This is a genomic window from Chitinophaga terrae (ex Kim and Jung 2007) (assembly GCF_900107795.1).
GTDB lineage: Bacteria > Bacteroidota > Bacteroidia > Chitinophagales > Chitinophagaceae > Chitinophaga > Chitinophaga terrae.
This window is the reverse complement of sequence record NZ_FNRL01000013.1, coordinates 115,343-173,013: the sequence shown is the minus strand read 5'-3', so window position 1 is coordinate 173,013 and position 57,671 is coordinate 115,343. Positions and strand designations below refer to the sequence as shown.

Here is a 57,671-nt window from a genome sequence, read left to right as displayed (position 1 = left end):
AATAAAAGCCTCAAACTGCAAAACCTGCTTCTTTTGCTGGCCAGTTACTTTTTCTATGCCTGCTGGGATTACAGGTTCCTCTTTCTTTTGATATTTTCCACTTTCCTGGATTATTTCACCGGGATCAGGATGTTTGATGCAAAACCCGGTATGAAACGGTTCTGGTTTTGGCTAAGCGTGGTAGTGAACCTGGGATTTCTCGGCGTGTTTAAATACTTCAACTTTTTTTCTACCTCCTTTGCAGAAGCATTGAACCTGGTAGGATTCAAAACCAATCCGGTTCTGCTGAATGTAGTATTACCTGTAGGAATCTCGTTCTATACTTTCCATGGTTTATCATATGTGATCGATATCTATAATAACAAGATACAACCAGAGAGAAATTTCGTTACCTATTCCGTGTTCGTGAGCTTCTTCCCATTGCTGGTAGCAGGGCCAATAGAGAGGGCCACTCACCTTCTGCCGCAGATCAAAAAGGAAAGGGTATTCAACTATGCGCAGGCGGTAGACGGATTAAAGCAGATCATATGGGGATTGTTCAAGAAAGTAGTGATTGCAGATAATTGCGCCTACTATGCCAATATGATCTTCAATGATGCAGGCGCACACACGGGCAGCACATTGGTTTTAGGAGCAGTCTTTTTCACCTTCCAGATCTATTGCGACTTCTCCGGTTACTCAGATATTGCACTGGGAACAGCCAGGTTATTTGGAATAGAATTGCTCCGCAATTTTGCGTTTCCATATTTCTCCAGGGATATCGCGGAATTCTGGCGGCGATGGCATATATCCTTATCATCGTGGTTCAGGGATTATCTTTATATCCCCTTGGGGGGCAGCAAGGGCGGTACCTGGATGAAGATCAGGAATACCTTCATCATCTTCCTGGTAAGCGGGTTCTGGCACGGCGCTAACTGGACATTCATTGTATGGGGTGGATTGAATGCCTTGTTTATGATGCCGCTGATCGTATCGGACAGCAACCGGAAAAATCTCGAGATTGTAGCGCAGGGAAAGCTGTTCCCGACATTCAGGGAGCTTATCAGTATGTTACTTACCTTCAGCCTGACCACACTTTGCTGGATTGTTTTCAGGGCGGAAGATATGGGGCATGCCTGGACTTTCATCTCCGGCATCTTTACTCCTTCGCTGTTCACTGTTCCTACAATCCTTCCTGTGAAGATCCTTGTTCTCACAGCCATCTTCATGGTCATTGAATGGGTGGGAAGAGAACAACAATATGCCATTGCCAACGTTGGTATTACCATGCCAAGAGCAGTGAGATGGGGTTTTTATTATGCAGTGATACTGGCGATATTTTACTTCGTTGGCACTGATCAACAATTCATTTATTTCCAATTTTAGGTATGAAGCAATTTTTGAAAAAGGTTGGCCTGTTCCTGCTTCCTTTGCTGTTGCTGGGTTTGATAGCAGAGGTATTGCTTCGCCGTATTCCCAATGAATACGCCTATAAAAGTGAATACCTGGATAAACATGCCGATAGCGTTAATATCCTGTTCCTGGGCAGTTCTCACAGCTACCTGGGAATTAACCCCGAGTTTATCCATGGCAACAGCTTCAATGCCGCTGCAAGCAGCCAGAGTATCGATTATGACCTGAGGATATTGCAGAAATATGATTCAAAACTTAAGAACCTGAAATACCTGGTAGTTCCTGTTTCGTACTTCACATTATTCACGGATCTTTCAGAAGCCCCTGAATCATGGAGAGTGAAGTTTTATACCATTTACTACGGCATTCACAGTTCTTCAAGATTTAACGACTATACGGAGATGCTGTGCGGAAGTCTTGAGTTAAATACCAAACGCCTGATACGTTACTATGCGCTGAAAAGGAATTTGCTGGAATGCAACAGTCTTGGCTGGGCTCTTCCCTTCCACGAAAAAAAGGACGTACCATCTTCAGGCGTGGAAGCAGCCAGGAAGCAAACCGTTGCCGGCAGGCATCTTTTCAGCAAACACCAGGAGATCCTTTCCAGCATAATCAGTATCGCAGCAAAACACCATGCTACGGTGATACTCTTTACCGCGCCAGGCTATAAAACATACTATAACAATCTCGACACCAACCAGCTGAACACTACTTTAAAAACAGTGGAAACGATGGTGATGAACCATCCCAATGTACAGTATTATAATTTGCTTAGAGACAGCTCATTTACCGAGGAAGATTTCTACGACGGCGACCACCTGAACCAGTTCGGCGCCAGGAAATTTTCAATGAAACTGGATACCCTTATTCAACATCTCGAAGAAAAGAAAACATTGGCTGCAAAGGGCTTATAACAAAAACGCCGCCTCTGCTTAGTGAAGGCGGCGTTTTTGTTAGTATAAGAAACGTAGTTGTATCGTTCCCGGTATGCTCTTCATTTCCTTCAGCATCTGTTTATCGTATTGCCCCGAAATATCAGTGATCACATAACCTATCTGCTCATTCGTCATCAGGTACTGTGCTGTAACATTCAGTTCATGCGCCGCAAAAACCTGGTTCACCTTGGCCAGTACGCCTACCATATTTTTATGAATATGTATAAACCTGTGCCCGCTTACCGAAGGCAGCTGGATATGAGGGAAATTTTCCGATTTGACGGTATCCCCATTGTTAATAAACCTGGCAATTCTTTTACCCAGGGACTCGGGCTTTTTACCTTGCGCAAATACAGCGATACCACGCTCGGTAGATAAGGCAAGCGGGATATTCACTTCTGCGCTATATCCTATTACTTTCAGTTTACGTGCGTCAGATAACAGTTCAGTTGTCAGCGTTTGTCCTTTTCCTAAAAGCAGGATACCCGCTTCAGTTATGGAGGATTTATCCAGGGTTGCTGTATGCTTAACTGCAAATCCATCCTTTTTCAGAAACTTCACCGTTTCTTCGGGCACATTACCCGCCACCAGGCAAACGATCCTGTTCTTAGGATAGGAGATCGCCGCAGGGATCTTGTTGATATAAAGTATTTCGTCAAGGCTCGGGGTAACGTGATCCGCCTTTTCGGTGACAGACTTTCTTTCTATGTTTTCTGTGAATGCGTAGAATTTCTTGATCATGCCCGATTCCTTCAACTGGAAATCAGAATATCCATCGCCAATCCCGTGGATTTCGCCAGGCAGCTTCAGTGTTTGCAATAGTTTAACTTTACCTCCTTCGTACGACAAGGGGTTTGTATCATCATACCCTACTATCTTCCCGTTTTTGTCAAATACAAAAGTATTGGCGTAGATATTTTCTGGTTTGATATGAAATGGCAATACAACCGGGGTAATAAATTCCTTGAATCCGCCGGAAACGATCAGTACCTCGTTAGCATGTTGCCTGAAAAAGTTCTTATTCCGCGCAAAAGAGGTAGATACCAGCTTTTTCAGGTGCTTTACCAGGAGCTTCAGATGACTTTTATCTGCTTCCAGTAGTTGTACCCTTGCTGCCAGGCTTTCACGGAACGACAATTTGCCTTCCATCGCCTTGTTGGTATATTCCTCGATCTTCCTGTAAATAGCTTCCCTGTCGGGTCTGTCCTGTAATGAAATACGTGCTAATTCATCCAGTGCCTCTACCTGTGTGAAAGTACTGTCGAAATCGATAATAAAATATTTTTTGCTCACAATCTGATGTTTAGAGGGCCGTAACACGGCAGGATTTGAAAAGAAGCACAAAATTAGAAGTTTGTAGAAATTATAAAAGCTTTCCCCAAGTATTTAGAAATCATATAATCCTGGGGCTATTATTTGCAAAATTCAATGATTCAACGTAATTTAACATGACATGTAGTTTTAACCCCACCCTCTGAACAACCGCGATTCCTTTTACCCTCTAATGAACTATACCATGAGCTACCAATTATTTAAAACAGATGTGCTGTTTTACCAGCGGCTGCTTAAAGCTACCGGCTTCTATACAGGCAAAATGGATGGAAAATGGGGCCCTCTTACAGATGCCGCCGATAAAGCGTTTACAACTGAAAGCCACCGGATCGCCGAAGAATACGGGACCTTCGACATCCGCAGCGAAGGAAATATCTTTTCGTTGATCCCCAAAGCGCAGATCCTTGCACGGCAATTTCTTGATAAACTGACCAGTGCAGGCAATGATGTAAGGATTATTTCAGGCACCAGGACCTATTCGGAGCAGGACCTGATTTACAAGCAAGGCAGGTTTGGAAGCAAACTTCCTAAGGTTACCAATGCCCGCGGAGGGCAAAGCAACCACAATTTTGGTATCGCATGGGATATCGGCCTGTTTGAAGACGGCCATTACAGTACCCTGGATTCCAAATATAAAAAGATCGCCAACGATGTATTAGCAGACTTTCCCGACCTGCAATGGGGCGGCAACTGGACTTCGTTCAAGGACTACCCGCATTACCAGCTGAAAGCGGTATCAGATAGTGTAACACAGATCAGGAGCCTGTTCGAGAAAGGAATGCCTTATGTAAGCGAGCCATAAAACGAAAGAAGCATAAGAGTTTTAAGATCTGGTGATCAAAAACCCTTATGCTTCTTTATATCTTCTTAAAAACTACTTCTTCGCCCGCTCCGCCTTCACTTCCGCAGCCGTTACCGCACTGGCTTTATTGCCAAAATTACTGCGTATATAAGTCAGCACATCGGCAATTTCCTGGTCTTTCAGGAAATCGTGAGGCGGCATGTTATTGGAATAGTATTCGTCGTCAATAGGTACAGAGGCTTCCAATCCTTTTAATACAACCTGGATCAACGTTGATTTTTCTCCCAATACGTAGGAAGTTTTGATCAGCGGAGGATTCATTCTCGGCACTCCGCTGCCATCCACCTGGTGACAGGTCAGGCAATATTGCTCATACACTTTCTTGCCCCTGGCAGCAGAACTGCCTGCAGCAGGCTTTTTCGTCTGAGCGTCGGATATGCACCAGAGGCCCGACAACACAGCTGCTATCATCCATTTTTTCATATCAGTAATTATTTACTGTAGCTAATTTTATAAACAGTTCCTTTAACATCATCTGTTACGTAGAGCGAACCATCAGGCCCCTGTGCCAAACCGCAGGGGCGGTGCTGAGCCTGGCCGGGCGACTGGATATCCGGAACGCCGGCAAAACCGTCGGCAAATATTTCCCATTTGCCGCTAGGCATACCATTTTTAAAAGGTACAAACGCAACGAAATAACCTTTTTGGCCTTTCTGACGGTTCCATGAACCGTGGAAGGCTACAAATGCGCCATTCTTATATTTCTCAGGGAACTGGTTGCCGGTATAGAACAACAAGCCATTCGGCGCCATATGGGCAGGGAAAGCAACAACGGGATCTATGGCATTTTCTCCGCCTTTTTTCTTTCCGTCTCCGCCATATTCAGGGGCAAGCATTTTCTTGTTTTGCAAACCATCATAGTAGATATATGGCCAGCCGGCATCATCTCCTTTATTCAGTTTATACATGCACTCGGCGGGCAGCTCATTCCCCTGTTGCAAAGAATAATATTCGGGGAACATATCATATAATCCATCCCTTCCATGCTGCATTACAAACAAGTGATTGCTTTCTGTGTTCCAGTCCAGGCCTACGACATTCCGTAAACCGCTGGCATAACGGGTACCGTCGCCATAGGTTTGGTTAGCTTTGTCGGCCCTGAACTGCCAGATGCCGGCTGCGGAATCCCTGATCGGGCAACCCTGTATGCCTTTAGCGCCTTTCGCCCTGTCTTTCTCCTGGCAGGAGTTAGAGTAAGCACCGATGTTTACATAAATATTACCGCTATTATCAAGGGCAATAGATTTGGATTCATGCTGGTGCCGGTTGATCAGCCCTGTAATGATCTTTTCAGGTTGATCTTGGTTCTGTACCTGGTATTGATCGTTCAGTTTATACCTGAATACTTCTTCATCTGAGGAGGCGTACAGGTAACCGTCTTTAATGGCTATACCCGTTCCGCGATAGGTTCCGAATGTCTTGATATCATCCATCTTGCCGTCTCCGTCGCTGTCATGTAATACGGCAATTGCTTTACCAGGCTTACCTGACTGGATCTTTACATAAATATCGCCCTTGCGAGTAACAGCAATGTGGCGAGCCCCACCCAGATTCTCTGCTATCGCCTGGGCATGAAACCCGGCGGGTAATTTCAGACCGGCGTTACCCGGGTCTGCAACCACATGACGGCTGCTGTCCCCGCTTTTACCTATGGCAAAGCTTTCAGACATCAGACCCAGCAGAGAAAGGCCCAGGAAGATTACTTTAGTTTTCATATTTCGTTATTTACAAATAATTGAAGGCTGTTATGAGTGTAAAAATAACAATCATTTTATTCATTAAATATGAATTTACATGACCGGGTTATTCTCCCCTGGCAACAACGGAAGTATAGTGCTTCATCAGGTAATGATAGATAACCAGTTCCTGCATTCTGGCGTTAGCGGTGAACATGCGGTTCAGGAACATATGCAGGTAATGCGGCAAGAGCTGTTCGGGGAGCCTGCCATTAAAAGCTTGCTGCAATGCCCTTGTTCTATAGGCCAAAATAGCGGCAGCATCGCTTATCAACGTTTGTCCGTCACCGTTACCAAGCGCCAACGCGATCTGCCGGCGGTGTTCCCTGAACTTCCTGTTCAGCTGTAACATAAGATCATCGTTCCCCCTGTGCTCATCGAAAAATTGCTGTTGCAATTGCTGGTATAAAGCAAGCCTCTCGCTTGCTGTATAACCATCTAGCAGGGAATCGGCGCCCTTTAACGCAAGCAGCCACCTGTCGGCCTGTTTGCTTCCCGGGATGCTTAACAGGGAAACGACAGCCTCACTGTCTATCCAGAAGAACTGTTCAGATAATTCCATGAACTTCTCATCATACCGTTCGGTTTCCCTGATATAGGTATCCAGTTGTACGCGTTGTACCACGCCGCTATCGAGGTACGACTGCAATATAGAATGCGCCTGTTGTAAAACATAGCCAACCTGCGAAGCCGGCTCTGTTAAATGAAAACGTATGCGTATGTGCATATCTGGATCCTGGTACCGGATAAAGAACCAGCGGTCTGCCATTCCTTCCTCTTTCAACTGCTGCACCAAAGGATATAATGCTTTGGTCAGCAATTTATCTATCCAGCCAAATCCGCAGTATATTTTTATATAAAGCCATTCGCTGCCCGGCGGGAAGCTGCGCTGCATCGCCGTTTCAACAACTGGATTAGCTGTGGGCGTATGGGTAAACGATCTGTTCTTTAATGGGATGATTAGCTCGTTGCAATAGTGCCCCTGTTTGTTGCTTAGCAACCGGTTTTCGTTTGGCGCTATAAGCTCGTATAACACAACGCTGCTTTTGCTAAGTTTGTCGGTAAGCAGGGTACAGGCCATTTCACTTTCAAAACAGATCAGCAATTCATTGTCTCCTTCTGTCAACAATACCATATCCGGCACCTGGTATTGTTCTCTCCAGTATTGAATGGCTTCCTGAGGCGTTTTTGTTGCCAGCAGCTGCTGATATTTTTCGGAAGAAAGATACCAACGCGCTCTTTCGAGTATAAGATGTTTGTAGACAACCCTTGGCAGGAAAGGCTGTTCCAGCAAAGCGCCCCACTGCCAGCGGATGCTTACGGCGTCTTGTTGTTGCAGGTCGGCAAGAAATTTATACACTGCCAGTCCTCTTACAAAATTATGTGCAGAAGTGAGTCTTGGCATCACTTCTTTGTTCAGCCGTTTAGATCGTAATACCACCCGGTTGTTGCGCACACTTACGCAAAGATCGTCTGCCGGTATCTGGAAGTTATTCTCAACACTGCTTTTACCGAGGAAATGTATTTCATGTTCATAGACCTGCGATCTGAGTAATACGTTTCCTACTCTTCCTTCCGGGAGGTGAATAAGTTCAGCGAATATTTTATCGGGGAACAGCGATTGTTCTTCCTTTGCAAATTGCCGCATATGCGCCGCCAGTTCCGGATCGCCGGCGCCAAAGCGGCCCAGTAAAGCCAGGGCGTTAGGGCCGCTGAACGATTTTAACTGGAAGAGGAAATCGCCGTTATCCAGCGCAGTTTCATTATTTGCAATGAGTGACCCCATCAGGGTAAATCCTGCCGGCAAGGGTATAGATGGCTGCTTCTGCAGGGTTTTAAGATCTTCTTCCGTGATCGTGATCTCTTTGTGCTGATGTTGCAACGCCTGCAGGAATTTCTCCCAGATAAACTGGGTAACGGTATTCCAGGGAAGCGATTGTTCGGCAACTGTGCCGGGCATAACAAGATCATCTACCAGCGGCGTATAGCTTGCAGCGCCTCCGGATGCAAGTCCATAGCCGATTCCGATATCGCTGTCCAGCGCCACCATCAATGGTATTTCCTGCTGTTCGTATCGTTGCTGGAATTGTTCCCTGAACTGCTTCATGTCCGGGTGCCCGCTCTCTGTTGCCAGCACGGAAATATCTTCCAGGTCGGCCAGCAGCATTTGCATGGTCGTTGTTGCAATGTGGGCTTTAACATCAGGGAAGTAGGCATCTACCTGGATGTTAGTGGCGCCTTTTAATTGGGGGAAGCGTTGTTCCAGCAATGAATCGATCTGCCGGTAGTGTGCTACACCAACCGTTTGTTCCTTCAGCAAGTCCTTTAACGGGTTAAGCGTGGGAACAAAGGAGATAAATGACAGGTTTTCAGGACTGCTTAACCGGGGGGCCAATCCTGGCACCAATACCTGGTTATTGATCAATGTTTCAATAAATTCCCCCGCTTCCTCAGCTGCTATTTCTTTCGAAGTCAGTACTTTGGTAAGCGTCTGAATAGTTGCTCCTTCTGAGGCGGCAGATAAGAGATCATCTATAAATTCATTGCGGGCAAATGCGCTGATAAAGTATCGCTGGGGCTTCAGTTGATATTCGAAATACCTGGCGCTGTCTCCTATTTTGTAGATGCTGTCGTTCGGGTAAAAGAGCACTTTTTGCTTAATATCGGGCTCTTTCAGCAGCTCGTCGAACAATGCGGAGAGGAAGCCCATATCCAGGCGGGTAACCTTCCGGATACGGGGAGAATCGGGAATAGAAAACGATGACGGCGAATCATTGACGGAACCCGTAGCACACCCGGCAAATAAGCCATAGGGGGTGCAACGGGAACACATTCTAAGAAGATAACGGTATAAAGCTAATGGTAATTTGAGGGAAGTATCGTGATGATTGTTTAACCACTTCAGCGTTTCCTGGTGTAAGGAGATGCTTGCAAGGAAGAGGGCTTCCTGTAACAGTGGAGTGGTGTATAACCGGCGTAATTCGTTAATAAAGGAATCAACGCTATGGTTGGCAGCTTCGTGAAATTGTTGTATCGTGTTAAACGGCAGTAATGGAATCCGAAGTAAATAGAAATCCGATGCCTGTATCTTTCCTTTCATATTTAAACACCGGGATCAGGTTAATTGATCAGTATGCTTAAATAAAGGTACAGCGTTTCTATAAACTTATGAAGAAGCGATCTTCAATCGTTCCATTTCTCCTACAAACTTCTTATAGCTTGCGGGTTTTCCAAGATATCCACGTTTGCCCCGATGAAACAGGTGTTGGACTTCGCGGCTGGAGTATGCCGTAACAAGAATAAATACACAATCATTTTGCATGAGTCGTGAAATAAATTCTTTATTATTTTCGCCTCTTAGATTAACATCCATAAAAACAACGTCCACTTTTCTTTCGGCTACAAGATCTTCGATGGTTTTCAATTCTACCGCTTTGGTTACAAGTTCCAAATAGGGTGTTCGTTGGATATAGTTTTCAAGTATGTCTAATGCAAGCGGCTCGTCGTCAACTATCGCGCATCTGTATTGCATTGTATCACAAGGGGGGTTAAGCACAATGAATAAATTTAAGGTTAAGGTTTTGTTGTGGTATTGATAGTAGTCAGGGTAGTTGGAGTTGTTTCGTATGTTGTTGGTAATGTTGGTAAACTCATGTTAGCAGTTCCCCTTGTCCTTCCTGTTTTAAGGTTCTCAATTACAGCCGCATCTGCTTTTGATATAACTTCCTTTTCGAACTTCAATGTAGCGCGGCTAATGGCGTTGTCTTTTAACATGGTAACAAATTTTGAAGATTATTGATTACATTTTATCGCTTCGAAATTCGCTTAAACGGGCTAACTATCATAGTTTATTAGACGTAAATGCCATTTTTTTCGACAAATTGTTAATCGTCATCGTCATTTCCCCCTGCGATCCCCAGCAGGCGTTTCAGGTCCTGGCGGGCCGTTTTTGAAATAACGATACTGTGTCCGTTGATCACTTCTACCGTATTTCCCATTAGCGACTTGATAGCCTGAAGGCGAACAATATATGATTTATGTATCCTGAAAAACTGGTCGGCCGGCAACACATCTTCTATGCCTTTCATCCTCATATAAGTGATCACCGTCTTATCCTGGCAGATGATCTTTATATAGTCTTTCATTCCTTCAATATAAAGAATATCGTCGAATAAGATCTTGGTGAACTTGTTATTATCTTTTACAAACAGGTGATTTACTGTAGAAACCCTGGGTTTTGCGACCTCTGCAGCAAGTGTTTGCAGGTTCTTTTGCTGAATGGTTGCTCTCGCTTTATTAACAGCTTTCAGGAATCGTTCGAACGAAATCGGCTTAACAAGGTAATCTACGGCATCCAGCTCAAAACCGGCGATGGCATGCTCCCTGGAGGCGGTAGTGAAGATAATAAACGGCGGATCGCTCAATGAACGGATCATTTCCAGTCCATTGATATTTGGCATTTGTATGTCGGATAACAGCAGGTCTATATTTTGCCTTTGTAATACGTCAATAGCCTCCATTGCATCTTCGCAGAATGCTACAGGCTGCAAAAATGGGATTCTGGCGATATAATTCTCCATCAGGTCTCTGGCAAAAGGCTCATCATCTACCACGAGGCAGGTTATTGTTTGCTCCATACTTTAGGTTAATGTTATTGTCAGCACTACTTTATAATGATCTGGCCGATCTTCTATCTGTAATTCATGTTTTCCCGGGTATAACAACAGCAGGCGTTTTCGGGTATTTCCCAGTCCAATCCCTCCTATCCCGTTCTTCTGCTCAGGCATCTGACCCTTGCTGTTCGACATCTCAAAACGCATCTGTGCACCATTCACTTCAATCTTTCCATGCACCCAGCATTGCGCAGAATTGGTACTATGAGAGTATTTAAAGGCGTTTTCTACTAACGGGAACATCAGTAACGGTGGAATTGTACGGTCGCCCATCTGGTCCGGATCATACTCAAATGTAATACGTGCTTTCTTACCATAACGCACCGTTTCCAGTTCTATATAATTTTTCAGGAATTCTGCTTCCATTTGTAAAGGCACCTTGTCGGTATTGGAATCATACAACGTATAACGCATCATTTCCGAAAGGTGCATGATCAGATCCGATGCCATGGCATCGTTCCTGATCGACAAAGAATAAATATTATTCAATGTATTAAAAAGAAAATGCGGATTCAATTGTGATCTCAAAAAATTCACTTCCAGGTCCAGGTTATCTCTTTCAAGACGCAGCTGCCGTGTAGTCCCCCTAATGATATCCAAAACCAGTTTTAATATCATTACAGGTCCTATAGTAATGGTCACGGGTATAAATAAACGTAAAAGATTGGGAACAGACAAGGTTTCTGTCCATCCTCCTGCTATTACCCGTTGCATCAGTTGTTTCATTCCCAGGTCGTTCACCTCGTAGTGCGACATGATATAAGTAGCGCTTACATAGTTAATGACAGCCCAGAACAGGTAAGGGGTGCAAAAACCCAGGAACGCCAGGAACCAATGACCTTTCAGTAAAAATTTAGGGATTACCAGGTAGAAAACTGTGTAAAAGGCAAACATACTGCCTATCATATTCCTGGTCAGGAAGTAAAGCGAAACAGGAACCGATACGTTAAACCCTGAATAGAACATGATCAGGTTCATAACAGCCAGACCCGCCCACATCACAACATGCGTCCATATCCGTGCATTCGTTTTGTAATACCTGTCAGACATGAAAAACGAAATCCAGGATGTCAGCCTTCTTTTAACTTTGGATTCATCTCTTTCAGTCAAGTAGTTTGTCGTTCCTTCCATCTATTTGTTGTTGTGTCAATCTCAATTAAAAGCAAGTAATAAAAAATCCCTGATCCGGCTGCTTTTTTCTTCTCACATTAAATTTACTTATAATACAACTTCAATAAAATACCCACAACTGTCAGATTTATAGCTGGTTATATACCATTCCATTACCTTGTTATTGGATAGCTACGTACTTTCATCGTGTATATGAGTTACTTCATCTAATAAGTTTATTTAGCCGATTAAATATGCAGACTTTTGATATCAGCAATCGGGGCTAGTGAATGACGCCGATTGTTCTTTAAACAATGATGAATGTTCGATTATAAACATAATTAATACTTTCATCCATTGTTGTTACCATTGTGCTATTTGTTCCAGAGCATTACATCATTATTATCCGGGAATTACAATCTATAACTCATCTCAATATCTATTAAAGACATTTGATTCTATGAAGCCCCTGGAAAGAGATAGGAAAGTTTTCTATCTCTTTTTTTATATTAATTAACTGATCTGCAATTCATTACTCTTATTTATAATACCTACCCAAGCGGAATTTGGTACTATATCCTCTACCAGCCTGTTGGCATTAAGCAAAAACTCCGCAGCGACTATAGACTGCCTCTTATATTATAAATTATAAACTTCCGGTGAGAAAAACCAATATTGTTTCATAGGTCAATAGGTTGTTCCGGTTTAAAGCTGTCTTCCCGGGTGGGGAAGACAGCCTGCTTCTTTACTTGGCTGCCTCCGGAGCCGCGTCTGGTTTTACTTTAGGTTCCTTGTTACCATTATGACAGGTATAACAAGTAACAGACATTGTTTCACTGCCTTTAAAGAACTTCTTGTTGATACGTTGCGTCATCCGCAGCATATCCCTTGCAATTCCTTTGTGCTCATTGGCGTCACTGGCAAAATCCAGCTTCTTCGGATCATCTTTCCGAGGTTCGTGACAGAAATTACATTTCACTCCAAGGGCTGCGTTAAAACCTTTCATAACGGTGATCAGCTCTTCATGCTCCATGTTTTTAGGCAATACCTTCAGGTTTTTAGCCTTTTCAGGTTCCTGAGGCAAAGTGAGTGAACAGAGGGTACCAACAGCTGCAATAGCTGCTACTACCAAGATACTTTTCCTGATTTTCATGACCATGGGTTTAATAAGTCGTTAATTGCTTCCTTCAGACAGGAAATCTACAAAAAAGAATAATATATAGGGTACGCTGATCTGTATTTCCATGAATCCAACCCCTTAAATGTCATAATTCACCGCCCCCGGCGGGGGAACCGTATTTCGTATATCGCCTCCCGTTACCTGCATCCCGATAAAAAAGGGCTGCCCGAAGGAATGGACAGCCCGGTTTTTGCTTATGAAAAAAGGACCAGCACTCAAAAGTGCCTGCCGGTTATACGAAATTTAAAATTCGGTGGTAAAGAAAACAGTTCTATATCTTATCTGCTATTATGCTGATAACAATTTTATATTTTTAAAGGAAAACCCTGGCCAGATGCCGGTTTCGTTTTTAATGCGATTTAATTCGTGCTCAATATAATTGTCTAGTTTCTCATATGGTCAAAAAAAAGCCTGTCGTAACAGCTGCTCTCCTGTTGGTTGATGCTCTCTTAAATTTAATCAATTATTCTTGATTGTCTCTTTTCTGCCTATTATTTTTCCTAAACCTGCCTACCGGCAGCGGTCCTTATGTTCTCAAATTCACTATCTTAGTGCTATGAAAACCTGTTCAGGTCATACTACCACCCAGCGATGGGAAACCGGCGTACGATGATCCACAGGAAATGGTTTACCCCCGACAAATCTACCGACGCTGTATTGCAGATCAGGGTTATTCCGGCTAAAGAAAAGACAACCGTCAGTTTTCATCACGAACATCTTCCGAACGGAGCAGCAAGGACCGGAATGAAAGCCTTTTGGGAAAACGTACTGCAACAGATCATTTTAAGGGTTTTATAAGCCGTATAGCCCCTTTTTTAAGGGTTTTATAAGGCCCCTCTACATTTCTTACGCGTACCTTTGTTTACAAATACCGAAGAATCAAGGGAACGAGAATTTATGAATGTGAATAGCATAGTAAAAGGGCCCCAACAGCCGGAATTAATCCACTATGAAACCCTGGCAGACCTGTTTGCCGCCTCAGTAGCAGCAAGTCCGGAACAGACGGCACTCATCTTTCAACAACAGTCTTATACCTACCGGGAACTGGACAACTGGAGCAATGCCATTGCCTCCTTCCTCCAGGAAAAAGGAATTGGTAAAGGCAGCCTTGTGGGCGTATGGTGGCCTCGCGGCGCAGCACTTCATGCCGCTATCCTCGGTATTATCAAATCAGGCGCCGGTTACGTACCCCTGGATATTGAAATGCCGGCCGAACGCGTAGAAGGCGTACTCACCGAAGTTCAGGCTGCCGCCTGCTTCTCTGAAAGATCCCTGAACCTCGAAGCTCCGGTACTCCAGGTTCCCCCGTTTTCCAATACCAGCGCCCCTGTACCCGCATCCGGCGCATCTCCTGATAACATTGCCTACGTATTATATACCTCCGGAAGCACAGGAAAACCTAAAGGTATTCCTATCACCCAACGCCAGATCTGCCACCTGATAAGAGCAGAACAAACAGTTCTCAGGATCAGGCCTACCGATAAAGTATACCAGGGCTTCTCCGTATCCTTTGATATGTGGTGCGAAGAAACCTGGCTTAGCTACTTCGCTGGTGCAACCCTATGGGTAGCCGATGCCACCACCGCCAAATCAATAGATGAACTGGCAGGCGTACTGAAAAAAGAACAGATCACCGTACTTCACGCGGTACCAAGCCTGCTGGCAATCATGGATAATGACATCCCCTCCATCCGCCTGATCAACGCCGGCGGTGAAGCATGTACCCCACAGGTACTCGCCCGCTGGGGAGAAGCGCCCAGGGAATTCTATAACAGTTACGGCCCAACGGAAACTACCGTCAGCGCTACCTTCGCACTCCTGAAAGCCGGCGACTATATCACCATAGGCCAACCGCTTCCTAATTACAACATGGCAGTGGTAGACGAACAGTTAAATATATTACCCGCCGGCGAAAGAGGGGAGCTGGTCATCTCCGGTCCGGGGGTCGGACTGGGATATATCAACAACCCGGCGCTTACCCAGGCTAAATTCGTTGATAAACCGGCAGCAATGACAGAGCTGCCCGGCAACAGGTTATACCGCACCGGCGATGCCGCCATCATACTGCCCGATGGAAGCATCGACTTCCAGGGGCGGCTCGACGACCAGATCAAACTGAGAGGCTACCGGATAGAATTAGGTGAAATTGAAAACAGGTTGAATGAAAACAGCGGTATCGCCGCTGCTGCCGTAGCCGTAAAGAAAGACAACAACGACCAGGATCAACTGGTAGGCTACATCGTACGCGAAGGCGGAAATTCTCCTTCTATCGCTGAACTCAGGGCCAACCTCGCTAAAGTAATGCCGGCGTATATGATACCAGGTATTATCGTTGAACTGCCGGATATGCCCCGCCTTCCCAGCGGTAAGATAAACAGGAAAGCTTTGCCGGTGCCGGAAGCCTTTAAGGAAATCGCCACCCACGAAGCCATAGACCCGAACGCGCCACTACAGCAACGGGTACATACCATCCTTACCAAAGTATTCCCCGACCGGGAAATCAACTGGCAACAGGATTTCTTTACCGACCTTGGCGGACACTCATTACTTGCCGCCGCCTTTGTATCGAGGCTCCGCAAGGAAGCCAACGTACCCCAGGCCTCCCTGAAAGACATCTATTTACACAGGCCTTTGCAAAAACTGGTGCGGGCATGGGACACCAGTACCGCCACTAACCAGCCGAAAGCAACTATCTTCAACAAAGTACCAACAGGACGCTACCTTTTGTGCTGGCTCGCACAAACCATTGCAGTTATCATTATCTATGGGTTGTTCGCCTTACAGATATTCCTTCCGTACCTGGGATATTATTACGTACAGCAGGATACCAACCACCTGGGTTACGCCATTGCTACCGCATTGGCTTTATTCTGCCTGCTGCCGCCGGTTTTTTCAGCGCTGATCATCAGTATTAAATGGCTGGTGATCGGTAAAATGAAGGCAGGCGATTACCCCGTCTGGGGAACTTACTACTTCAGATGGTGGCTGGTAAAAACCATACAAAGACTGATGCCCAGCCAGTTCCTTAACGGAACGCCGCTTTACCCTACGTACCTGAGAATGCTGGGCGTGAAAATAGCGCCGGATGCACAGATGGCCGCGGTAACCATCGGGGCGGAAGACCTGGTGACCATCGGAAGCGATGCCAGTCTCAGCTCCCAGGTTGTTATCAACAATGCAGTGATAGAAGAAGGCTTACTGAAACTACGGCATGTATACATAGGCGATCACGCCTATATAGGCAGCAGCGCAGTAATAGGCGGCGATACGGTTATGGAACCCTGGAGCGAATTGCAGGACCTGAGCTATCTTTCCTCCAATACCACTGTTAAAACAGGAGAAGTCTGGTATGGCAGTCCCGCAACCCTGAAAACTACCAGGCCTATAGAAGAATTGCCACAACCTTTGCAGATCTCAAGATTCACCAGGTTTAAATACAGCATCGTATTTTCGTTATTCCTGCTGGTGTTCCCGTTCACAGTGTTGTTACCGTTGCTCCCTACCATTATTACCCTGAACAGGATGGATGATGCAGCTCCGGATTATAACTTCAATTATATGGTGATCATACCGGCTTTGGCATTGAGCTATATTATCTTTTTCACTGCACAAACCGTTGTGCTCACACGCCTATTGCAATGGGGAATAAAACCCGGTGTATACCCGATATATAGTCCTTTTTATGTTCGCAAGTGGTTTGCCGACCAGTTGATGTCATTGTCGCTGATCGTTATCCACCCTATTTATGCAACCGTTTATATCTCCTCTTTATTCAGGGCATTAGGGGCTAAAGTTGGCAGGAATACAGAGGTTTCTACCGCCAGCAGCGTAACCCATCCCCTGCTGGAAATAGGCGACGGCGCCTTTGTTGCCGACGCCGTAACACTGGGCGAAGCCGACGTCAGGGGACAACGGTTGATACTGGAAAAAACCGTTATTCATAATACCAGCTTTGTTGGCAACAGCGCATTAATTCCACAGGGATATGAACTTCCCGAGAATATGCTGATAGGGGTATTATCCACCCCGCCAAGCAAAGAACAACTCGACGCCGACAAGTCGAGAGACTGGTTCGGATCACCCGCCATCGCCTTGCCACGCAGGCAGGCCAGCTATTATTTTCCACCGCAATTAACCACCAACCCTTCGGCCAGGCGCAGAACCGCCAGGGCAATGGTCGAATTCATAAGGATACTCATACCCGAAACAGTAGTGATCTGCTGCAGTATCTTGTTTATTGCCTACGGGCACGACCTGATCACGCAAAAGCCGCTATGGCAGGTGTTATTACAGTTCCCGTTATATTACCTTTTCTTCCTGGGATTGCCTGCTTTCCTGTTCACTGTGATTGTGAAATGGTTGCTGGTAGGAAAATATAAACCTATTCAAAGCCCGATGTGGACTTCCAAAGTCTGGCTTAGTGAGCTGATCACCTCTACTTACGAAGCGCTGTCGATCCCTTTCCTGCTGGAATACCTGAAAGGTACTCCATGGCTTCCAATCTTGCTGCGTTTGCTGGGAGTAAGAACAGGTCGCCGCATTATTATGAATACAGCCGACATCACGGAATTCGATATGGTAAGCATTGGCTCCGACAGCGCACTGAATGAAGACAGCGGCCCCCAGACCCATCTCTTCGAAGATCGTGTAATGAAGATCGGTGCAATAAAGATAGGCGCAAGAAGCAGCATTGGGGCCAGGTCTATCATCTTATATGACAGCGAGATCGGAGATGGTGTTAACCTGACGCCGTTGTCGCTGGTCATGAAAGGCGAAAACCTGCAATCAGGAACAAATTGGACAGGCAGTCCTGTTAAACCTGCATAACACATGAATATTTCTATCAGCCCAATAAAGATCAGGGAACATTATGCAGTAATGGACCAGTTAATGAGGGAACTGCATGTTTCCGAAAAAAGTTTCTTTGCCCAAACGGCAAGCTGGGACAGTATTTCAGAAAACTATCTCCGGCATGTGATTTCAATGCAGGAAGAATGTGATGGCGTTTGTTTGATGGCTTATGTTGATGGATTGCCTGCAGGGTTTATTTTCGGGTACCTGGAAGAAGCCGACGACAGCAGGATAGAAGCCTATACGGGCGATACATTGTATGTTTCCGACGGCTATGTGCAGGAAACATACCGGCGCCAGGGTATTTACAGGCGATTGAATGAAGAACTGGAGAAGATCTTTATAGCGAAGGGGGTAAGGAGAATCGTAAGATATACCCTTACCAACAATCACAGGATGCAGCAGCTCCTGGATACCCTGCAATATAAGCCAGTACGGCTGGTTTATGAAAAGTGGCTGAATGAAGACGGCACCCAGGCGCTGGACCTGGGTATGCCCTCTTAAAAGTTAATTGCGTGGTCTTTTTCTACCAGTTCCCCACTCCATACTTTTTTTGATGTCCAGGAAGCGGCAGGCGCCGCCCAGAACGGGTGAGCGGCTGGCAGGCCCAATGCCAGGAAACCGGTAGTGCAGAGATATAAACTTCCCGTAGAAGTATACACATCGGCAAGGGACGGCTGATGCCCGCATACACCCAATTGCAGCCAACCATTTTTATTGAAAGTTCCCGGGGCCTCAAATAAGCGTTTATTCACAGCCGTTAGTGCGCATCTTACCTGCGCAGGTAGAATATCTTCCGGCAGTTTATCGGCCAGCGCTACCTGTGCCAGTGCCTGGAAAGCTGCATTCCTGTAGGGCATAGACCTGCCTACTACCGGGAAAGTACCCTCCGGCGATATCTGCCGTTCCAGTATTGCGCTGTAACGCTGCATCCTTTTAAATGCTTTATCATACGTCGCTGCAGGGTATACCTGTTTTTCTGTCATTACTTTCAGCACATCCACCAACATGGGGTGAATAACAAAAGAGTTGTAATAGTCGAAGTGGAATGCTGCCCCATCTCCATACATTCCATCACCTTTATACCATTCTTCCATCTTCTGTACGGCCAGGTCTACCGGCTCGCGTTTCCATTCTGCGCCAAACTGCAGCAACATTGCTTCGATGATGGCGGAGAAAAGCAGCCAGTTGTTGTTCCCCGGTTTAATGCTTCGCAGGCTGGTCAGGGCGTCTACAACCTGCGACCGGGTGCTGGAAGATAACCCGCGCCAAAGCGTTTCAGGCGCACGAAGCAGGCCATGGGCCAGGAAAGCCCCGTCTACCAACGGTTGCGCATCGTACTTGCCCGTAAAGTTCATGTAATCGGGCGAGGCCGGATCTACCGCCATCGCTATTGCCTGCCTTGCCAGCTTACCCATCTTTTCGCGTTGCCTGCCTTCGGCAGAAGAGTCAGCGCCCAGCTCCAGCCATGGGGCCAAACCTGCCAGGGTTCTCCCAAAGGCCTCCAGGTAGGTAACCTTTTCAACAGGTTTGCCATAATGGGGAGCCACTTCTGTTGGCATGGTTGCCTTCAACTTCCCCCGGCTAAGCTGCGTAATAACGGGATCAGCTATACGAAGCAGCAGTTTTACATTATACTCCCGGTCGGATAAAGGCGGCGCAGCGGCAGCCTGCACGGCAGGATTACTCCCAACCACTGTTGCCATCCCTGCCAGGGGAATTGCTGTTAAGAAAGAACGCCTGTTCATCATCCTTTCGCCATGTTTTTGTAACGCAATAAAGCTTCTACGAAATAATAATCTGCATAGGTCAGCGGAACATCCACTTCCGAACGATGAGGATAAGATCCTACACTGTGCATTAAAATAAAGTGGTTATTGCTACCTTCTTTTGCCAGGTACCGGTCGCTGCATAATGCATGAAGGATCTTCTCTGCGGCTGCCCAATAGCGTTTCCCATCGGTTTTGCCGGCGTAGGCGCTCAATTCAAGCAGTGCGGAAGCTGTAACTGCGGCGGCGGAAGCATCACGCGGCACATCAGGAATGCCCGGCGCGTCGTAGTCCCAGTACGGAACCATGTCAGGCGCCTGGCGTGGATGGTTCAGGATGAAATCAGCGATCTTTTTTGCCTGGGTAAGATAGGCCTTGTCTTTTGTATCGCGGTACATCATCGTGTAGCCATACAGCCCCCAGGCTTGCCCTCTCGCCCAGGCGGAGCTATCGGCGGCGCCCTGGTGAGTTTTCCTTTCATTCACTTTCCCGGTAGCCGGGTCGTAATCTACCACATGGTAAGAACTGTAATCAGGACGGAAATGATGTTTTATAGTTGTATTCGAGTGAATACGGGCAATTTTTGCGTAAGAAGGATCTCCGCTTGTCCGGCTGGCCCAGTTGAGCAATTCGAGGTTCATCATATTATCGATGATCACAGGGAATTTCCAGGTACCATGGTCCCAGGATTTGATGCAACCGACAGTTGGATTAAAACGTGTGGATAAAGACTTTGCGCTTGTAAGCAGGATGGTTTTATAACCGGTATCGCCGGTGAGCCGGAGGGCGTTTCCAAAAGAACAGTACATCATGAATCCCAGGTCATGGGTCCGGGTGTTGTATTGTTCTTTTTTTACCAGCTCCATACGTTTCAGCGCTTCTGTTTTAAAAGCCGGGTCTTTTGTGTATTCGAAAAGATACCAGTTGGTACCGGGGTAAAAACCGGATGTCCACCATTCAGAGTCGGAGGTCATAAGGTTTCCGTCTTTGCTGTTGGTGGTTCTTGGCAGCACATTATCGGGCAGCGTTGCCGCCATTCCTTTATATTGACGGGCGGCTAACTGCAGGGCGGCATCAGCTTTGGAGAGTAATTCCTTGTCAGCCGTTCCCACCTGTGCATACGTTTGCATACAAACAAGTAAAAAGCTACATACAGCATAAGTTAGTTTCTTCATAATAACGCGGATTAAAGTTTATCTACTTCTTTTTCCCTTTGGTTTTCATCTGCCCGGCAGACGACTCCCTGGCGATCAGTTGAATAGGTATTATTTCCTGCGAAAATCCAGTTGAAGGCGTAGTGGCGTTGATCATGTCCATTAAGGCAGCTACCACCCGTTCTCCCATCATTGCCGGGTATTGGTCTACGCTGGAAATAGCGGGAGTGATGATCTCCGTACGGGGATCATTCGAGTATCCAACGATCTTCAGGTCTTCCGGTATCCGGATATTGATCTTCCTGCAATATTCCATTATCGTAATGGCAGTGGTATCGTTGGAGGCAAAGATGCCATCGGGGTATGGTTTGCCGGCGAATATCTTTTCGCAGGTCTGCCAGGCATGATCCCGCGAGAGTTCCTGGTAGAACAGCCGGTCTTTGCGCACAGGCAGCGAGTGTTGCTTCAGGGCTTTCTTATACCCCGCCACTCTTTCCACATACAGGTTACTGGAAAGCGGTCCTGATATGTGTACAATATCCCGGCACCCCCGTTCTATCAAATGCGAAGTGGCCAGGTATCCTCCCAGCTGATCATCTCCCTTGATCACTTTTACCCCGTAATCTTTAGGTACCCGGTCAAAGAATACAAGGGGAATATTATTATCCCTGAATACATCAAAATGGGAGAAATCAGTGGTATAGAGCGTGGTAGAAACCACCAGCCCATCTACCCTTGCCGAATACAGGGTATTAACGAGAGCGATTTCCTGTTCATAACTGTCGTTCGACTGGCAGATGATCAGGTTATAGCCGTACTCCTGCAATTTGTTCTGGATAATGGTGCTGATGGCAGCCGGAAAGAACATGGAAATACGGGGCACGATGAGCCCTATCGTTTTACTTTTGCTGCTTCTTAACCCGGCAGCCAGGGCATTAGGCCTGTAGCCCATTTTACGGGCCATTTTCTTCACTTTCTCCTTGGTGCGGATACTGATATTGGGATTATCGTTCAGCGCCCGGGAAACGGTTGAAACAGAAAGATTCAGTTCTTCCGCTATATCTACAATTGTTTTTTCAGAACGCTTGCTCATTGAAAGGTCATTAAAATGCTATGGTTATCTTCCCATCCAACCGCCATCTACGGTGAGAATAGTGCCATGAACATAATCAGCAGCCCTGGAAGCCAGGAATACAACCGGTCCTGCGAAATCCCGCGGTTCGCCCCATCTGCCGGCCGGTATCCGGTCGAGGATGGATTGACTGCGTTTTTCATCCGCTCTCAATGCTGCGGTGTTGTCTGTGGCTATGTAACCGGGAGCAATGGCATTCACATTAACGCCTTTCGAAGCCCATTCGTTGGCAAATGCTTTCACCAGCGAACCAACAGCGCCTTTACTGGCTGCATACCCCGGAACATTTATTCCCCCCTGGAAGGTTAGCAGGGAGGCTGTAAAGATAATCTTTCCGCTACCTTGCTCCGTCATTCTTTTTCCGATTTCCCTGGTCAGTATGAAAGGGGCATTCAGGTTGGTATCAATTACTTCGTCCCAATATTCGTCGGGATGTTCTGCCGCCGGTTTTCGCAATATAGTTCCCGCGTTATTCACAAGGATATCAATAACCGGGTAAGCTGCCTTTACTTCGGTAATAAACCGGTATAAAGCCTCGCGGTTGCTGAAATCGCACTGGTAAGCATGAAACTTTCTTCCCAGGGCGGAAACCTCTTTCTCTACCTCGCTTCCCTGCAGTTCCAGCGACGCGGAAACGCCTATAATATCGGCGCCGGCTTCCGCCAGCGCCACCGCCATCGCTTTGCCAATTCCTCTTTTACAACCCGTTACCAGGGCCGTTTTTCCTTTCAGGTCAAATAACGCTGTCATTATCTTATGATTAGTGGTTCTTTTAATTTTTGTGCATAGGTTTGCAGGTAGTTGAACCAGTCGGCTGCCGAAGTGATATTTCCGCCTTTATTCCAGGCCGCCCCGAAATAATAAGTATAAGGTTCTTTATTGACTGCTTTACCGGCCCTTGAAACATGTACCTGGTCTGTTTTCAAAAGCCCGGGAGTTGTGAACACGCATCCCGTGCCGATAGTCCCATCCGGCCCGTGCTGCGGCTCCCAATACCCCATTACTCCGTTCACCTCATCCAGCAATATCGTTCCGGGTTCTTTTCGTTTAACAATACCCGTTACTACCGGTAACGAATCTCCTTTAAAGCTGAACTGCATCTCCATTTTGTTCAACTGCGAGCCTGCATCCAACGTAATGGTTTTGGTGACGGTAACCGCTGTATTTCCTGCCATCCAGCTGTCGTAAGTCAATGCAAACGTTGTACGGAGCGGGCCATTGTCGAGCGTTTTCCATTGCCTGTAATTTTTAGGGTAGTAGATAGAATCCTTCCCGTAAGGCGCGGTATCGCCGGCCCCCAGGGTCAGTCCTACGCTGTAATAATCCAGTCCCTGCCCGTTATCGTGATGGTAGTTGTCCAGCTTATACCAGGTGTTGATCACCATATCTGTTGTTCGTTTAGCCCATACGTCGATGCCGTGCGCCATTTCATTGGGTACCTGCTCCAAAGCTTTCCCGTACATCCGGTAGGCCATGCGATCGTTTTCCCAGGCATAGTCGTCTTTCCGTTCCGGTACATACCGGCCATAAGCCCGTGGGGTAACTGCGGCCGGCTTACCTTCTTCAATACCTACTTCCAGCGAGGCGGCAGCAGGCAGATTGCCTAAGAGCAATATTTTCTGTGGCGTCTTCTTTCCTTCATACGCCAATTGATAAGGGACTTCAATATCTCTTACCCTATCAACCAGTTTAAACGCCTGGTCTTTTTTCCCTTTTGGCAGTTTGGATGCAAATTGCTGGTAAGGTATTTCTATTACCTCCTCCATCCTGTGCAATCCTGTTTTGTTTGTTATGGTAAACCCGGGCAGCGGATGCTGGTCAAGGGTATAGCGAAGCACTTCGGAACCTGCCAGCAGGAAAGCGCCAACGCCATATACTTCAGTATCATCGGCCGTTGCTTTGCCGGGAGCCGCTCCTATCGCCTGTACAAAACCCAGTTTACCGCTGGGTTGTACGCAATTCACCAATGCATCCCAACCATGTTGCACCACCGGCAGGAACTCCGATGCCGGCAACACCTTATTGTTGATACCCCACATTAACGCATATACGAAAAAGCCGGTTCCGCTGGTCTCTTTCGCCGGGTAGTTGGCAGGGTCCAGCAAACTTGCATGCCAGGTACCATCTGCTGTCTGCAAACGTTTGATGCGGTAAGCCATCTGTTTGTACAGGTCTATGAACTTTGGCCTGTCTGGATGCCCGGCTGGCAGGTTGTTCAGCATTCTTACCAATCCCCCCAGCACCCAGCCGTTTCCACGGCTCCAATACACGTTGGCGCCGTTTTGTTCTTTCTTCCCTATATAACTGCCATCGCGGTAATACAGGCTATCCTGTTTATTGTACAGGTAGTCTGTTGTTTTCCACCAAAGCCGGGAAGCGGTTTCTATATAACGGGGATCGTTGGTTGCAGTACTGAGGTATGCCAGGGCTGGCGGGCCCATAAACAGCGCGTCGCACCAGGCCCATTCCCGCCGGTGAATATTATTCTTCCATTCCAGCGATTCTGTATGGGGCGCCGCTACAACGCTGTCGGCCAGGGCCCGCCATTTCGCGATCATCTGCGGGTCGTGGTAAAGCGTATAAAGCTGTGAGTATAACTGGCCAACGCAGTATTCATCTGCAAAGAACCTTTCAGGCCCCGTGTTCCAGTTATTTCCTTTTCCGACTTCTACTAACCTGTTAATATAATATGGTTTATCCGTTACTTCTGCCAATACCATCATACCGGCATACATAGCGCCATTGGTCCAGTCGGTAGGCGGATGGGTCCAGCCCCTGTCGAGCCGCTGCCATTGCCAGTTTGCCACTTTCTCCATTTGCTGGATGATCTGCGGCGCAGTATAAGTAACGGGTTGTTGCGCTTTTACCAAAGAAGTCAGCAAAGCTAAAGTCAGCAGGCTGCCTAGTTTCTTTTTCATAATAGTGGAATTATCTGTTCGTTAACGTAGCTCATTGATACGGCAGTGGTCCATATCCCCGTAGTCGAGATTTTCGCCTGCCATGCCCCAAATAAAGGTGTAGTTGCTGGTACCGGCTCCTGAGTGTACAGACCAGGGCGGAGAGATCACCGCCTGCTCATTCTGCATCCAGATATGCCGTGTTTCCTGCGGCTGCCCCATAAAGTGACAAACGGATTGCCCTTCCGGTACTTCAAAATAAAAGTATACCTCCATTCTCCTGTCGTGCGTATGCGCCGGCATGGTGTTCCATACGCTGCCAGGCTTCAGCTCTGTCATTCCCATCTGCAACTGGCAGGTTTCCAACACGCTGTTCACGAGCAATTTATTGATAGTACGGTGATTGGAAGTTTCCAGCGCGCCCAGGGTCACTACCTCCGCATCCTGTTTGGAAACCTTGCGGGTAGGATAGGTATGGTGCGCAGGCGTACTATTTAAATAGAACCTCGCCGGCTGCTGTTTATCCACACTGTGAAACACTACTTTCTCTACGCCTTTCCCGATATACAAGGCTTCTTTGAAACCAAGCTCGAAACGGGTATTATCCACTTCTACCACACCGGCTCCGCCTACGTTGATAATCCCTAACTCCCTTCTTTCCAGGAAGAAATTGGATTTCAGCGGATCTATAGTTTCAAGCGCAAGCGGCCCCGTAACAGGCATTGCTCCGCCGGCCATGTACCTGTCGTAATGGGAGTATGTCCACCTGCAGGTATCTGGCTCAAATACCCGTTCTATTAAAAATTCCTGTCTTAATTGTGCGGTATCCATCTGCTTTACCGCTGCCGGGCTGTTGGCATATCTTGACTCATACGTGGTATGCATATAATGACCTGTGATTTTTTGAAAATTAGCTGAGTCCCGAAATTAATGCAAACGTTTGCAAAAATCAAGGCATTTTTTCAAAAAGGCTTTGTTAAATACACTGTTTATTTCTTCTTTATCTCGAATAAGATCCTGCTTTTGCCCTTTACAGCCTGGCTTTTAGGCTGCAGCGTTATCCTGTTCACATGGTCGCCCCATACGGGAGAAAGACGCCGGTCTGCTACCTCCTGCCGCTCCACCTGCAATACATAATCGGTGGCATTGTAACTCATTTGCAATGCAACGGAAGCGTCGCGAAGCACAATCTTTCCTGCCTGGCTGGTATCGGGATCTATAGCCGTCATAAAATGCAGTACCGTAGGCGCCTTGTATTCCGTTAGCTCCCATTGATCGTCCAGTTGCAGCGATTCGTGGGACCCGTTAAATGTAAAGGTGCGTTTCCATTGCTTTACAGCGGCCGTAGAAGGATATGCCGCTGCTATATCCATGCTGAGCTGGTTCTTTGAGAAATTCACATCCTTAGCCCGAAACTGCCTGCCGGCTTGCTGTTGTACGCCATTCACTGTAGGACAATTATGCCATTGCGATTGCATAAACCATAACTTATACCTGTCGGCGCTGAATGTCTGCTTCGTATATGTACCAACGCCCACATCAATAATGGCCGGCTTTCCGTTCATATACAGCACAAAATTGCCTACATCGTTATGGTTGTGGCTTTCGGCGTTATGGCCTCCCTGCGCGGCAAAGAAAAGTCCCTCTGGTGTTCCGGCTTTTGACCGCATCGACAAAACCTGCAGATCCGGCAACCAGTTAACGGCTGTAAAAGGCGCCCTGGCGGGAGTAGATAGCCAGGCGCTCCTGTTCTCTAAATTGTAAATAAAGAAGGCGAGAGAAGGGTTTTTGATACTATTGCTGTCCGGGTTTTCCAGCTTAGCCAGGTAGGCGCCAAAGTTTAGCAACAGGCTGTCCCTGAACTGCGTCCCGAACAGGTAAACTGCATGTGGGGGCGGGATGGTCCTGGCAGAAGCGTCAGCGAAGTTCACAAAGCGGTTGCTGTCGACATGCATTTTGTAAATATAGCTGCCGATACGATGAACCAGTTCATTATCAGCCCAGCTTAACCGGGCGCCGGACGCGATATGCAGCCAGTTTACAAACTCTATCAGTTTGCCGCCTGCATGTCCCCAGTACGAAGGGCCTTCGTCGCATCCTCCATCGGCCGGGTAACCGTTCAGGAAGAAATCGGCGCTCCTGATAGTTTTGTCGATCACCTTGTTCCTTGTTGCCTCGTCATTGATGTTAAGCAATGCTACCTGCAGGATGTTGGTGTTAATCCAGATGTTCCAGTTATTCATTTGCCCGCCCTTGAAGCCCATCCACCAGAAATCGTTCCTGGCCAGGAAAGGCTGGATGATACGTTGCTGCAGCTCAAAATCTATACGTTTATTCACCATAGGCGAAACCTTGTCCAGCTCTTTTCGCAACAGGAACTGCGTCCAGCTGATAGTTGAGGCGGTTTCACCTGCAAACAGGTCAACGATAGGCTCCGCAGGATCAGGCAAACCGCTGCCCGCTTTCTGTACGCCGATATGGGCAGGCAATACCCAGGTACTTTCTTCCAGCATCAGCCATAACCCATTCACGATCTGTGGCATGTACTTTCCATTTCCTCCCGCCAGTTCTCCCGCCACCAGGTCTGAAAGTACCTTACGCCTTTGGAACTGGGCGTCTTCATAGTTAATGCGATTCCCATTATCCCGGTATTGCAGGTATACGGAGGCTGTCAGGGAAGGCCAGGTAAAACGCGCCGCTTTGTCGGCAGCCTCCAGCAACGAGGCTTTAACAGCAGGAGGTAATGATTTGATAACATTGGAAATAGCAGCCAGTTTTTGTTCCCTGAAATTGGGAAGGTCTGCAAACGTTTTCTCGGCGCCTGCCCGCTGGTATTCTTTATAAAGGAAGTTCCGGGTCTTATCCTGGCCCCTGGCCCTGTTCCAGGGTGCGGCAAAGAGTAGCAACAACGAGAAAAGGAATGCCTTAGTGCTGTACATATGACAATTATTTTTTAAAACAAGATACTCTTTAAAAGAAGAGATTACATAATTTTTACATTAACGGCAAGCATACATAACTTCTTTACCATAAAGGATTTAAGCCTTATTACAACAGCTACGGCGCCCTGCTTTCAATAGTAATAGAAAAGTAATAGACAAAATCTCATCACAGATTAACATTATAGTATCACCAGCCGGTTGCCATATTTACTACTTTAGCCCTATGAATACTTATCTGCAAATACATCCTGACGACAATGTGCTGGTAGCCTTACAAGACTTACCGGCAGGTATGAATATTTCTCACAACGGGCATAACATCCAATTACAAGAGAACATTGCTGCTAAACATAAATTCCTCATTCAAGACGTAGGGGCCGGCGATCATATCATCATGTATGGCGTACTGGTTGGCAAAGCCAATCAGCCTATTCCCAAAGGCGCCGGTATCAATACCGGGAACGTGGTTCACGATGCAAATTCCTTTCACGAAAAAGACGGGTCAATAGAGTGGAAAGCTCCTGATGTCAGCAAATGGGCCAACAAAACTTTCATGGGTTATCACAGGGCCGACGGCCAGGTAGGTACCCGCAACTACTGGCTGGTTATTCCGCTGGTCTTCTGTGAAAACAGGAACGTAAGCGTGATTAAAACAGCCTTTGAAAAAGGGCTGGGATTTGCGCCCGCAGAAGTGTATAACGAACAGGTGCAGGACCTGGTAGCGCTTTATAAAAAAGGCGACCTGGAAGCAATTAAGAACTACCAGCCGGAGGAATTAACCTCTACGGCTAAACGCAATACAATTTTCCCGAACATCGATGGTATTAAATTCCTCACTCATGAAGGAGGTTGTGGCGGCACCCGGCAGGATTCAGATGCGCTTTGCGCATTGCTGGCCGGTTATATCCATCACTCCAATGTTGCGGGAGCTACCATATTGAGTTTAGGTTGCCAGCATGCCCAGGTATCTATACTGCAACAATCGCTGAAAAAGCTGAACCCTGATTTTAATAAGCCGGTATTGGTATACGAACAACAGAAAAGCGCATCCGAATTTGCCATGCTTTCGGCAGCGATCAAAGATACCTTCCTGGCGCTGACGGAGGCCAATAAGATCAGCAGGCAACCCAGCCCACTGTCTAAACTGGTGATAGGCCTGGAATGCGGCGGTTCCGACGGGTTCTCCGGCATCTCTGCCAACCCGGCTGTAGGCCATACATCCGACTTAGTGGTAGCATTAGGCGGTACTTCCATTTTATCTGAATTCCCTGAATTGTGCGGTGTAGAACAGGAACTGATCAATCGTTGCCAGACCACGGAGATCTCCGATAAATTCATCCGTATCATGCGGGCTTATGAAACACAGGCCCAGTCAGTTGGTTCGGGTTTTTACATGAACCCTTCCCCTGGCAACATCAAAGACGGCCTGATCACCGATGCCATCAAATCGGCTGGTGCAGCCAAGAAAGGCGGTACTTCGCCTGTAACTGATGTTCTTGATTATACAGAATACGTTACCAAACCAGGCTTAAACCTGCTTTGCACTCCGGGCAATGATGTGGAGTCCACCTCCGCCGAAGTTGGGTCCGGTGCAAACGTTGTACTGTTCACTACCGGTTTAGGTACTCCAACCGGCAACCCAATTGCCCCGGTAGTAAAACTGGCCACCAATACCAAACTGGCCACCCGCATGAAAGATATCATCGATATCAACACCGGCACTATTATCAGTGGAGAAAAGAGTATTGAAGAGATGGGAGAAGAAATACTGGAATATGTGATCAAGACTGCCAGCGGGGAAGTATATACGAAAGCTGAGCAGCTGAACCAGGATGACTTTATTCCGTGGAAACGTGGAGTGTCGTTGTAGTTTCACGCGAGGTTTCACGCAAAGACGCAAAAGAAGCAAAGAGGCATAAGATATTATTTTAAGGAAAATAAGAAAGCAAAGGGAGCGAAGACTGTTATGCTATATAACATAATCTTCGCTCCCTTTGCTTTCTTAATTTCCTCAATTATTCTTAATAAAATCCTTATGCCTCTTTGCTTCTTTTGCGTCTTTGCGTGAAACCTCGCGTGAAACTACAATGTGACGCGCTCCATTTTGGGAGCGAACAAATGCATGACGCCCCAGGCCAGTAAATAGGCGACCCCGCACATGGTGAACAGGATGTTGTATCCAACGCCAATGCTGCCCAGTAGCTTGTAGTGGTCTAACATGCTGCCTATTACTATGGGGAATAAGGTACCGCCAATAGATCCGGCCATGCCTCCTATTCCAACTACGGAGCTTACTGCCCGTTTAGGGAACATATCCGATGCTGTGGTAAATATGGTTGCAGACCAGGCCTGGTGAGCCGCGGTGGCAAGGCTGATAAGCGCAATAGCGATCCAAAGATTAGATGTGTATTGGATCAGCATTACCGGTACCACGCAGATAGCGAATATCAGCATGGATGTTTTTCTCGCCTTGAAAACAGGCCATCCCCGTTTGATCAGGTGAGACGATAGCCACCCGCCTCCTATGCTGCCAAAGCTGGTTACAGAGTAGATGATGATAATAGGTAATCCCAGGTTGGATTTCAGATCCATATGAAAGATAGATTCCAGGTAACCTGGCAACCAGAACAGGAAAAACCACCATACAGGGTCTGTCAGCAATTTGCCGAAAACGAATGCATACGTTTGCCTGATACCCAGTAATTTTACCCATTTTACTTTTTGTACAACAACTTCTTCTTCCTCACCGTCGGAATGAATATGATCGTATTCCGCCTTTGTTAATTTCTTATGCTTGCTGGGTATTTCATAATATACCCACCAGAGTACCAACCAGATAAATCCAATGGCGCCTGTCCATACAAATGCGCTTCTCCATCCGTGGTTGCGGGCCAGCCAGTATACCAGTACCGGGCCTACTACTGCTGCAATATTGGAGCCGGAGTTGAATATGCCTGTTGCCAACGCACGTTCTTTCTTAGGGAACCATTCTGCAGTGGCTTTGATAGCAGCAGGAAAGTTGCCTGCCTCGCTTACTCCGAGGATCGATCTTACTATTCCAAATCCCAGGGTGCTGCGCACGATACCATGCGCCATCGCAGAAAAACTCCAAACAGCAATAGATAGTGCATATCCTAATTTAGAGCCTATCCTGTCTATTAAAGCGCCAAAACAGAGCAATCCGATAGAATAGGCCGCAGAAAAGGCCATTACAAGGTTGCTGTAGTCCGTTTCCGTCCAGTTAAATTCGGCTGATAGATCAGTTTTCAGTAATCCTAATACCTGCCTGTCGATATAGTTGATCGTAGTGGCTACAAAAAGGAGCGCGCATACCCGCCACCGGTATTTACCTAAAGTTGTGGAATTCATTTATATCCGTTTGGAATTTATATTAGGCCATAAGTTACTTCATCCCTTTGACAAATGCAAACGATTGCAGTACTTTCTCTTTCAGCGCTCCCCAATCTTTCTTTTCAATAAGGGATTTTGACAGGAGATTAGAACCCATACCAACACAAACAACGCCGGATGCAAACCAGGCCGACATGCTTTCCTCTGTTGGTTCCACGCCGCCTGTAGGCATAAATTTCAATTGAGGAAACAAAGGTTTGATAGCGTTTACATAGCCGGGACCTAACACATTACCCGGGAATAATTTCACCAACTTTGCCTGATGCTTTTCTGCTACTGAAATTTCGGTAGGCGACATACACCCCGGGATCCAGAGAATATCTGCGCTGCGGCAATACTCAGCTGTTGCAGGATCTGTGATAGGGCTTACAATAAAATCCGCCCCCATTCCTGAATAAATTGCCGCATCCTCCGCCCGTTTGATAGTGCCTATCCCCAGGTAGAGGTCTGGCATATCTGTCAGTTTCTTATCTCTCAGGATCGCGAAATTCGGACGTGCATTGGCGCCCCGGCTGGTGAATTCAAAAACTCTCAGCCCTGCATCGTAACATGCCTGCATCACCGCCAGGCAAACGTCTGCATCATCGTGGTAGAACACGGGGATGATACGGCTCTGCTCAAAAGCGGCTATAACGGTATCTGCACTAATAGCCATAACTAAATAAGTTTAAGTATATCGTTTTCAGAAGTGGTATTGAAATCCCCCCTCACAAAAAATTTGGAATAGGCAGCCGCTGCTGCATAAGAAATGATCTCCTGGTCTGTTGCCCCCTTCAGTTGTGCATGGATCAGTCCTGCCATAAAGCTATCCCCGCTCCCTACCCGGTCTGCCACCTCATTGGTTTCATATTCTTTAGAGATACTGATCTCGTTGCTGTTGTTGTAAAAGGCGTAGTAACGGTTATGCGTAGGTCCGTCACTGAACCGGAACGTGAACGCCACTCTCTTGCAACGCGGATAGCGTTTAAGCAGGTCTGCAGATACAACCTCTGCCTGCTGCAGGTATGCTTCCCTGGTATTGGCAGCCAATGCATCAGTATCTAATGGCGTGTCCAACATCATATTAGCCGCCCAGATATTCCCCATGATCACATCGCAATAATTGACCAGCGAAGGCATTACGGCAACAGGATGCTGACCGTATTGCCAAAGCTTGCTCCTGTAATTCAGATCTGTTGAAATGGTCATGCCCAAACGCGATGCCGCTTCCAGTATTTCCTTGCAGATGGTTGCCATGTTCTCATTCAGCGCAGGCGTGATAGCGCTCCAGTGCAACCAGCTGGCATCCCGTAGTAATGACTGCCAGTCGACCGTTCCGGGTGCAATTTTACTGAAGGAAGAATTTGCCCGGTCGTATACTACTTCCGCATGTTTCAGGTCACTTCCCTGCGCCAGGTAATACACGCCTATACGCTCGCCACCGTACAACATCCTGTCGGTGGTAATTCCCCGTTTCTCCAGCTGGGCCGCCACCTCTTTAGACAATCCATTCTCCGGCAGTTTGCTGATATACGCAACTGTTGTTCCCCAACGGGCCAGGGAGGCCGCTACATTCGCCTCCGCTCCGCCAATGAACATGGCGGCGGCATCGTTGGCCAGGTCTGGCGATAGCCGGAACAGGATCTCCCCTAATGTAATTACTTTAACGGGTTTCATTAAAATTCAAAATATGCTTTAGCGTTATAATAGCAAATATCCTGCACCATCTTTCCTAACCAGGCAACATCATTCGGCAATTCTCCTTCTTCCACATCCGTGCCTATAAGATTGCACAAAATGCGCCTGAAATACTCATGTCTTGAATAAGAAAGAAAACTCCGGGAGTCTGTCAGCATTCCTACAAAACGGCTCAGCAAGCCCATATTGCTTAATGCATTCATCTGTTTCTCCATCCCGTCTTTCTGGTCAAGGAACCACCAGCCAGATCCGAACTGTATTTTACCCGGCACTTCTCCATCCTGGAAGTTGCCTGCCATAGTAGCAAACACTTCATTGTACGCAGGGTTCAGGTTATACACGATGGTTTTAGCCAGCCGTTCTTTCTTATCTAATGTATCAAAGAAGCGGCTCATGGCTTCAGCAACCTGCCAGTCGCCAATTGAATCCACTCCTGCATCAGCGCCCAGCCTGGAAAGCAACCTCGAATTATTATTCCTGATAGCGCCTACGTGGAACTGTTGCGCCCATCCGGCCTGGTGATTCCACTCTGCAACTGCAAGCAGCACAGCCGTTTTAAACTGCGCGTTCTCCAATGGATTGGCAGCTTGCTGATTTCTTGCGTTCCTGAATATGTTGTTCAGTTCCTGTGAACTGGCATTGGCGAAATAAAAAGTATTCAGCCCGTGATCGCTAAGCCTGCACCCGGCAGCATGAAAATGATCATGACGCCCTTTCAGCGCCTCGAGCAATTGTTCGAAGCTCTCGATACTGGTATTCGCAACGGCCGATAACTGGTCTGTGAACTGGTTGAAAACCGCCGGGTTATCTACTGCCATTGCCCTGTCGGGGCGGAAAGTAGGAAATACGCTGACGCCAAACGGTTTATTGGCGATATGCTGATGATGGCTCAGATCATCTACCGGGTCGTCGGTTGTGCAGAGCGTTTCTACTTTAAAATGCTGCAACAGGCGTTGGGTGGTGAACTGCGGCAACTGTGCATTGCAGTCGTTATAGATCTTTTCCGCTGTTTTTTCTGACAGCAGCTCTGTTACGCCAAATGGGTTGCGCAATTCCATGTGCGTCCAGTGGTAAAGCGGGTTGCGCATGGTATATGGAGTAGTAGCAGCCCAGTGACGGAATTTCGTATAGTCGTCGGCATTTCCCGTGATATACTCTTCCGCTACGCCATTGGCGCGCATCGCTCTCCATTTATAGTGATCTCCTTTTAACCAGATCTCGTACAGGTTAGCAAACGTTTTATTTTCTGCTATCTGGTCCGGAGGCAGGTGATTATGATAATCGATAATTGGCATATTGGCAGCATAATCGAAATATAATCGTTTAGCCGTTTCCGTTTGCAGTAAAAAGTCTTCTGACAAAAATTGCTTCATAGCGATAATTATTTTAATTCAAGCTGCGATTGAATAAAAGCGGCGACGCCTTTTTCTTTCAGCTCAGACAGGCAGGAAGTTACTTCCGCAACAAAACCCGGAATAGCGGTCAGGTCTGTTTCCCATAAGCGTTTGTCTGCAGCTATCTTAGAAACTAAAGTATGGATATCTGTTGCATTTTGCCAATACTCAGCAAAAATCGCGGCATTATCATCCGTAATAACATATTCGCCGGCCTCCCTGTTCCCATAATATTTTCCATCTTCTTTCCTTCCGGCAGGCCGCAGGAATAATATCATTGCAGCAAAGCCCAGGCTCATATAAGGCGGAACTTTATTAAACTTCTCATGGTACCTCTGGAAGGTTTTAACATTTCTAGCGTTCATTTTGGAACTTTCCTGGAAGGTAATGCTGATCAGTTTATGCTCGATAAAAGGATTGGCGAAACGGTCCAGTACGTCCTGTGCAAACGCCGGGGCGGTAGGACACTCATTTTCTATGGTAGGCAGTATTTCTTCGAGGATCACCTTTTTAAAGAACCTGTTCATGAAAGGGTCTTTCATGCTTTCGTACACGGTATTCAGCCCGCTAAGGAAAGCCAGTGGTACGGAAACTGTATGACTGCCATTCAGGATGCGCAGCTTCTGTTCCCTGTATGGGGTGATGCTTTCGGCTATCAGCATTCTTTCATCTGCCTGGTGAAAAGAAAGTACGGATTTCACCTGTTCGTCGCCCTCGATGGCCCATAACAGGAAAGGTTCTACCTCTATCCAGAGCTGGTCCCTGTACCCCGCCTTTTCTTCCATTTCTGCCAGGTTGCGGGGCTTCCCGGGTACGATCCTGTCGACCAGCGAGTTGCAAAACCTGTTCTCTTTATGAATCCAGTCAGTAAATCCCTGGGGCAATTCGTTGTAAGCGGCTAACTGCAGCACAATCTCTTTCAGCAGCCTGCCGTTGTCTACAACCAGTTCGGTAGGTACGATAACAAAGCCGGTATTGGAGCTTCCTTTGAAGTAATGATAGCGTTCCCACAGCAGGGCCAGGAGTTTGCCGGGAAAGGAGGCCGGAACGCCTTCTTTTATCCGTTCGGGCACATACTGGATACCTACTTCAGTAGTATTTGAAATAATTGTCTGTAAAGCAGGCTGGTGGACGGCTTCCAGGATTTTCTCCCATTCTGCATTCGATTGCAAAACCCTACTAATACTACTGTTAATCAATACATTATCAACCAATTCTCCCTGGGCCACGCCTTTGATATGGGTAGTGAATAGGTTATCCTGTTCTGAAAATTCGCTGGTGCTACCGTCTGTTGATTTAATGACTACAATACGCCCCTTATACGATCCGTTTCGGTTCCCTTTGTCAACCAGGTAGTCGACCAAGCCGCGTAACAGTACGCCTGTTCCGAATTGAAGGATAGTTTCCGGGTAGGAAAAAACGTCTTTGTTAACGTTGGAATCTGTGCTGCGCTGTATATATGCGCTGTTTAAAATTGGTAGCATTCTGATTAATTTATGCTAAAAAGGTGGCTAAAACTAATAAAATATTCTATAAGGGCGTAGGAATTTTTAATATTTTTTAAATATGGAAGATATATCAATAGAATTGATCCTGGTATTGTCAGGATTGATGGGTGGGGTATGGTGATTGGGCGGAATTAACGTAATTTTGCGCTCTTAAACAATTTGAAAATGAGTAAGCACGGTAAGGTGCTGGTAGCCATGAGTGGCGGTATAGACAGCACTGTTACAGCATTAATGTTGCATGAACAGGGTTATGAAGTGGTAGGGATTACCATGAAAACCTGGGATTATGCTTCCGCTGGCTCCAGTAAAAAGGAAACCGGCTGCTGTAACCTGGATTCTTTTAATGATGCCCGCGCAGCAGCGGTGCATCACGGATTTCCGCACTTTGTGCTGGATATTCGCGATGAATTCGGGGATTTCGTTATAAACAACTTCGTGGATGAATACCTTGCAGGTCGAACACCGAACCCTTGTGTGCTGTGCAACACCCATATAAAATGGCGCGCATTGATGAAACGCGCCGACGCCATGGACTGCGAATTCATTGCAACAGGCCACTATGGGCAGATCCGGCAGCACGATAATGGCAGGTATGTGATCAGCAAAGGAATAGACGAGTTAAAAGATCAGAGCTATGTACTTTGGGGTATAGACCAGGATGTTTTGTCACGCACGCTTCTGCCACTAGGTAAGTACCGGAAAACTGAGATCCGCCAGATGGCTTTTGATTTCGGTTATCCTGAACTGGCCAAGAAAGCTGAAAGCTACGAGATATGCTTTGTTCCGGACAACGACTACCGCGGTTTCCTGAAAAGGAAGGTAGATGGGTTGGAAGAAAAAGTAAAAGGCGGAAATTTTGTACTGGCAGATGGCACCATTGTTGGTCAACACAACGGCTACCCGTTCTACACGGTAGGCCAACGTAAAGGACTGATCGCACTGGGCAGGCCCATCTACGTAACAGAGATCATTCCTGAAACCAATACCGTAGTGTTGGGAGATGAAGACGAACTTCAGAAAAGCGAGATGTTTGTAAGCGGTATCAATATGGGTAAATACGAATCTATTCCTGATGGTATGGAAGCCGTAACAAAGATCCGCTATAAAGATAAAGGAGCATTAAGTACTCTCAACAATGTAGATGGCAAGGTTAAAGTTACCTTCTTCGAAAATGTAAAAGGTATTGCCCCCGGCCAGTCAGCTGTGTTCTATGAAGGAGATGATGTAGTGGGCGGCGGTATTATTCAGCGAGGTACTCCTCTTTTCCAATAGAATTAATTTCATAAGATAGATATAAAACTGGTGAGCGTAACTGCTCACCTTTTTTATTGCATGCGCACGGCAAACATGGTATCTGCTCCTTTATCATACCCGGGTATGATCCCACCTTCCTGCTTTCTCAACCCACTGACCTGTTCAATGAATTGTATAACTTCCTCATTCTCCTGTCTGAAAACAGAGCAGGTAATATAGATCAGGACTCCTCCCTTTTTCAGGAAGGGTATCACGTTTTGCACTATACGTTGCTGAAGTTGTTGAAACCTGCCAATTTCCTCTTCTTTAAAAAAGCTAATGCTTTCAGGTGTGCGGCCCCAGGTACCCGACCCGCTGCAGGGCGCATCCAGCAGGATGCCATCGAATTGGCGTTTGCCTAACAGCGTTGGAAGATTACCGGCTGTCAGGTCGGCCACCATTGTATCGTACTGCCTGATGCCGGCAGCAGCGAAACGTTGACGGAGATTCTCCAATATTGATTTCCTGATATCGGAAGCCAGTAATTGTATGCCTGGCTGCTGATCCTTAAGCAAGATGGATTTCCCTCCGCTGGCGGCGCAGCAATCCCACCACTTCTCATCCTTTTGCGGTTTAAACAAAGCGCCTGTAGCCTGGCTGCTGGCGTCCTGTATCTCGTACCAGCTTTTATCCGGCAACAGGGATTCGATCTTTGTACTGTTAGGTAAAGACAGTGTTTGATCACCAATTACATCGTAACTGATCGCTGCATTGTCCAATAAGGCTTTCACTTTATTTAACCTGTTACCCCGAACGCGGATGAATAGGCGGGGCTGTTTTAGCAGCGCCGTCGTAAAAGCGCCGGCATCCACATCGGCCGACAGCGCTCTGGTCCAGGGGAAAAGCTGTTCAGGGGTAATCGACCCGGGCAGCAACTGCATCTTCTCGTTAAGTGGTAAAGTAACCTGGTCGTTTAAGTTGCTGTTGATTGCCCTGAGAAAATCGTTGTCTGAAGTATTACAGAGAAAAACACCTGAGATGATCCGCTCCTTAACAGGCATGTCTTTTCCCCAATGTCCCAGCCGGAAATACTCGTAAACCAGTTGCGACACCCAACGCCTGTCTCTCCCTCCCATGTAAGGATGTTCCTTAAAAAAAGATTTCAGGAAATGATGTAGCGGCAAGCTACCATTATAAGTAGTGATGATCTTTTCTGCTGCTGATAGATAATTTTCCCACCGGGTCATACGCGAAGATAGTCAAATACAACTAGTTGGTTATTTAAACACCGGGAATATTGTATAACTTAGCTACTGCTGTAAAACTACAGCTAGTTGTTTACCCGTTGATAACCAGGAGAAGCAGAAATTAACCAATATCCCATTCGCATAATAGCAGCAGAGATATAAACATTGTCAATCAGCTACTGGTCATCAAACGCGCTAATAATATATAGTTATTTTACAAAGTGTTTTTTATGAAGCTATACCTCTGGGGTGGTATAATATTAGTATTTACTTCATTGTTTTTTTCTGTCATCAATTATCGGGAATATGTAGTGGAGCGGGATGGAGTGGTAGTAGATATGCAAATAGCCAAAATGCCTGAAAAGTGTAAGGGAATCAGGCTTTCACGTTATGCACAATTTTACTTTGAAGGTAAGACTTATACCAAGCAGGTTAAAAGTACCTTCTGTGAGCATCACAGGCTGGGAGAAACAGTTGCCCTTAAATACCTGCCGGAAGCTGATTTTGTCATGTTCCCTTCGGAAACAGTGGTACCAGCGTTTTATTTGCTCGCGTTAAGTTTGGCGGCGGGGATCTATGGAGTGGTGGTTTATTTTAGGAGAAGGTAAATTGACAAGTCTTCGTCGCGTTGATAATACCGGAGTGCAATAATCTTGACTGTTTGTTTGCGATGGCTTTGGGTTGGTTGGATTAATTTAGTTTATCTCAGGATTTTTGAAATTCAAATTTATTTGAGATATCGTGTACAACTAAGGCATCATTATCCTTTTCCTTTTTATAAAGTTCAAAACACGCTCTTTCCTCATCACGTGAAAGATCAGATTTACCAAACTTGCCGGTCTTTGGATAAAAAGCAAGAATTGTAATTCGTTGATTTTTCCTGTCAGCAAGAAAATAAATTCTATATCCTCCGCTTTTACCACCGCCTCACACAAATCCTCACAACATTTTGAATGGCTATTTGTTTTCTTTAGTTTTTCTATTCCAGCTCTAACGGAGGAAATAGTGTAATAAGAGGTCAATGGATTACTAATTAATAATTAAAAAATAAATGACGAATAATCATCGCTATTTCTCACTTTATATCTGGCAAGATCGCCGATAATTTCAAAAAGTCCATCCACCTCTTGTTCAAACTGCTGTAAAGGTTCTCTGACGTATTTATAAATTTCCGGGATATCAAGCGTCGCCTTTACAAGTTTATTTGCAATGGAGAAAACGGGAAAAGCTTTAGCAATGAGCTTTTCGGCCGCCTCCATATTAATAACAGCAAACATTGATTCAATGTGATCGGTAAGTGATACAAGGTTAGAAGACATTTCAATAAAACTTTGGCGGATCTCCAAAATAATATCAAGATGCTCATCTGATCCTATTACTAACTTCTCCGTATGTTCAATAGACGATAATGTCGAATCAATTTCCTGCACGATTTCTGGCGAAAGTGTATTTGTGCACATAATAAGTAAAATTAGATAAAGCTTACCGGCCTTGGCCGAATAGGGTTAAACAATGTCGTAATTAGGATAATTTTAATTGTATTCAAACGAACCTGCTAGTTATAAACAGCACAGTTCTTCCGACCATTGGTAATGAAATAGCAAAAGTTATTCATAATCAAAAAATTAAATATTCTGCATAGCACTCATCCTTAATAAAAGAGAGGTTGCCGAATAATATTCCACAACCTCTCTTTTATTTTATAATCAGCTTATTACAATTTCAGTAACGCTTTCAGCGGATCTTTACCGAACAACAGTTGTTCCGGATTTTCCAGCATTTCTTTCACCCTTACCAGGAAGCTAACCGACTCACGACCATCGATGATACGGTGATCATAGCTCAGGGCAATGTACATCATCGGGCGGATCACTACCTGTCCGTTAATAGCCATCGGGCGGTCCTGGATCTTATGCATACCCAGGATAGCCGATTGAGGAATGTTAATGATAGGAGTGCTCATTAAAGAACCGAACACGCCACCGTTTGTAATGGTGAAGGTTCCTCCGGTCATTTCCTCCATAGATAATTTATTGTCTCTTGCTTTGGTTGCCAAGGTCAATACTGCTTTTTCTATACCTGCCATATCCAGGCTCTCTGCATTACGGATAACCGGTACTACCAGTCCTTTCGGTGCAGAAACGGCGATGGAGATATCACAGTAGTCGTGGTATACCAGTTCTTCGCCGTCGATATACGCGTTTACTGCCGGGAACTCCTGCAATGCGAAACAAACTGCTTTTGTGAAGAAGCTCATGAAGCCCAGGTTCACATCATGTTGTTTTTTGAACAGCTCTTTGTATTTCGCACGTAAAGCCATGATTTCGGTCATGTCTACCTCGTTGAAGGTAGTCAGCATGGCGGTAGTATTTTTAGCTTCCACCAGGCGACGTGAAACCGTTTTACGCAGGTTGCTCATTTTCTCGCGGCGTTCGTTGCGGCTGAACATTTCCTGGCCGATAGCTACGCCTGGGTTTTGCAGGGCAGCATATACATCGTCTTTCAGGATCTTGCCGTGTGCGCCGCTGCCTTTGATGCTGGTAGGGTCTACGTGTTTGTCGGCCAGTACCGCAGCAGCAACCGGGGTTGCTTTTATATCATTAGGAATGCTTGTAACAGGCGCCTGTTGTGCCTGTGGCGCTGCCTGCGAAGGCGCGGCCGGAGCGGCAGCAGGAGCTGCTTTACCAGCAGGGCGTGGAGCGCTGGTATCGATCTTACAAGCTACATCACCTATTTTTAACGTATCGCCTGGTTTGGCAACAGTGATCAGCACACCAGCTTCTTCTGCATTCAGTTCGAAGGTTGCTTTTTCTGATTCCAGTTCACAAACTACTTCATCGCGCTCAACATAATCACCATCATTCTTCAACCATTGTATTAAAGTCACCTCGCTGATAGACTCTCCGACAGTCGGCACTTTCATTTCAATGGTCCCTTTATTGACAGCCGGAGCGGCAGGCGCAGTTTCAGCGGCAGGCGCGGCAGCGGCAGCAGGAGCAGCAGCCGGGGCGCTTGCAGATGCAGCAGGAGCAGCAGCCGGGGCGCTTGCAGATGCAGCAGGTGCTGCGGCGTCAGTATCAATTGTGCAGGCTACATCACCGATCTTTAAAGTTGCACCTTCCTGTGCATTGGGGGCTATCTTCAGGATACCCGCCTTTTCTGCATTCAATTCGAAGGTGGCCTTTTCAGATTCCATTTCGCACAATACCTCGTCCTGTTGTACATAGTCTCCGTCTTTCTTCAACCACTTCGCAATTGTTACCTCGCTAATAGATTCTCCTACCGTAGGGACTTTGATTTCGATAACCATATTTAATCAGTTGATGGTGATACCAGCTTTTAGCATACACATAAAACCTGGTTATTTCTGTTTATAGTTTCAATTTTTTTAGATGTTAAATGCCGTATCAATGATCTGTTGCTGCTCGCGGGCATGCACTTTGGCGTAGCCTGTAGCAGTAGAAGCGCTTGGATTGCGGCTGATAACACCGTAGTTGATCTGTTTCAGGTTCATTTGCAGGTAAGACGCAGCTCCCATGTTCAATGGCTCTTCCTGTACCCAGAAGAAGGTAGCGCCTTTATATTTCTGCGCAATCGCTTCCAGTTGTTTAACAGGCAGTGGATAAAGCTGTTCCAGTCTTACAATCGCAACATCTTTACGATCATCTTTTACCTGTTTATCGCTCAGGTCAAAATACATTTTACCTGTACAGAGCAATACTTTCTTCACTAAGCTGGCATCTTCAATGAATGGATCATCCAACACCTCCTTGAATCCGCCCTGTGTAAATTCTGCCATGGAAGAATAAGCTCCGGCATGGCGCAGGTTAGCTTTAGGAGAGAAGTTGATCAATGGTTTGCGGAAAGGCCAGGTAAGCTGGCGGCGCAAAGCATGGAAGAAGTTAGCGGCGGTAGTGATATTGGTGATAACCATATTCTCTTCAGCACACTGTTGCAGGAAGCGTTCCGGACGGGCGTTGGAGTGGTCTGGTCCTCCTCCTTCATAACCGTGCGGCAATAACATAACCAGGCCGTTCTGAGTGGTCCACTTCTGTTCTGCACTTGTCACATACTGATCGATCACTGTTTGAGCGCCGTTCACGAAGTCGCCGTATTGCGCTTCCCAAAGCACCAGGCTATTCGGGTTAGCCATTGCATAGCCATATTCAAAGCCCAGTACGCCGTATTCGCTCAGCAGTGAGTTATATATCCTGAATTTACCTTGTTTTTCCTGCAAATCGCCCAGGCGGTTATATGTTTCGTTGGTATTCTCGTCGAACAGCACAGCATGACGGTGAGAGAAAGTTCCGCGTTTAACGTCTTCTCCACTCATTCTTACATCCTTTCCTTCGATCAGCAAACTGGCGTAAGCCAGCAGTTCGCCGGTAGCCCAATCTACTTTCCCTTCTTCCTGGTATAATTTAACCTTGTCTTGCAGCAGCTTGCTCACTTTACGCAGCGGAACGAAGTTTTCAGGCCATTTCATCAGGGCATCGAACAGGCGTTTGAAGTCTTCTTCCTTGATAGCGGTAACGGGGGAGGATTCAAAATCCTGCGGCGTAGCCTTGCGTAATGCCTGCCACCATTCTTCCGGTTTCTGGTTGGAATAAGGAAGCGGCTTTTGTTTTACTTCATCCAAACGCGCCTGCAGTTCATCCCAGAACACTTTCTCCATTTCCTTAGCCAGCGCCTGTGCATCCTGTTCGCCGTTGTTCAGCAGGAACTGGGTATATACTTCGCGTGGATTTGCATGTTTCTCGATCAGGGCATACAGGCTAGGCTGGGTGAACTTAGGTTCATCCCCTTCGTTATGTCCGTGTTTGCGGTAGCAAACCATATCGATAAACACATCTTCATTGAACTCTTGGCGGTAACGTGCAGCCAGTTGCGCTACTTTTACTACAGCCTCTGCATCGTCCCCGTTTACGTGGAATGCAGGCGCCTGTACGATAGAAGCTACGCTGGTGCAGTAGTCAGAAGATCTTGCGTCGTCAAAATCGGTAGTAAAACCAATCTGGTTATTGATCACAAAGTGAATGGTACCACCTACGTAGTAGCCTTTCAGTTTGCTCATTTGTTCAACTTCGTATACGATACCCTGGCCGGCAACAGCGGCATCACCGTGGATCAGGATAGGCAGGATCTTATCGTAGTCGCTGTCATAGATCACATCTGCTTTACTGCGGGCGAAACCTACCACGATAGGATCCACTACTTCCAGGTGAGAAGGGTTAGGCATCAGCTGCAGGTTAATCACTTTACCATTCGGAGTAGTGACCTGCGAACGGAAACCAAGGTGATATTTTACGTCGCCGCTTCCCATCGTCATATCCGGTACGGCAAGGCCTTCAAATTCGTTGAAGATCTGCTCGTAGGTTTTACCCAGGATATTGGCAAGCACGTTCAGACGGCCGCGGTGAGCCATACCGATCACTGATTCCTGTACGCCGTAATCTGCGGCTACAGTGAGCATCGCGTCTAAAGCCGGGATAGTGGATTCTCCACCTTCGAGGCCGAAACGTTTTTGCCCGATATATTTTGTGTGTAAGAACTTTTCGAAAATAACGCCCTGGTTAAGTTTCAGCAGGATCCGGCGGCGTTGATCCAATGACAGGGGTTCTGTCATGATCTTTTCGAATTCTCTTTCCAGCCATTTAGCTTTATCGCGGGAGTTGATATAAGTGTATTGGATACCTACAGAACCGGTGTAGATCTTTTTCAGGTGAGCCACGATGTTTTCCAAAGTGGATTTTCCTAAACCGATTGCAGTACCAGCATAAAATTCAGTTTTGAGATCAGCATCATTCAAACCATAACTGCCGAGGTCAAGATTTGCCTTTCGGTCTTTTCTTTCACGGATAGGATTGGTTTTTGCGACTAAATGGCCCTTTTTGCGATACGCCTGTATTAGGCGGTATACGCCCAGTTCTTTCGCCAACTGGTCGTCGCTCACTGGCAGAGAGGTGCTGCCGCCTGCTGGAGGCCCGCCGGCCTTGCCATTTACATTGGAAACTGCAAAGTCAAATCCTTCAAAAAATTTTACCCAATCCGGGTCCACAGAATTGGGATCTTTGCGGAAATCCTGGTATAACGATTCAATGTAAGCAGGATGTGAGTTGGTGACGAATGAGAAGTCCTTCATTTACAACGAGTTTTGCTGATCTTCAGTTCAAATACTTTTCTTCAGTGTTCCTATATATATTAATATATGGGATTGCAAATATCGCTCGTTTTTCAATACGTAGGATCGAAAAAATCAGAAAAAAATCAACCAATTATCTGTGATAAAAGGAGCTTATATTTGCAGTTCGACGGAAAACTTACATTAAGTTTGTTTTGTAAAAGGAATATCTTTACCTTTGCCGTCCGAAACTTGAAATTTGAAAAATGGCAAACCATAAAGCAACGAAAAAAGACGTACGTCAAAGCAGAAAACGTAATGAGCGTAACCGTTACTACGGTAAAACCACCCGTAACGCCATCCGTGACCTGAAAGCCGTAACTGATAAGGCAACAGCGCAGAAGGATTTAGCTGAGGTAGAATCCATGATCGACAAACTGGCTAAACGTAACGTTATTCACAAAAACAAAGCAGCTAATCTGAAAAGCAAGCTGGCTAAGAGAATCGCTTCTCTGGCTTAATTGCTTCAGTAACAATATTTACAGCTCTTCCTTAGGCAGGAAGGGCTTTTTGTTTTTCTATCAACTTTTTGTGAAAATGAGAAAACTTTGCCTGCTCCTGGCAGTGCTGTTCCCCCTGCTTGCAACAGCCCAAGATCTGACTACCCGCTACGAGAAAACCAATGGCGAACAAACCGCTACCTACCAGGAAGTGATAGCCTACTACCAAATGCTCGCCAAACGCTTCCCACAGATCCATCTCCAAACCATAGGAAATACCGACGCCGGCTTCCCCCTGCACCTGGTCACCTATTCCCCCTCCCGGAACTTCAATTACCAGCAATTAAGGGCGCAAAACAAACGCATTATCCTTATCAACAACGGCATCCACCCCGGCGAACCGGATGGCATAGACGCCAGCATGATGCTGATCCGCGACCTGGCCCTGAAACGCATTACATTACCCGATAATATCATCCTGGCCCTGATCCCTGTCTACAACATCGGCGGCGCACTCAATCGCTCTCCCTATTACCGCGTAGACCAAAACGGACCCGATGCCTTCGGCTCCAGGGGAAACGCACAAAACCTGGACCTGAACCGCGATTTCATTAAGGCCGATTCCAGGAACGCCCTGGCATTCCAGCAAATATACCACCTCACCGATCCGGACGTCTTTATCGACAACCATGTAAGCAATGGAGCTGACTATCAACATATTATGACTCTATTAGCTACTCAGCATAACAAACTGGGCGGCCCCATGGGCGATTTTCTTCATAAAACCTTCGAACCAGGGCTTTATAACCTCATGAAAACCAAAGGGTACGACCTCGTCCCCTATGTAAATCATTTTGGTTCTACACCCGACAGCGGCTGGACAGAGTTTGCCGATGGTCCCCGTTACTCCTCCGGGTACACTACCCTCTTCCATACCTTCGGCTTCGTTCCTGAAACTCATATGCTTAAACCCTACCCTCAACGGGTGAAAGCTACCTATGCGCTGATGGAATGTTTTATAAAATTCACTTCCGAACACAGCGAAGAAATTAAGCGCCTGAGAGAAGCGGCAAAACAGGCTGTCTGCACCCAGGAACGTTTCCCCCTTTCCTGGAACGTGGATAGATCAGTACATGATTCCATCGTTTTCAGGGGATATACCGCCGGGTATAAACCCAGCGCCATATCAGGGCAACCCCGCCTGTATTACGACCGCTCGGCCCCTTATGTGAAAAAAGTAAAATTCCTGAATACCTACACCGCCGAAAACTTCGTAAAAAAACCTGCTGCCTATATCATACCTCAAGGCTGGTGGGCAGTTATTGATCGTTTAAAGAACAACCAGGTACAATATGTTACCCTGAAAAAAGACACTACGATCGAAGTAGAAGTATACAAGATCACGGAGTATCAGTCTTACAATAAACCTTTCGAAAAACATTACCTGCATACCAACGTAAAGGTAAGCAGCAGTAAAGACAGCATCCGTTTCAGGAAAGGAGATATCTACATCCCCATGAACCAAACGGCTAACCGCTACCTCATGGAAGTACTTGAACCTACGGCTCCTGACTCTTACTTCGCCTGGAATTTCTTTGACACCATATTAGGCCAGAAAGAAGGCTACAGCCCTTATGTGTTTGAAGATACCGGGGCAGAATGGTTGTCTCACCATCCGGAAGTAAAACAACGGCTGGAGCAGAAGAAAGCTGCTGATTCAGCATTTGCAAAAAGCGGAAGTGCGCAGTTGGAGTTTATTTTCTTGAATTCTCCATATGCGGAGCCGGAGTATATGAGGTACCCGGTGTATAGGGTGTTGTAAGAACCTGGCGGCTCTTTTAATTACGTTAGGAAAGCATCATCCTACACCCTCTCCAGCATGATCAACACATGCTGTTCTCCATAAAAATGATTATATAAAAGCAGCCTGTTAACAGGCTTGGCTATCGGCTGCCCGATCCATGCCTGCGGCAACTCCTGCGCACGAAGCAAATGCGCCCCTAACCACATACCAAATGCACTGGCAGTATCATATTCGCCACATAGCTGTTTAAACGGGATCTGTGGCGTGTTTCCAAAATATTTTTCCACGGTATCATAAAAATGATCAAACCTGCTATCCCCATTTCTGCCTGTGATCACAGCGTCGACAGCTGGTGCAAACGTTTGGAGGGCCGACAATAATTTCTCTGTTGCAGGCTTATATAAGAGCTTTAACCCTGTTATGGATGCATAGCTTTTTTCTGTAGGCTGGTTCGTCAGCATAAAGAAAGCAGCGCCTTCCCCGGCGACAGAGCCCGGAGAATGATGGGAAAGCAGCTCGCGGCTATCGATCTGCTCTTCTTTCCAGAACCCGATCCTGCTTTTAATGTAGAAATGCTCCCGGGTGATCTCTTCGAAAGCGCCTGTCAGCACATGATCTTCGCCTTCCTGTAACAACATCATGCTGTCCAGCAACGCATTTTCAAACGAGAACCCGCGATGCACAAAAGTGTTGTTGTAAGCAGTACACTTCTGTTGCAGGGCGATCAGGCCGTTTACGGAGTTATAGGTCGACTGGATGAACGGAGTTGGATTTAATGCTGTTTCCTTGTAAGTAACTATTTCTTTCAGGAACTTTTCAGTATCCTGCAAACTTCCTTTACCTGTGCCTGTAACGATAGGTCCTGAAACCTTGATCCCGCTATCGGCAATACACTTCAACGACGCCGCCAGTCCCATTTTCAGGACGCGTGACATCCTGCGCAGGCTGTTGGCCGGAATGAAAGGTTTGTAATCAGGTTCCAGGCAGGGAAGCAGGTTGGTAGTAGAAAACGAGATAGGGGAAGAAAAACAATTCTCTTCAAACGTTGGCTGCGGCGAAATAGCTGCCATTCCTTGTATGTAACACTTACCCTTCATATTTGCTGATCACAAGAGAGGCATTATTCCCCCCAAAGCCAAAAGAATTTGAAATAACATGATTGATGGCAACTCCCTGCATCAGGGTTGTTACCGGGGTGATCTGCAACTCCTCCATCTTTTCGGAGAAATTGAGATTAGGGTAGATAAGCCCTTCCCTGATGGCCAGCAAAGCGTAGATCGCTTCAATAGCGCCGGCAGCGGCCAGCGTATGACCAGTGAACGGCTTCGTGGAACTGAATGGCGGAACATCTGTTCCAAACAATCTTTCCAACGCTTTGCCTTCGGAAATATCATTATTCAGCGTAGCCGTACCATGCACATTGATGTAGGAAACATCTTCCCGTGCAATACCGCTCATTTCCATCGCCTTGCGCATAGCGTCGAAAGCGCCGTCGCCATCCGGGGATGGAGATGTAGGATGAAATGCCTCATTAGTATTGCAGTAACCGGAAAGTTCTCCCAGTATCCGGCTGTTATTGGCTTTTGCAAAAGATTCGGATTCCAGCACCAGGTAAGCGGCGCCCTCTCCCAGGTTCAGACCTGTTCTCTGCTGATCGAATGGCCGGCAGAACTGTTTATCCACATTCTTCAGCGAATTGAACCCGTTCAGCGTAAAACGGGTCAGCGCTTCCGTTCCTCCGCAAACCATGCGGGAATACAAGCCCTGCTTGATCATGCGCGCTCCAAACATCAGCGCATTAGCTGATGATGAACAGGCTGTACTGATTGTGGCAATATGATCGCTGAATCCAACTATATCGGCTATACGTTGCGTACAGTCGGCACAGTCGAGCGTATCTATGTATTGAAGAAATGATCCTTCTTTTCCGGGGTCAATGATATCAAAATATACCCGTTCGGTATCGCACATTCCCCCTACCGTACTGGCATTGATAAAGCCTGCGGGCACAGAGTTCAATTCGCTGATCCCTGCATCTTCCAACGCTTCGCGCATGGCAATGAGTCCTAACAGGGTAGTACGGGTCAGCCCTTCCTGCGGCGGAAGCCCAGCCAGCTGAAACAACGACTCGTTCGCGTGTTTTACCTCTCCTACCGGCAATACATCTTTGTAAATAGTATCGATATAACGGGTATACCCCAAGCCGCTTTGCTGCGCTAAAAGTTGCTGCAAATTTTCGGTAACATTATCACCAATGGCGGTGATCATCCCTACGCCTGTTATAAACACTCTTTCCGCCATGAACTTCGCTTAAACTTATGCTGGCTGTTTTGACTGGATAAAATCGGCCATAGACTGAACAGATTGCAGGATCTTGCGTCCTTCCCTCGGATCTTCTACTTTGATGTGATATTGTCTTTCCAGCAATACCATCAATTCAAGGGAGTCGATACTGTCGAGGCCCAATCCTTCACCAAACAGGGGCGCGTTGTCGTCAATATCTTCCGGCTTGGTGTCCTGAAGGTTAAGCGCTTCGATGATTTGTTCTTTCAGTTTTGTTTTTAAATCTTCCATAATGATGTTGTAGGTTTATCGCCTGTGCTTCGCAACCGGCGAATGTCCTTGTGGGTGGTAAAAATACGGTTTTACCCTTGTTTTGAAAATATTTATCAGTTCAATCTTCTTTTTTCAATATACCCTGCAACTGCCAGCATTACAACACTTACGCCTACCAGCATCAACACTTTCTTCCATACCATGGCAATATCTCCGTTCCGCAGGTAAATGTCGTTGATGGCATCCAGGCCCCAGCTGAGGGCCGACAGGTGGCCTACCACCTGCATCTTCTCCGGCATTACTTCCAGCGGTATCCATATGCCCCCGATAGCCGAAAAGATCACGATGGAAATAGCGCCGAAATTAAGCGCCTGGTTGGGTGTTTTAAAAACTGTGCCAATCAGTACTCCATAAGAAGTAGCGGCCAATCCTATCCCTATTGCCACAACCAGCGTTGCGCCCTGGTGGTAGCCCATCACCAGCCTGGGCAGATCGAGCAACGGCATCAGGTAAATTCCTACCAGCATCATCAAATAAAACTGCAATACGCACACTCCTACAAAGAACAGCATCTTGCCTCCAAGTATATCCAGGTACGCACCGGGTATCAGTTTCATTCTCAGCAAACTTCCGTCTTCCCGCTCCCTGATCATATTCCCCGCGATGGGGATAACAATGAAGAACATCGCAAAAATGCTCCAGGCAGGTACGTTATGTTGTACAGAATTGGAAATGATATCCAGCTGTTTGCCTGCGCCTGTGCTCAACTCCTTGAGCCCTACCGCCTGCAGGCGGATAGAAAAACTATCGGAAGTTGCTACCTGTGTGCTGTCTTTTCTTCTCAGCTGCTGTTTGATCCGGTCCAGCAGCAGGTCTGTTTCTACCTGCGTCAGGAAATTATCTACGGCCTGGTGAATAGCCCCTTTGAAGGCTTTTTTGGCGGCCGGATCAAAGTAGATCGTTACATTAACAGAATCGGTGCGCTGCTTTACAGGCAATGAACCTGGCACGCCCATTCTCTTCGTAATATCGTTCACTATCTTATTGGCGTTGCTGACAATTTCAGCCGTAGCGCCCTGCGGTACAATGATGCTGATCTTGTATTTCCCGCTGTTCACCAGGTCGCGGGCCTGCCCGGCTGTTAACGGCTGCCCGTCGAGCGAATCGATGATATTAAACTGCCCGCTTTTGGAGAGGCCTTCCTTTACATATCTTCCTAATTTGCCATGGTCGTTATCTACCGTCAGCAGATCAAATTTAATATCCTGGTAATCGCGGAACGGCGCATCCTGGATCAGCGCCATTACAGTGATCAGTACTACGGGCATGATGAACAGCAAAATAATCCCTGTCTTGTCCCTCAACAGCAGTTGCCATTCTTTACGTATTGTTGCCAGTAATCTTAACATAGCCGTTAGTCTCTAAGTGCTTCTCCTGTATAATGCAGGAAAACATCTTCCAGATTGCTGCACTGTGAATGTTTTAAAATCAGTTCGTTCGGGTTGCCGTGTACGATCATCTTCCCGTTATCTACGATTGCAATTTCTTCGCAGATCGATTGCGCTTCTTCCAGCAGGTGGGAAGTATACAGGATACTTGCTCCCCGCGCATTGTAGTCTTTCAGGAACTGCAGGATGAGGTTGCGCGATTGCACATCCACTCCCGCTGTTGGCTCGTCGAGGATCAGCAATCTGGGATCATGCAAAATGGCGGCAATGATATTTGCACGCCGTTTCATCCCGCCGCTGTATTTATATATTTCCTTATCTGCGCTATGCGCCAGCCCGAACAGCTCCAGGTAATACATTATTTTTTCCTGCAGCGCTTTCCCTTTAAAACCGTAGAGGTTTCCGAAATAGGTCAGGTTCTGAACGGCAGATAACTGCGGGTATAAAGCGATCTGTTGCGGCACTATCCCGATAATATGTTTGATGGCTTCGCGGTGGGCGGCATCCTGCGGCGTACCAAAAATGGTAACAGACCCGCTGTCGGCCCTGGTAATACCGCATAAAATAGAAATGGTAGTAGTTTTTCCGGCGCCGTTCGGACCTAATAAACCCGCAATGCCTCCTTCTCTAAACTGAAAAGACAATCCTTTCAGTGTAGGTTCTATACTCCCTTTATAGGTCTTACATAAATTTTTTACAACAATGCCGGACATAGTAATATTGTTGGGGATGCTGTGATTAATTCAAAAATTATGCTTGAAGATCAGAGCTTTACCTGTGCAAGTTTCCTGAAAAACACTTCTTCTGAGGCAGCGCATTGTTGCAGCATCTCGCTCAGTTCTTTATACGATACAGCATCTGCTGATCTGCTTTTGCAAACCCGGCCGGCCGAAAAAGCAAAATTCCGCCACAGGTCGCCTGTTGCTGTAAATTCAGTTGCCAGTTTACTTAATTCCGGTTTATTCAGATATTCCGCTGCTTCCTGTAAAAATGCCGAATACAGGAACCTGAAGCCTGCCCCGCCTGTGCCTATCTCTTCCTGCATACGGATGATATTACCCAGGTAGAGGGTTGCTTTACGATCCCCTGGTTTTTCAGCATAGTTTGCTACTTTTTTTGCGAGGTACCTGATCCCTTTTACGCCAAACAGCGGCACGGGTATTTTCAGCATGTAATGACATGCCTGTTCTATCCCTGCTTTGATAGGCAGCTTGAAGGAAACAGAGGTTGGTACATCTACCGGGTAGTACATCTTTCCTTTGGGAGCCGGAAATCCTTTAGCGAAGCGGGCTTGCACCAGGCTTTCCGGATCAATGGTGGTCAATGTTTCCATCACCGGGTCGCTCACCAGGTATTGTCCATCTTCCTTTCCATATACCACTAAATTATGTGCATTAAAATGGAAACGGTAAGAAGGAGGAAAATAAGGTAAATAGTATACGCTGGAAAGAAGTCCTACCGGCACTCCTTCCCCTATGATCTTATCTAACGCCTCCATTCCTTTTTCAGGAGATGAAAATCTTTCTATCTCCATTTTGATACCCAGTCGTTTACAGACCCGTTGAAAAATAGCTCCCGGCCAGATACGGTAGGTAGTACCCGGAACACCGTTCACTTTTACAAACGGGAGGTGACCAAAGAAGATACCTGCACCTATACCAAATGCCATTGGTTCACTGATCTGCAGCCCGTAATGTCCCAATAAATTGGAGATCACGCCACTCTCGCAATGGGCAGTCTGGTGGTGCTGGAAAGAGGAATTACTCATAATTATGCTTTGAGAAAAAGCAACGAATGAAGTTCATTCGTTGCTTTTCTAAATTGGTTCTTTTAGTTCAGCTACGCTTACCTTAAATGCGGCGGCGTAACGTGACAACATCTTTTGAGAAAGGTTCTTAAACACGGCGGGTTTCATATGTCTTTTCACCTGCCATTGAAATTTGCCGACGTAACTTGCCAGCAGGGCCAGATCCATCAGGTTCTTTTCCATGTAGTAGGCAACAGGACTTATTTCTCCTGCGCGTACTCTTGCCAGCGCTGCTTTTACTTTTTCGTTTACTTCTTCCCAGGCCTGGCCCAGTGCAATATTCTCTGGTTCCCAGCCAGCGCTTTGCACCGGCACATAGTTCCCGGTGTTATCCACCGCGTACATAATCTGTTTGAATGTACCCTGGTGCAGGTTATCACCATCCTGTGGTACTTCTTCTTTTTTCATGACGGCAGTTTTTAAACGATGAGTGTTTTACACTACTGTAATATGTGCATAAGCGTACGAGAAACGGGCGCTTTCCGGCACCATCATCACGATCTTCTGACCTTTTTTCAGGCGGCCTGTATTCATCAGTTCTTCCAGCATCAGGTACGGTGAAGCGGTACCCACATTGCCCACGTGAGCCAGGTTGGTGAACCATTTCTCCAATGGAATAGGCACGCCGATACGGGTGATCTCTTCATCGATCTTTAAGCGGAAGAATTCGGAAGAAAGGTGTGGCAGGAAGAAATCAATTTCATTGAGATCAATGCCATAACGCTCTACCAGTTGTTTCCACATCTGTGCACCTGATGGTACTATGTTTTTACCCAGCAGACGGGTGTCTTGTTTGAAAGAGAATACGCTGTGTTGTCCCCACTCCTCCGGCGTCATATCGATCCAACCTTTGGTAGTGCCATCAGGGTTTTTGATGGCGCCTGCATACATACAGGTTTCCAGTTCGTTGGCGTAAGAGAGGATCTCTACCCAGTCTACACGCAGCGACAAGCCGTCTTCATTCGGTTTATCCTGGAACAGCGCTGCACTTGCACCGTCTGAAAGCATCCAGCGGAGGAAGTCTTTTTCGAATGCGATGATGGGGTTTTCGTCGAGGCTCTTTAAATTTTCTGCTTCCGGCTGGAATTTGCGGGCCAGCATCCAGGCAGAGAATTTTTCGGAACCGGTGCTCACTGCGTTAGAGGTGTTACCGCAACGGATAGACATCCAGGCATATTTGAAAGCCTGCATGCCGGCGGCGCATGCCCCGGTGGCGGCGATCAGCTCAACCGGCTGGCATTTTAAAATACCGTGTACCATAGCTGCGTGGTTGGGCAGCAGTTGGTCAGGCGAGGTAGTACCGCATGCGAGCAATTGCAGTTTATCTATAGGAAATTTTTCGTCAAACAACTGGCTTACTGCGTTGGCTGTCATTTCAGCGTTGGAATGGGTAGAATTGCCTTCTTTATCCAGCGAGTAATAACGGGTCTTGATCTTATTATTACCCAGGATCTTTAAACGCGCACGTGAAGGTTTCCCATCAACCATACCGAGAATGCTTTCCATTTCCTCATTTTCAACAGGCTGATTAGGTAAAAATTTAGACAGCCTGGTAATATAAACTTCCTTCATTTTGAATATTGTTCTTCTTTAATGAACCTCTCTGCCTCATGTAAGGCGCCAGTTCGCAGTGATGTATTTGTGTTTAGAATGAGTTGTACATAGGACGTAAATATAAAATTCTAAACGGAATTACAGCAAATACGCTTCCAGTTTGCTACAGGACAGGATTTTGCCGGCTAGCGCTATCTAGCGTAATGTAATTCCCTTATAGTATTCTACTTCCTGGTTTAGCTGGCCTCTCCTGAAGTTCAGTTGAAAAATCGAGGAGATAAGTGTAATGGGCGATAAAACAAATATACCTACCAGCAGCAGGCCTCTGTACATGCTTACACGACCCTGGCGGGACGGAGCTCCGGGACCGCCTTTTGCACTGATAAAGTTGGCCCAGAAGCGGAATGCCTTAATGCCCCTGTTTTCCAGCACAACTAAGTTAGGCAATAACTCTACAGCATTCAGCGATAAAAGCTGCGGATGTAACTGATCCCATTCGTTGCTTGTTAACGCGCGCTCGATTGGCGCGGCAAAACGGCTTGAGGTTAATATTTCGTTTTCCTGTACGCCAGCCTGCGGCAGGAAACGGGTTGCTTCTTTTTTTCCTTTGAACGCCCAACGTAAGATAGTGATCAGGGATACCAGGTTCGGAGATTTGTCGACCAACACAATATTCCCCACCAGGTTTGCACCGGCCTCCCTAAGGTATTGTTTTACTTTTTCCTGTGCATTCAGCCACATGTTCCGGCTACCCAGCAGGGTAATTACCTTTTTACCTTTCAGCAAACGTTTACCGGCTTCACTTTGCAGGAAAGCGGCAGTTGGCTGGGAAGGAGAAAGGAACCAGGGTTGATAAGCCAGTATAACCAGGTCGAAATGCTGGTTTGGATCCGTTTTGATCGGTTCGATCGCTCTGGGGATACCTTTCACTGTTTCCGGCATGGTATCATAAAACTGCTGTTTCCCCCAGGGAAAAGGGAATGGCGTCACTGGTACTAACTGTTCAAATGTGATATCTGCTTTGCCTTCCAACGGAGCCAGCACATGATCAATTATCCTTTTCAATTGTCCTGTCTGCGTAAAATATACGACCAGGACCTTCGGTCTTTCGTTCATAAAAGGAATAGGAGTTCAACAATTCAAACCGTAAACATACAAAAAAACAACAATCATTTATGTAATTTAATGATAATTTGACGTGAAATGTTGATAAGAATTGGGGTTCGTAATATGAAGAGCCTTTTTTTGTGCCCCAGCCAGGTACAGCATCAGCCGGCATAAATTTGCGAATGCTGTACCTGGGCACAAGGACTTTAAATTATTTTGATGTTCTAAATAACTTACTTTCCCTTAGAATTATGATAGGGAAATTGTTAAAAATTTGTAAATATTGGGAATTAACGCTTCCTGACCTCGCCTGAGCCGGCAATTTTCGTAGTAACCTGGGGAGATCCTTTATAGTTCACATTACCGCTTCCCGCAATCTTTGCTTCCAGTTTTACGCTGGCATAAACGGATGCATCTCCGCTGCCGGCAATTTTAACGCTGACATCTTCTGCCAGCAATTCGTCGCCCCGGAAATTTCCACTACCGGCAATACTCAGCTCCACCTCTTTTGTCTGGCCTTTCACAGATAGGTCACCCGATCCGGCAATACCGGCTTTTACAGAAGGCGCATCAATCTCGCCGCCTTTGAGGTCGCCGGACCCTGATAAATTCAGTTTGATCTCGTCTTTCGACGTGAATTTTCCCTTTAATTCAACATCCCCTGAACCGGCCAGGGAAGCCTCATAGAGTTCAGGTGTGGTCAGGTAAACGACCATATTATTATGGGTATTAATATTATAGCCCTTTTTAATCCGTACTATCAGTTTATCGCCTTCCGAAACCAGTTCGATCAAAGGCACGATATTGTCGTCTGCCTCCACTTTAGCCGTGGTATTACCTGCCTGTACGAGTTCCACATCCATGCTGCCTTCTACTTTCAGCTGGCGGAAATTCGATATCTGACGGTCTTCTTTTACTACATGTCCACTCCCTTTTACACGGTTTTGGGCGAAATTACAAGAGGCGATCTGGAGAAGGGCTAATAAAGCAATGCCCGGTTTGAGGAAAAATTTGGTTGTTGTCATGGGTTTAGATTATAATTCAAGATACATCAGAATTTTATGAAATTCGAATTTACGAAACCCGAAAATTGAAAGAAGGACTATATCTTTGCACCACCATGACAGAAAAGATTCTTATCCTCGATTTCGGTTCCCAGTATACGCAATTGATTGCCCGTAGTATCCGTGAACTGAACGTTTATTGCGAAATTAAACCTTGTCTCCAGCCTATCCAGTGGGACGAAACTATTAAAGGCGTTATTTTATCAGGTAGTCCCTTCTCGGTGAACGATCCCCAGGCGCCAAATATCGACATTGCCGCCATTGCTGAAAAAGTGCCGGTTTTAGGTATCTGCTACGGCGCCCAGCTGATGGCTAAAAATTTTGGTGGAGAAGTTGCAAAAAGCAATATCCGTGAATATGGCCGGGCATTTATGTTGCACGCCGACAGAGAGGAAAAGCTGTTATTTGATATTTCTGCCAAAAGCCAGGTGTGGATGAGTCACTCAGATACCATCAAACGTATCCCTCCTCATTTTGAAGTGATCGCCACTACAGAAAATATCCCGGTTGCCGCTTTCAAATGCACCGAAGGCGCCCCGAACCCTATGTTCGGTTTACAGTTCCACCCGGAAGTAACACACTCCCTGGAAGGAAAACTGATCCTCCGCAATTTCCTGTTGCATATCTGCAACTGCAAGCAGGACTGGACCCCAGCGGCTTTTGTCCAGGAAACAGTTGAGAAGATCAAAGCTCAGGTAGGCGATAAAAGAGTGGTGATGGCTTTAAGCGGCGGCGTTGATTCTACCGTGGCTGCTGAACTGATCCATAAAGCGATCGGCAAAAACCTATTCTGCATATTTGTAGATAACGGTTTGCTGAGAAAAGATGAATTCAATACCGTTCTGGAATCCTATAAACATATGGGCCTGAACGTAAAAGGAGTAGATGCAAAAGACCTGTTCTACGGTCAGCTGGCCGGCGTTTCTGACCCGGAACAAAAACGCAAGATCATTGGTCGTTTATTCATAGAAGTTTTCCAGCAGGAAGCTACGCAGTTAACAGATATTTCATTCCTCGGACAGGGTACTATCTATCCTGATGTAATTGAATCTGTATCAGTTAACGGACCTTCCGTTACCATCAAATCGCACCACAACGTAGGCGGCTTGCCTGAGAAAATGAACATGCAACTTGTAGAACCATTGCGTTTCCTTTTCAAGGATGAAGTTCGCCGCGTAGGACGCGAGATCGGCATCAGCGAGATCTTCCTGGGCCGTCATCCTTTCCCGGGTCCGGGACTGGCTATCCGTATCCTTGGCGCTATCACTCCCGAAA

Annotated in this window: 47 protein-coding genes (2 of these 47 running past the window's edge); 12 read left to right on the top strand and 35 right to left on the bottom strand. The window is 46.6% G+C overall.

Going from position 1 to position 57,671, the window contains the following annotated elements:
- Together BLV62_RS15615 and BLV62_RS15610 are read left to right on the top strand one after the other, a co-directional pair.
- Nucleotides 1-1,365, top strand: partial view of an MBOAT family O-acyltransferase gene (locus BLV62_RS15615; RefSeq protein WP_089762894.1) — the 3' portion only. 69 nt of this gene lie to the left of the window's left edge; 1,365 of the gene's 1,434 nt are visible here — the last part of the coding sequence; its start codon lies off the left edge, out of view; the stop codon is at nucleotides 1,363-1,365.
- A 2-nt stretch (nucleotides 1,366-1,367) separates the two neighbouring features.
- The gene (locus BLV62_RS15610) at nucleotides 1,368-2,306 is read left to right on the top strand and encodes a hypothetical protein (RefSeq protein ID WP_089762893.1); all 939 of its coding nucleotides are present in this window, start codon (nucleotides 1,368-1,370) and stop codon (nucleotides 2,304-2,306) included.
- 39 nt (nucleotides 2,307-2,345) lie between these two features.
- On the opposite strand, the gene BLV62_RS15605 is transcribed toward BLV62_RS15610, so the two are convergent.
- The gene (locus tag BLV62_RS15605) at nucleotides 2,346-3,620 is read right to left on the bottom strand and encodes an HAD-IB family phosphatase (protein WP_225889685.1); all 1,275 of its coding nucleotides are present in this window, start codon (nucleotides 3,618-3,620) and stop codon (nucleotides 2,346-2,348) included.
- 223 nt (nucleotides 3,621-3,843) lie between these two features.
- On the opposite strand from BLV62_RS15605, the gene BLV62_RS15600 reads away from it, so the two are divergent.
- Nucleotides 3,844-4,461, top strand: coding sequence for a M15 family metallopeptidase (locus tag BLV62_RS15600; protein ID WP_089762909.1), 618 nt, complete (start codon nucleotides 3,844-3,846; stop codon nucleotides 4,459-4,461).
- Between the two features lie 72 nt (nucleotides 4,462-4,533).
- On the opposite strand, the gene BLV62_RS15595 is transcribed toward BLV62_RS15600, so the two are convergent.
- The 8 genes from BLV62_RS15595 to BLV62_RS15560 all read right to left on the bottom strand — a co-directional run bounded on the left by BLV62_RS15595 (nucleotide 4,534) and on the right by BLV62_RS15560 (nucleotide 13,193).
- Nucleotides 4,534-4,944 carry a c-type cytochrome gene (locus BLV62_RS15595; protein WP_089762892.1) on the bottom strand — a complete coding sequence of 137 codons (411 nt, stop codon included), beginning with the start codon at nucleotides 4,942-4,944 and terminating at the stop codon, nucleotides 4,534-4,536.
- A gap of 8 nt (nucleotides 4,945-4,952) precedes the next feature.
- The gene (locus tag BLV62_RS15590) at nucleotides 4,953-6,236 is read right to left on the bottom strand and encodes a PQQ-dependent sugar dehydrogenase (protein WP_089762891.1); all 1,284 of its coding nucleotides are present in this window, start codon (nucleotides 6,234-6,236) and stop codon (nucleotides 4,953-4,955) included.
- Nucleotides 6,237-6,324: 88 nt separating this feature from the next.
- Entirely contained in the window at nucleotides 6,325-9,357 is a 3,033-nt protein-coding gene (locus tag BLV62_RS15585; protein ID WP_089762890.1) for a lantibiotic dehydratase, read from the bottom strand.
- A 66-nt stretch (nucleotides 9,358-9,423) separates the two neighbouring features.
- Nucleotides 9,424-9,789, bottom strand: a complete 366-nt coding sequence (locus BLV62_RS15580) for a response regulator (RefSeq protein ID WP_089762889.1) — start codon at nucleotides 9,787-9,789, stop codon at nucleotides 9,424-9,426.
- A 41-nt stretch (nucleotides 9,790-9,830) separates the two neighbouring features.
- On the bottom strand, nucleotides 9,831-10,031 hold the full coding sequence (locus tag BLV62_RS15575) for a hypothetical protein (protein WP_089762888.1): 201 nt from the start codon (nucleotides 10,029-10,031) through the stop codon (nucleotides 9,831-9,833).
- 110 nt (nucleotides 10,032-10,141) lie between these two features.
- Nucleotides 10,142-10,894, bottom strand: a complete 753-nt coding sequence (locus tag BLV62_RS15570) for a LytR/AlgR family response regulator transcription factor (protein ID WP_089762887.1) — start codon at nucleotides 10,892-10,894, stop codon at nucleotides 10,142-10,144.
- A 3-nt stretch (nucleotides 10,895-10,897) separates the two neighbouring features.
- Nucleotides 10,898-12,061, bottom strand: a complete 1,164-nt coding sequence (locus tag BLV62_RS15565; RefSeq protein WP_089762886.1) for a sensor histidine kinase — start codon at nucleotides 12,059-12,061, stop codon at nucleotides 10,898-10,900.
- Between the two features lie 724 nt (nucleotides 12,062-12,785).
- Complete coding sequence (locus tag BLV62_RS15560; protein ID WP_089762885.1) at nucleotides 12,786-13,193, bottom strand: c-type cytochrome; 408 nt, start codon at nucleotides 13,191-13,193, stop codon at nucleotides 12,786-12,788.
- Nucleotides 13,194-13,829: 636 nt separating this feature from the next.
- On the opposite strand from BLV62_RS15560, the gene BLV62_RS15555 reads away from it, so the two are divergent.
- The 3 genes from BLV62_RS15555 to BLV62_RS15545 all read left to right on the top strand — a co-directional run bounded on the left by BLV62_RS15555 (nucleotide 13,830) and on the right by BLV62_RS15545 (nucleotide 18,575).
- Nucleotides 13,830-14,018 (top strand): hypothetical protein, encoded by a 189-nt coding sequence (locus BLV62_RS15555; protein ID WP_139170189.1) that lies wholly within the window; start codon nucleotides 13,830-13,832, stop codon nucleotides 14,016-14,018.
- Nucleotides 14,019-14,123: 105 nt separating this feature from the next.
- On the top strand, nucleotides 14,124-18,047 hold the full coding sequence (locus BLV62_RS15550; protein WP_211117929.1) for a Pls/PosA family non-ribosomal peptide synthetase: 3,924 nt from the start codon (nucleotides 14,124-14,126) through the stop codon (nucleotides 18,045-18,047).
- A gap of 3 nt (nucleotides 18,048-18,050) precedes the next feature.
- Nucleotides 18,051-18,575 carry a GNAT family N-acetyltransferase gene (locus BLV62_RS15545; RefSeq protein ID WP_089762883.1) on the top strand — a complete coding sequence of 175 codons (525 nt, stop codon included), beginning with the start codon at nucleotides 18,051-18,053 and terminating at the stop codon, nucleotides 18,573-18,575.
- On the opposite strand, the gene BLV62_RS15540 is transcribed toward BLV62_RS15545, so the two are convergent.
- The 7 genes from BLV62_RS15540 to BLV62_RS15510 all read right to left on the bottom strand — a co-directional run bounded on the left by BLV62_RS15540 (nucleotide 18,572) and on the right by BLV62_RS15510 (nucleotide 27,962).
- Nucleotides 18,572-19,822 (bottom strand): DUF2264 domain-containing protein, encoded by a 1,251-nt coding sequence (locus tag BLV62_RS15540; protein WP_225889684.1) that lies wholly within the window; start codon nucleotides 19,820-19,822, stop codon nucleotides 18,572-18,574. The two genes, BLV62_RS15545 and BLV62_RS15540, sit on opposite strands and share 4 nt — an antisense overlap.
- On the bottom strand, nucleotides 19,819-21,015 hold the full coding sequence (locus tag BLV62_RS15535) for a glycoside hydrolase family 88 protein (protein WP_089762882.1): 1,197 nt from the start codon (nucleotides 21,013-21,015) through the stop codon (nucleotides 19,819-19,821). The genes BLV62_RS15540 and BLV62_RS15535 overlap by 4 nt, the downstream gene beginning before the upstream one ends.
- 22 nt (nucleotides 21,016-21,037) lie before the next feature.
- A complete protein-coding gene (locus BLV62_RS15530; RefSeq protein WP_089762881.1) occupies nucleotides 21,038-22,087 on the bottom strand; it encodes a LacI family DNA-binding transcriptional regulator in 1,050 nt (349 codons plus the stop codon).
- A gap of 24 nt (nucleotides 22,088-22,111) precedes the next feature.
- The gene (kduD, locus tag BLV62_RS15525) at nucleotides 22,112-22,876 is read right to left on the bottom strand and encodes a 2-dehydro-3-deoxy-D-gluconate 5-dehydrogenase KduD (protein WP_089762880.1); all 765 of its coding nucleotides are present in this window, start codon (nucleotides 22,874-22,876) and stop codon (nucleotides 22,112-22,114) included.
- Complete coding sequence (locus tag BLV62_RS15520; protein WP_089762879.1) at nucleotides 22,876-25,044, bottom strand: glycoside hydrolase family 88 protein; 2,169 nt, start codon at nucleotides 25,042-25,044, stop codon at nucleotides 22,876-22,878. Before BLV62_RS15520 ends, kduD begins: the two co-directional genes overlap by 1 nt.
- A 21-nt stretch (nucleotides 25,045-25,065) precedes the next feature.
- Nucleotides 25,066-25,908, bottom strand: a complete 843-nt coding sequence (kduI, locus tag BLV62_RS15515; RefSeq protein WP_089762878.1) for a 5-dehydro-4-deoxy-D-glucuronate isomerase — start codon at nucleotides 25,906-25,908, stop codon at nucleotides 25,066-25,068.
- 104 nt (nucleotides 25,909-26,012) lie between these two features.
- Nucleotides 26,013-27,962: a heparinase II/III domain-containing protein gene (locus BLV62_RS15510; RefSeq protein WP_089762877.1), complete on the bottom strand. Its 1,950-nt coding sequence runs from the start codon at nucleotides 27,960-27,962 to the stop codon at nucleotides 26,013-26,015.
- A gap of 226 nt (nucleotides 27,963-28,188) precedes the next feature.
- Between BLV62_RS15510 and BLV62_RS15505 the strand changes: the two genes are divergently transcribed.
- Nucleotides 28,189-29,835 carry a UxaA family hydrolase gene (locus BLV62_RS15505; RefSeq protein WP_089762876.1) on the top strand — a complete coding sequence of 549 codons (1,647 nt, stop codon included), beginning with the start codon at nucleotides 28,189-28,191 and terminating at the stop codon, nucleotides 29,833-29,835.
- A gap of 212 nt (nucleotides 29,836-30,047) precedes the next feature.
- Here BLV62_RS15505 and BLV62_RS15500 read toward each other — a convergent pair whose 3' ends face one another.
- The 5 genes from BLV62_RS15500 to BLV62_RS15480 are packed head-to-tail and all read right to left on the bottom strand — an operon-like array spanning nucleotide 30,048 to nucleotide 35,931.
- Entirely contained in the window at nucleotides 30,048-31,334 is a 1,287-nt protein-coding gene (locus tag BLV62_RS15500; protein ID WP_089762875.1) for an MFS transporter, read from the bottom strand.
- A gap of 34 nt (nucleotides 31,335-31,368) precedes the next feature.
- Nucleotides 31,369-32,031 (bottom strand): beta/alpha barrel domain-containing protein, encoded by a 663-nt coding sequence (locus tag BLV62_RS15495; protein WP_089762874.1) that lies wholly within the window; start codon nucleotides 32,029-32,031, stop codon nucleotides 31,369-31,371.
- Nucleotides 32,032-32,033: 2 nt separating this feature from the next.
- Nucleotides 32,034-33,032 carry a sugar kinase gene (locus BLV62_RS15490; protein WP_089762873.1) on the bottom strand — a complete coding sequence of 333 codons (999 nt, stop codon included), beginning with the start codon at nucleotides 33,030-33,032 and terminating at the stop codon, nucleotides 32,034-32,036.
- The gene (gene uxaC, locus BLV62_RS15485; RefSeq protein ID WP_089762872.1) at nucleotides 33,032-34,426 is read right to left on the bottom strand and encodes a glucuronate isomerase; all 1,395 of its coding nucleotides are present in this window, start codon (nucleotides 34,424-34,426) and stop codon (nucleotides 33,032-33,034) included. Before uxaC ends, BLV62_RS15490 begins: the two co-directional genes overlap by 1 nt.
- A gap of 8 nt (nucleotides 34,427-34,434) precedes the next feature.
- Nucleotides 34,435-35,931, bottom strand: coding sequence for a tagaturonate reductase (locus tag BLV62_RS15480; protein WP_089762871.1), 1,497 nt, complete (start codon nucleotides 35,929-35,931; stop codon nucleotides 34,435-34,437).
- 189 nt (nucleotides 35,932-36,120) lie between these two features.
- Here BLV62_RS15480 and mnmA point away from each other — a divergent pair, with 189 nt between their 5' ends.
- Complete coding sequence (gene mnmA / locus BLV62_RS15475) at nucleotides 36,121-37,227, top strand: tRNA 2-thiouridine(34) synthase MnmA (protein WP_089762870.1); 1,107 nt, start codon at nucleotides 36,121-36,123, stop codon at nucleotides 37,225-37,227.
- Nucleotides 37,228-37,280: 53 nt separating this feature from the next.
- Here the strand turns inward: mnmA and BLV62_RS15470 are convergent, their stop codons facing one another.
- Nucleotides 37,281-38,435 (bottom strand): RsmB/NOP family class I SAM-dependent RNA methyltransferase, encoded by a 1,155-nt coding sequence (locus tag BLV62_RS15470; protein WP_089762869.1) that lies wholly within the window; start codon nucleotides 38,433-38,435, stop codon nucleotides 37,281-37,283.
- A 230-nt stretch (nucleotides 38,436-38,665) separates the two neighbouring features.
- Here BLV62_RS15470 and BLV62_RS15465 point away from each other — a divergent pair, with 230 nt between their 5' ends.
- Entirely contained in the window at nucleotides 38,666-39,043 is a 378-nt protein-coding gene (locus tag BLV62_RS15465; protein WP_089762868.1) for a hypothetical protein, read from the top strand.
- Between the two features lie 432 nt (nucleotides 39,044-39,475).
- Here the strand turns inward: BLV62_RS15465 and BLV62_RS15455 are convergent, their stop codons facing one another.
- From BLV62_RS15455 to BLV62_RS15445, 3 genes are all read right to left on the bottom strand, one after another.
- Nucleotides 39,476-39,895, bottom strand: a complete 420-nt coding sequence (locus BLV62_RS15455; RefSeq protein WP_089762866.1) for a hypothetical protein — start codon at nucleotides 39,893-39,895, stop codon at nucleotides 39,476-39,478.
- 254 nt (nucleotides 39,896-40,149) lie between these two features.
- Nucleotides 40,150-41,745: a 2-oxoglutarate dehydrogenase complex dihydrolipoyllysine-residue succinyltransferase gene (odhB, locus tag BLV62_RS15450; RefSeq protein ID WP_089762865.1), complete on the bottom strand. Its 1,596-nt coding sequence runs from the start codon at nucleotides 41,743-41,745 to the stop codon at nucleotides 40,150-40,152.
- Between the two features lie 78 nt (nucleotides 41,746-41,823).
- Nucleotides 41,824-44,577: a 2-oxoglutarate dehydrogenase E1 component gene (locus BLV62_RS15445; protein ID WP_089762864.1), complete on the bottom strand. Its 2,754-nt coding sequence runs from the start codon at nucleotides 44,575-44,577 to the stop codon at nucleotides 41,824-41,826.
- A gap of 245 nt (nucleotides 44,578-44,822) precedes the next feature.
- Between BLV62_RS15445 and rpsT the strand changes: the two genes are divergently transcribed.
- Both rpsT and BLV62_RS15435 read left to right on the top strand, forming a co-directional pair.
- On the top strand, nucleotides 44,823-45,077 hold the full coding sequence (rpsT, locus tag BLV62_RS15440) for a 30S ribosomal protein S20 (RefSeq protein ID WP_089762863.1): 255 nt from the start codon (nucleotides 44,823-44,825) through the stop codon (nucleotides 45,075-45,077).
- A gap of 76 nt (nucleotides 45,078-45,153) precedes the next feature.
- Complete coding sequence (locus tag BLV62_RS15435) at nucleotides 45,154-46,878, top strand: M14 family metallopeptidase (protein WP_089762862.1); 1,725 nt, start codon at nucleotides 45,154-45,156, stop codon at nucleotides 46,876-46,878.
- A 41-nt stretch (nucleotides 46,879-46,919) separates the two neighbouring features.
- On the opposite strand, the gene BLV62_RS15430 is transcribed toward BLV62_RS15435, so the two are convergent.
- From BLV62_RS15430 to BLV62_RS15385, 10 genes are all read right to left on the bottom strand, one after another.
- A complete protein-coding gene (locus BLV62_RS15430) occupies nucleotides 46,920-47,930 on the bottom strand; it encodes a beta-ketoacyl synthase chain length factor (RefSeq protein ID WP_168927957.1) in 1,011 nt (336 codons plus the stop codon).
- Nucleotides 47,931-47,946: 16 nt separating this feature from the next.
- Complete coding sequence (locus BLV62_RS15425) at nucleotides 47,947-49,161, bottom strand: beta-ketoacyl-[acyl-carrier-protein] synthase family protein (RefSeq protein ID WP_089762860.1); 1,215 nt, start codon at nucleotides 49,159-49,161, stop codon at nucleotides 47,947-47,949.
- Nucleotides 49,162-49,176: 15 nt separating this feature from the next.
- Nucleotides 49,177-49,434, bottom strand: coding sequence for a phosphopantetheine-binding protein (locus BLV62_RS15420; RefSeq protein WP_089762859.1), 258 nt, complete (start codon nucleotides 49,432-49,434; stop codon nucleotides 49,177-49,179).
- Between the two features lie 95 nt (nucleotides 49,435-49,529).
- Nucleotides 49,530-50,825, bottom strand: coding sequence for an ABC transporter permease (locus BLV62_RS15415; RefSeq protein WP_089762858.1), 1,296 nt, complete (start codon nucleotides 50,823-50,825; stop codon nucleotides 49,530-49,532).
- Between the two features lie 5 nt (nucleotides 50,826-50,830).
- Nucleotides 50,831-51,577 carry an ABC transporter ATP-binding protein gene (locus BLV62_RS15410; protein WP_168927956.1) on the bottom strand — a complete coding sequence of 249 codons (747 nt, stop codon included), beginning with the start codon at nucleotides 51,575-51,577 and terminating at the stop codon, nucleotides 50,831-50,833.
- A gap of 50 nt (nucleotides 51,578-51,627) precedes the next feature.
- Nucleotides 51,628-52,632 carry a BtrH-related acyltransferase DarH gene (locus tag BLV62_RS15405; RefSeq protein WP_089762857.1) on the bottom strand — a complete coding sequence of 335 codons (1,005 nt, stop codon included), beginning with the start codon at nucleotides 52,630-52,632 and terminating at the stop codon, nucleotides 51,628-51,630.
- 48 nt (nucleotides 52,633-52,680) lie between these two features.
- Nucleotides 52,681-53,079, bottom strand: a complete 399-nt coding sequence (locus tag BLV62_RS15400; RefSeq protein WP_089762856.1) for a flexirubin biosynthesis protein DarG — start codon at nucleotides 53,077-53,079, stop codon at nucleotides 52,681-52,683.
- 27 nt (nucleotides 53,080-53,106) lie between these two features.
- Nucleotides 53,107-54,243, bottom strand: coding sequence for a dialkylresorcinol biosynthesis protein DarB (locus BLV62_RS15395; protein ID WP_089762855.1), 1,137 nt, complete (start codon nucleotides 54,241-54,243; stop codon nucleotides 53,107-53,109).
- A gap of 177 nt (nucleotides 54,244-54,420) precedes the next feature.
- On the bottom strand, nucleotides 54,421-55,341 hold the full coding sequence (locus BLV62_RS15390; protein ID WP_089762854.1) for a hypothetical protein: 921 nt from the start codon (nucleotides 55,339-55,341) through the stop codon (nucleotides 54,421-54,423).
- Between the two features lie 281 nt (nucleotides 55,342-55,622).
- Nucleotides 55,623-56,357 carry a head GIN domain-containing protein gene (locus BLV62_RS15385; RefSeq protein ID WP_089762853.1) on the bottom strand — a complete coding sequence of 245 codons (735 nt, stop codon included), beginning with the start codon at nucleotides 56,355-56,357 and terminating at the stop codon, nucleotides 55,623-55,625.
- Nucleotides 56,358-56,452: 95 nt separating this feature from the next.
- Here BLV62_RS15385 and guaA point away from each other — a divergent pair, with 95 nt between their 5' ends.
- A protein-coding gene (gene guaA / locus BLV62_RS15380; protein WP_089762852.1) for a glutamine-hydrolyzing GMP synthase crosses the window boundary here: on the top strand, nucleotides 56,453-57,671 show its 5' portion. The gene runs 320 nt beyond the window's last position; 1,219 of the gene's 1,539 nt are visible here — the first part of the coding sequence; the start codon lies at nucleotides 56,453-56,455; the stop codon falls past the right edge of the window.

Excerpts from the sequence above, each read along its gene's own strand:
- BLV62_RS15610 (WP_089762893.1), top strand. The coding sequence starts at position 1,368 with ATGAAGCAATTTTTGAAAAAGGTTGGCCTGTTCCTGCTTCCTTTGCTG.
- BLV62_RS15600 (WP_089762909.1), top strand. The coding sequence starts at position 3,844 with ATGAGCTACCAATTATTTAAAACAGATGTGCTGTTTTACCAGCGGCTG.
- BLV62_RS15595 (WP_089762892.1), bottom strand. The coding sequence starts at position 4,944 with ATGAAAAAATGGATGATAGCAGCTGTGTTGTCGGGCCTCTGGTGCATA.
- BLV62_RS15590 (WP_089762891.1), bottom strand. The coding sequence starts at position 6,236 with ATGAAAACTAAAGTAATCTTCCTGGGCCTTTCTCTGCTGGGTCTGATG.
- BLV62_RS15585 (WP_089762890.1), bottom strand. The coding sequence starts at position 9,357 with ATGAAAGGAAAGATACAGGCATCGGATTTCTATTTACTTCGGATTCCA.
- BLV62_RS15580 (WP_089762889.1), bottom strand. The coding sequence starts at position 9,789 with ATGCAATACAGATGCGCGATAGTTGACGACGAGCCGCTTGCATTAGAC.
- BLV62_RS15575 (WP_089762888.1), bottom strand. The coding sequence starts at position 10,031 with ATGTTAAAAGACAACGCCATTAGCCGCGCTACATTGAAGTTCGAAAAG.
- BLV62_RS15570 (WP_089762887.1), bottom strand. The coding sequence starts at position 10,894 with ATGGAGCAAACAATAACCTGCCTCGTGGTAGATGATGAGCCTTTTGCC.
- BLV62_RS15565 (WP_089762886.1), bottom strand. The coding sequence starts at position 12,061 with ATGGAAGGAACGACAAACTACTTGACTGAAAGAGATGAATCCAAAGTT.
- BLV62_RS15560 (WP_089762885.1), bottom strand. The coding sequence starts at position 13,193 with ATGAAAATCAGGAAAAGTATCTTGGTAGTAGCAGCTATTGCAGCTGTT.
- BLV62_RS15555 (WP_139170189.1), top strand. The coding sequence starts at position 13,830 with ATGATCCACAGGAAATGGTTTACCCCCGACAAATCTACCGACGCTGTA.
- BLV62_RS15545 (WP_089762883.1), top strand. The coding sequence starts at position 18,051 with ATGAATATTTCTATCAGCCCAATAAAGATCAGGGAACATTATGCAGTA.
- BLV62_RS15540 (WP_225889684.1), bottom strand. The coding sequence starts at position 19,822 with ATGATGAACAGGCGTTCTTTCTTAACAGCAATTCCCCTGGCAGGGATG.
- BLV62_RS15535 (WP_089762882.1), bottom strand. The coding sequence starts at position 21,015 with ATGAAGAAACTAACTTATGCTGTATGTAGCTTTTTACTTGTTTGTATG.
- BLV62_RS15530 (WP_089762881.1), bottom strand. The coding sequence starts at position 22,087 with ATGAGCAAGCGTTCTGAAAAAACAATTGTAGATATAGCGGAAGAACTG.
- kduD (WP_089762880.1), bottom strand. The coding sequence starts at position 22,876 with ATGACAGCGTTATTTGACCTGAAAGGAAAAACGGCCCTGGTAACGGGT.
- BLV62_RS15520 (WP_089762879.1), bottom strand. The coding sequence starts at position 25,044 with ATGAAAAAGAAACTAGGCAGCCTGCTGACTTTAGCTTTGCTGACTTCT.
- kduI (WP_089762878.1), bottom strand. The coding sequence starts at position 25,908 with ATGCATACCACGTATGAGTCAAGATATGCCAACAGCCCGGCAGCGGTA.
- BLV62_RS15510 (WP_089762877.1), bottom strand. The coding sequence starts at position 27,962 with ATGTACAGCACTAAGGCATTCCTTTTCTCGTTGTTGCTACTCTTTGCC.
- BLV62_RS15505 (WP_089762876.1), top strand. The coding sequence starts at position 28,189 with ATGAATACTTATCTGCAAATACATCCTGACGACAATGTGCTGGTAGCC.
- BLV62_RS15500 (WP_089762875.1), bottom strand. The coding sequence starts at position 31,334 with ATGAATTCCACAACTTTAGGTAAATACCGGTGGCGGGTATGCGCGCTC.
- BLV62_RS15495 (WP_089762874.1), bottom strand. The coding sequence starts at position 32,031 with ATGGCTATTAGTGCAGATACCGTTATAGCCGCTTTTGAGCAGAGCCGT.
- BLV62_RS15490 (WP_089762873.1), bottom strand. The coding sequence starts at position 33,032 with ATGAAACCCGTTAAAGTAATTACATTAGGGGAGATCCTGTTCCGGCTA.
- uxaC (WP_089762872.1), bottom strand. The coding sequence starts at position 34,426 with ATGAAGCAATTTTTGTCAGAAGACTTTTTACTGCAAACGGAAACGGCT.
- BLV62_RS15480 (WP_089762871.1), bottom strand. The coding sequence starts at position 35,931 with ATGCTACCAATTTTAAACAGCGCATATATACAGCGCAGCACAGATTCC.
- mnmA (WP_089762870.1), top strand. The coding sequence starts at position 36,121 with ATGAGTAAGCACGGTAAGGTGCTGGTAGCCATGAGTGGCGGTATAGAC.
- BLV62_RS15470 (WP_089762869.1), bottom strand. The coding sequence starts at position 38,435 with ATGACCCGGTGGGAAAATTATCTATCAGCAGCAGAAAAGATCATCACT.
- BLV62_RS15465 (WP_089762868.1), top strand. The coding sequence starts at position 38,666 with ATGAAGCTATACCTCTGGGGTGGTATAATATTAGTATTTACTTCATTG.
- BLV62_RS15455 (WP_089762866.1), bottom strand. The coding sequence starts at position 39,895 with ATGTGCACAAATACACTTTCGCCAGAAATCGTGCAGGAAATTGATTCG.
- odhB (WP_089762865.1), bottom strand. The coding sequence starts at position 41,745 with ATGGTTATCGAAATCAAAGTCCCTACGGTAGGAGAATCTATTAGCGAG.
- BLV62_RS15445 (WP_089762864.1), bottom strand. The coding sequence starts at position 44,577 with ATGAAGGACTTCTCATTCGTCACCAACTCACATCCTGCTTACATTGAA.
- rpsT (WP_089762863.1), top strand. The coding sequence starts at position 44,823 with ATGGCAAACCATAAAGCAACGAAAAAAGACGTACGTCAAAGCAGAAAA.
- BLV62_RS15435 (WP_089762862.1), top strand. The coding sequence starts at position 45,154 with ATGAGAAAACTTTGCCTGCTCCTGGCAGTGCTGTTCCCCCTGCTTGCA.
- BLV62_RS15430 (WP_168927957.1), bottom strand. The coding sequence starts at position 47,930 with ATGGCAGCTATTTCGCCGCAGCCAACGTTTGAAGAGAATTGTTTTTCT.
- BLV62_RS15425 (WP_089762860.1), bottom strand. The coding sequence starts at position 49,161 with ATGGCGGAAAGAGTGTTTATAACAGGCGTAGGGATGATCACCGCCATT.
- BLV62_RS15420 (WP_089762859.1), bottom strand. The coding sequence starts at position 49,434 with ATGGAAGATTTAAAAACAAAACTGAAAGAACAAATCATCGAAGCGCTT.
- BLV62_RS15415 (WP_089762858.1), bottom strand. The coding sequence starts at position 50,825 with ATGTTAAGATTACTGGCAACAATACGTAAAGAATGGCAACTGCTGTTG.
- BLV62_RS15410 (WP_168927956.1), bottom strand. The coding sequence starts at position 51,577 with ATGTCCGGCATTGTTGTAAAAAATTTATGTAAGACCTATAAAGGGAGT.
- BLV62_RS15405 (WP_089762857.1), bottom strand. The coding sequence starts at position 52,632 with ATGAGTAATTCCTCTTTCCAGCACCACCAGACTGCCCATTGCGAGAGT.
- BLV62_RS15400 (WP_089762856.1), bottom strand. The coding sequence starts at position 53,079 with ATGAAAAAAGAAGAAGTACCACAGGATGGTGATAACCTGCACCAGGGT.
- BLV62_RS15395 (WP_089762855.1), bottom strand. The coding sequence starts at position 54,243 with ATGAAGGAAGTTTATATTACCAGGCTGTCTAAATTTTTACCTAATCAG.
- BLV62_RS15390 (WP_089762854.1), bottom strand. The coding sequence starts at position 55,341 with ATGAACGAAAGACCGAAGGTCCTGGTCGTATATTTTACGCAGACAGGA.
- BLV62_RS15385 (WP_089762853.1), bottom strand. The coding sequence starts at position 56,357 with ATGACAACAACCAAATTTTTCCTCAAACCGGGCATTGCTTTATTAGCC.